General features: G+C 50.0%; 52 protein-coding genes and 2 riboswitches (1 of these 54 running past the window's edge). Of the genes, 34 read left to right on the forward strand and 18 right to left on the reverse strand.

All coding sequences use genetic code 11. The features are described 5' to 3' along the window. Window positions 1-259 precede the first annotated feature (259 nt). Window positions 260-325: riboswitch (Fluoride riboswitch) on the forward strand. 83 nt (window positions 326-408) lie between these two features. The 7 genes from A3K86_RS00460 to thiH all read left to right on the forward strand — a co-directional run bounded on the left by A3K86_RS00460 (window position 409) and on the right by thiH (window position 8,153). Beyond that, complete coding sequence (locus A3K86_RS00460) at window positions 409-1,779, forward strand: voltage-gated chloride channel family protein (protein ID WP_068326021.1); 1,371 nt, start codon at window positions 409-411, stop codon at window positions 1,777-1,779. 115 nt (window positions 1,780-1,894) lie between these two features. Then, window positions 1,895-1,992: riboswitch (TPP riboswitch) on the forward strand. A gap of 130 nt (window positions 1,993-2,122) precedes the next feature. Next, window positions 2,123-4,048 carry a phosphomethylpyrimidine synthase ThiC gene (gene thiC / locus A3K86_RS00465; RefSeq protein WP_068326024.1) on the forward strand — a complete coding sequence of 642 codons (1,926 nt, stop codon included), beginning with the start codon at window positions 2,123-2,125 and terminating at the stop codon, window positions 4,046-4,048. Further along, a complete protein-coding gene (gene thiE / locus A3K86_RS00470) occupies window positions 4,045-5,259 on the forward strand; it encodes a thiamine phosphate synthase (protein WP_068326026.1) in 1,215 nt (404 codons plus the stop codon). Before thiC ends, thiE begins: the two co-directional genes overlap by 4 nt. 2 nt (window positions 5,260-5,261) lie before the next feature. Then, window positions 5,262-6,035 carry a HesA/MoeB/ThiF family protein gene (locus A3K86_RS00475; protein WP_068326027.1) on the forward strand — a complete coding sequence of 258 codons (774 nt, stop codon included), beginning with the start codon at window positions 5,262-5,264 and terminating at the stop codon, window positions 6,033-6,035. Beyond that, window positions 6,028-6,249 carry a sulfur carrier protein ThiS gene (gene thiS / locus A3K86_RS00480; RefSeq protein WP_084406451.1) on the forward strand — a complete coding sequence of 74 codons (222 nt, stop codon included), beginning with the start codon at window positions 6,028-6,030 and terminating at the stop codon, window positions 6,247-6,249. Before A3K86_RS00475 ends, thiS begins: the two co-directional genes overlap by 8 nt. A gap of 2 nt (window positions 6,250-6,251) precedes the next feature. Beyond that, window positions 6,252-7,022, forward strand: coding sequence for a thiazole synthase (locus tag A3K86_RS00485; RefSeq protein WP_068326295.1), 771 nt, complete (start codon window positions 6,252-6,254; stop codon window positions 7,020-7,022). A 9-nt stretch (window positions 7,023-7,031) separates the two neighbouring features. Continuing rightward, entirely contained in the window at window positions 7,032-8,153 is a 1,122-nt protein-coding gene (gene thiH / locus A3K86_RS00490; protein ID WP_068326029.1) for a 2-iminoacetate synthase ThiH, read from the forward strand. 82 nt (window positions 8,154-8,235) lie between these two features. Here thiH and A3K86_RS00495 read toward each other — a convergent pair whose 3' ends face one another. Continuing rightward, window positions 8,236-10,023, reverse strand: coding sequence for an aminopeptidase P family protein (locus tag A3K86_RS00495; protein ID WP_068326033.1), 1,788 nt, complete (start codon window positions 10,021-10,023; stop codon window positions 8,236-8,238). A 110-nt stretch (window positions 10,024-10,133) separates the two neighbouring features. After that, window positions 10,134-11,084, reverse strand: coding sequence for a LysR substrate-binding domain-containing protein (locus A3K86_RS00500; RefSeq protein WP_068326036.1), 951 nt, complete (start codon window positions 11,082-11,084; stop codon window positions 10,134-10,136). Window positions 11,085-11,230: 146 nt separating this feature from the next. Here A3K86_RS00500 and A3K86_RS00505 point away from each other — a divergent pair, with 146 nt between their 5' ends. Beyond that, a complete protein-coding gene (locus A3K86_RS00505) occupies window positions 11,231-12,433 on the forward strand; it encodes a multidrug effflux MFS transporter (protein ID WP_068326041.1) in 1,203 nt (400 codons plus the stop codon). 105 nt (window positions 12,434-12,538) lie between these two features. Here A3K86_RS00505 and A3K86_RS00510 read toward each other — a convergent pair whose 3' ends face one another. Beyond that, window positions 12,539-13,447 (reverse strand): DMT family transporter, encoded by a 909-nt coding sequence (locus tag A3K86_RS00510; protein ID WP_068326044.1) that lies wholly within the window; start codon window positions 13,445-13,447, stop codon window positions 12,539-12,541. A 258-nt stretch (window positions 13,448-13,705) separates the two neighbouring features. On the opposite strand from A3K86_RS00510, the gene rmuC reads away from it, so the two are divergent. The 9 genes from rmuC (at window position 13,706) to hemB (ending at window position 21,736) form a co-directional block, all read left to right on the forward strand. Then, the gene (gene rmuC, locus A3K86_RS00515) at window positions 13,706-15,235 is read left to right on the forward strand and encodes a DNA recombination protein RmuC (protein ID WP_198160391.1); all 1,530 of its coding nucleotides are present in this window, start codon (window positions 13,706-13,708) and stop codon (window positions 15,233-15,235) included. Window positions 15,236-15,326: 91 nt separating this feature from the next. Beyond that, window positions 15,327-16,082, forward strand: a complete 756-nt coding sequence (gene ubiE / locus A3K86_RS00520) for a bifunctional demethylmenaquinone methyltransferase/2-methoxy-6-polyprenyl-1,4-benzoquinol methylase UbiE (RefSeq protein WP_068326052.1) — start codon at window positions 15,327-15,329, stop codon at window positions 16,080-16,082. Window positions 16,083-16,089: 7 nt separating this feature from the next. Further along, entirely contained in the window at window positions 16,090-16,695 is a 606-nt protein-coding gene (locus A3K86_RS00525; RefSeq protein WP_068326055.1) for a ubiquinone biosynthesis accessory factor UbiJ, read from the forward strand. A 4-nt stretch (window positions 16,696-16,699) separates the two neighbouring features. Continuing rightward, complete coding sequence (gene ubiB / locus A3K86_RS00530; protein ID WP_068326301.1) at window positions 16,700-18,334, forward strand: ubiquinone biosynthesis regulatory protein kinase UbiB; 1,635 nt, start codon at window positions 16,700-16,702, stop codon at window positions 18,332-18,334. 64 nt (window positions 18,335-18,398) lie between these two features. Next, window positions 18,399-18,659 carry a Sec-independent protein translocase subunit TatA gene (gene tatA, locus A3K86_RS00535; protein ID WP_068326058.1) on the forward strand — a complete coding sequence of 87 codons (261 nt, stop codon included), beginning with the start codon at window positions 18,399-18,401 and terminating at the stop codon, window positions 18,657-18,659. Window positions 18,660-18,662: 3 nt separating this feature from the next. Beyond that, a complete protein-coding gene (gene tatB / locus A3K86_RS00540; RefSeq protein WP_068326065.1) occupies window positions 18,663-19,004 on the forward strand; it encodes a Sec-independent protein translocase protein TatB in 342 nt (113 codons plus the stop codon). An 11-nt stretch (window positions 19,005-19,015) separates the two neighbouring features. Next, window positions 19,016-19,765, forward strand: coding sequence for a Sec-independent protein translocase subunit TatC (tatC, locus tag A3K86_RS00545; protein ID WP_068326067.1), 750 nt, complete (start codon window positions 19,016-19,018; stop codon window positions 19,763-19,765). Window positions 19,766-19,831: 66 nt separating this feature from the next. Further along, window positions 19,832-20,620, forward strand: coding sequence for a 3'-5' ssDNA/RNA exonuclease TatD (tatD, locus tag A3K86_RS00550; RefSeq protein WP_068326070.1), 789 nt, complete (start codon window positions 19,832-19,834; stop codon window positions 20,618-20,620). A 60-nt stretch (window positions 20,621-20,680) separates the two neighbouring features. Then, entirely contained in the window at window positions 20,681-21,736 is a 1,056-nt protein-coding gene (gene hemB, locus A3K86_RS00555; protein WP_068326073.1) for a porphobilinogen synthase, read from the forward strand. A gap of 84 nt (window positions 21,737-21,820) precedes the next feature. Here the strand turns inward: hemB and asnC are convergent, their stop codons facing one another. Further along, on the reverse strand, window positions 21,821-22,282 hold the full coding sequence (gene asnC, locus A3K86_RS00560; RefSeq protein WP_068326075.1) for a transcriptional regulator AsnC: 462 nt from the start codon (window positions 22,280-22,282) through the stop codon (window positions 21,821-21,823). A 155-nt stretch (window positions 22,283-22,437) separates the two neighbouring features. Here asnC and A3K86_RS00565 point away from each other — a divergent pair, with 155 nt between their 5' ends. From A3K86_RS00565 to A3K86_RS00575, 3 genes are read left to right on the forward strand one after another with little or no spacing between them, the layout of a single operon-like run. Beyond that, window positions 22,438-25,626, forward strand: coding sequence for an ABC transporter substrate binding protein (locus A3K86_RS00565; protein ID WP_068326078.1), 3,189 nt, complete (start codon window positions 22,438-22,440; stop codon window positions 25,624-25,626). Between the two features lie 3 nt (window positions 25,627-25,629). Beyond that, on the forward strand, window positions 25,630-26,400 hold the full coding sequence (locus A3K86_RS00570; protein ID WP_068326081.1) for a class I SAM-dependent methyltransferase: 771 nt from the start codon (window positions 25,630-25,632) through the stop codon (window positions 26,398-26,400). Between the two features lie 34 nt (window positions 26,401-26,434). Then, the gene (locus A3K86_RS00575) at window positions 26,435-26,824 is read left to right on the forward strand and encodes a hypothetical protein (RefSeq protein WP_068326087.1); all 390 of its coding nucleotides are present in this window, start codon (window positions 26,435-26,437) and stop codon (window positions 26,822-26,824) included. 418 nt (window positions 26,825-27,242) lie between these two features. Here A3K86_RS00575 and A3K86_RS00580 read toward each other — a convergent pair whose 3' ends face one another. From A3K86_RS00580 to hemC, 4 genes are read right to left on the reverse strand one after another with little or no spacing between them, the layout of a single operon-like run. Further along, the gene (locus A3K86_RS00580) at window positions 27,243-28,430 is read right to left on the reverse strand and encodes a heme biosynthesis HemY N-terminal domain-containing protein (protein WP_068326098.1); all 1,188 of its coding nucleotides are present in this window, start codon (window positions 28,428-28,430) and stop codon (window positions 27,243-27,245) included. Beyond that, window positions 28,427-29,650, reverse strand: coding sequence for a uroporphyrinogen-III C-methyltransferase (hemX, locus tag A3K86_RS00585; RefSeq protein ID WP_068326101.1), 1,224 nt, complete (start codon window positions 29,648-29,650; stop codon window positions 28,427-28,429). The genes A3K86_RS00580 and hemX overlap by 4 nt, the downstream gene beginning before the upstream one ends. A 4-nt stretch (window positions 29,651-29,654) precedes the next feature. Further along, window positions 29,655-30,410 (reverse strand): uroporphyrinogen-III synthase, encoded by a 756-nt coding sequence (locus tag A3K86_RS00590; protein ID WP_068326104.1) that lies wholly within the window; start codon window positions 30,408-30,410, stop codon window positions 29,655-29,657. Beyond that, window positions 30,411-31,343 (reverse strand): hydroxymethylbilane synthase, encoded by a 933-nt coding sequence (gene hemC, locus A3K86_RS00595; protein WP_068326107.1) that lies wholly within the window; start codon window positions 31,341-31,343, stop codon window positions 30,411-30,413. Window positions 31,344-31,744: 401 nt separating this feature from the next. Between hemC and A3K86_RS00600 the strand changes: the two genes are divergently transcribed. Beyond that, entirely contained in the window at window positions 31,745-34,312 is a 2,568-nt protein-coding gene (locus A3K86_RS00600; RefSeq protein WP_232321884.1) for a class I adenylate cyclase, read from the forward strand. Between the two features lie 126 nt (window positions 34,313-34,438). Here the strand turns inward: A3K86_RS00600 and cyaY are convergent, their stop codons facing one another. Beyond that, entirely contained in the window at window positions 34,439-34,750 is a 312-nt protein-coding gene (cyaY, locus tag A3K86_RS00605) for an iron donor protein CyaY (protein WP_068326112.1), read from the reverse strand. 77 nt (window positions 34,751-34,827) lie between these two features. On the opposite strand from cyaY, the gene lptM reads away from it, so the two are divergent. From lptM to yigB, 6 genes are read left to right on the forward strand one after another with little or no spacing between them, the layout of a single operon-like run. Further along, the gene (lptM, locus tag A3K86_RS22405) at window positions 34,828-34,941 is read left to right on the forward strand and encodes an LPS translocon maturation chaperone LptM (RefSeq protein ID WP_084406452.1); all 114 of its coding nucleotides are present in this window, start codon (window positions 34,828-34,830) and stop codon (window positions 34,939-34,941) included. A 26-nt stretch (window positions 34,942-34,967) separates the two neighbouring features. After that, on the forward strand, window positions 34,968-36,218 hold the full coding sequence (lysA, locus tag A3K86_RS00610) for a diaminopimelate decarboxylase (protein ID WP_068326114.1): 1,251 nt from the start codon (window positions 34,968-34,970) through the stop codon (window positions 36,216-36,218). 54 nt (window positions 36,219-36,272) lie between these two features. Next, window positions 36,273-37,103: a diaminopimelate epimerase gene (gene dapF / locus A3K86_RS00615; RefSeq protein WP_068326116.1), complete on the forward strand. Its 831-nt coding sequence runs from the start codon at window positions 36,273-36,275 to the stop codon at window positions 37,101-37,103. After that, entirely contained in the window at window positions 37,100-37,816 is a 717-nt protein-coding gene (locus A3K86_RS00620; protein ID WP_068326118.1) for a DUF484 family protein, read from the forward strand. Before dapF ends, A3K86_RS00620 begins: the two co-directional genes overlap by 4 nt. Beyond that, entirely contained in the window at window positions 37,813-38,724 is a 912-nt protein-coding gene (gene xerC / locus A3K86_RS00625) for a tyrosine recombinase XerC (protein WP_068326122.1), read from the forward strand. Before A3K86_RS00620 ends, xerC begins: the two co-directional genes overlap by 4 nt. A 40-nt stretch (window positions 38,725-38,764) precedes the next feature. Then, window positions 38,765-39,481, forward strand: a complete 717-nt coding sequence (gene yigB, locus A3K86_RS00630; protein ID WP_068326125.1) for a 5-amino-6-(5-phospho-D-ribitylamino)uracil phosphatase YigB — start codon at window positions 38,765-38,767, stop codon at window positions 39,479-39,481. Between the two features lie 111 nt (window positions 39,482-39,592). On the opposite strand, the gene A3K86_RS00635 is transcribed toward yigB, so the two are convergent. Genes A3K86_RS00635 through A3K86_RS00650 form a run of 4 tightly spaced genes read right to left on the reverse strand, consistent with a single transcriptional unit; the run spans window position 39,593 to window position 41,951 of the window. Further along, a complete protein-coding gene (locus A3K86_RS00635) occupies window positions 39,593-40,051 on the reverse strand; it encodes a DoxX family protein (protein ID WP_068326128.1) in 459 nt (152 codons plus the stop codon). 2 nt (window positions 40,052-40,053) lie between these two features. Continuing rightward, entirely contained in the window at window positions 40,054-40,848 is a 795-nt protein-coding gene (locus A3K86_RS00640; RefSeq protein WP_068326137.1) for an HvfC/BufC N-terminal domain-containing protein, read from the reverse strand. Beyond that, complete coding sequence (bufB, locus tag A3K86_RS00645) at window positions 40,826-41,662, reverse strand: MNIO family bufferin maturase (RefSeq protein WP_068326304.1); 837 nt, start codon at window positions 41,660-41,662, stop codon at window positions 40,826-40,828. Before bufB ends, A3K86_RS00640 begins: the two co-directional genes overlap by 23 nt. 25 nt (window positions 41,663-41,687) lie before the next feature. Further along, window positions 41,688-41,951 carry a BufA1 family periplasmic bufferin-type metallophore gene (locus A3K86_RS00650; protein WP_068326140.1) on the reverse strand — a complete coding sequence of 88 codons (264 nt, stop codon included), beginning with the start codon at window positions 41,949-41,951 and terminating at the stop codon, window positions 41,688-41,690. Window positions 41,952-42,221: 270 nt separating this feature from the next. Between A3K86_RS00650 and uvrD the strand changes: the two genes are divergently transcribed. After that, complete coding sequence (gene uvrD / locus A3K86_RS00655) at window positions 42,222-44,393, forward strand: DNA helicase II (protein WP_068326143.1); 2,172 nt, start codon at window positions 42,222-42,224, stop codon at window positions 44,391-44,393. Between the two features lie 127 nt (window positions 44,394-44,520). Here uvrD and ggt read toward each other — a convergent pair whose 3' ends face one another. The 4 genes from ggt to rarD form a co-directional block, all read right to left on the reverse strand. Then, entirely contained in the window at window positions 44,521-46,290 is a 1,770-nt protein-coding gene (ggt, locus tag A3K86_RS00660; protein WP_068326146.1) for a gamma-glutamyltransferase, read from the reverse strand. A gap of 233 nt (window positions 46,291-46,523) precedes the next feature. After that, entirely contained in the window at window positions 46,524-47,216 is a 693-nt protein-coding gene (locus A3K86_RS00665) for a LysE family translocator (protein ID WP_068326307.1), read from the reverse strand. Window positions 47,217-47,327: 111 nt separating this feature from the next. After that, a complete protein-coding gene (locus A3K86_RS00670) occupies window positions 47,328-48,122 on the reverse strand; it encodes an AraC family transcriptional regulator (protein WP_068326148.1) in 795 nt (264 codons plus the stop codon). A gap of 123 nt (window positions 48,123-48,245) precedes the next feature. Then, window positions 48,246-49,157 (reverse strand): EamA family transporter RarD, encoded by a 912-nt coding sequence (gene rarD, locus A3K86_RS00675; protein WP_068326150.1) that lies wholly within the window; start codon window positions 49,155-49,157, stop codon window positions 48,246-48,248. 171 nt (window positions 49,158-49,328) lie between these two features. On the opposite strand from rarD, the gene recQ reads away from it, so the two are divergent. The 4 genes from recQ (at window position 49,329) to A3K86_RS00695 (ending at window position 53,202) form a co-directional block, all read left to right on the forward strand. Then, window positions 49,329-51,185: an ATP-dependent DNA helicase RecQ gene (gene recQ / locus A3K86_RS00680; RefSeq protein ID WP_068326152.1), complete on the forward strand. Its 1,857-nt coding sequence runs from the start codon at window positions 49,329-49,331 to the stop codon at window positions 51,183-51,185. Window positions 51,186-51,524: 339 nt separating this feature from the next. Next, window positions 51,525-51,851: a DUF3630 family protein gene (locus A3K86_RS00685; protein WP_068326155.1), complete on the forward strand. Its 327-nt coding sequence runs from the start codon at window positions 51,525-51,527 to the stop codon at window positions 51,849-51,851. Between the two features lie 168 nt (window positions 51,852-52,019). Next, window positions 52,020-52,703, forward strand: coding sequence for a 7-cyano-7-deazaguanine/7-aminomethyl-7-deazaguanine transporter (locus A3K86_RS00690; RefSeq protein ID WP_068326158.1), 684 nt, complete (start codon window positions 52,020-52,022; stop codon window positions 52,701-52,703). Window positions 52,704-52,773: 70 nt separating this feature from the next. Next, a complete protein-coding gene (locus A3K86_RS00695) occupies window positions 52,774-53,202 on the forward strand; it encodes a GNAT family N-acetyltransferase (RefSeq protein ID WP_068326161.1) in 429 nt (142 codons plus the stop codon). A gap of 473 nt (window positions 53,203-53,675) precedes the next feature. Here A3K86_RS00695 and elbB read toward each other — a convergent pair whose 3' ends face one another. Beyond that, on the reverse strand, window positions 53,676-54,326 hold the full coding sequence (gene elbB, locus A3K86_RS00700) for an isoprenoid biosynthesis glyoxalase ElbB (RefSeq protein ID WP_068326167.1): 651 nt from the start codon (window positions 54,324-54,326) through the stop codon (window positions 53,676-53,678). Between the two features lie 376 nt (window positions 54,327-54,702). Between elbB and polA the strand changes: the two genes are divergently transcribed. Both polA and spfP read left to right on the forward strand, forming a co-directional pair. Next, the gene (gene polA, locus A3K86_RS00705) at window positions 54,703-57,474 is read left to right on the forward strand and encodes a DNA polymerase I (protein ID WP_068326170.1); all 2,772 of its coding nucleotides are present in this window, start codon (window positions 54,703-54,705) and stop codon (window positions 57,472-57,474) included. 194 nt (window positions 57,475-57,668) lie between these two features. Beyond that, window positions 57,669-57,671, forward strand: the start of a protein-coding gene (gene spfP / locus A3K86_RS23170; RefSeq protein ID WP_438616993.1) for a small protein SpfP. 45 nt of this gene lie beyond the right edge of the window; only the first 3 of its 48 coding nucleotides appear in the window; it begins with the start codon at window positions 57,669-57,671; its stop codon lies beyond the right edge, outside the window.

The raw sequence follows: 57,671 nt of genomic DNA on the forward strand, positions 1-57,671 counted from the left end.
ACGCCGGGGGTCGCGGGTTCGAGTCCCGTCCGCTCCGCCACTTATACTAAGCCCGAGTCGAAAGACTCGGGCTTTTTTACGCCTGTTGAAAACCATCTTTTTAATATCGCCTCTCAAATAGGCTCCTTCAGTTATCTTGACTATATTCTTCTCTTCTTTGATTGATGAAATAACTAGTAGTAGCCGTAGCATCAGTCTTTTATGCTTGTGGTTATTATCTTTTACGAGTAGGATTTGTGGGCTGATTGGTTATCGATAGCCGATCACGGGTGATGGAGTTCCACCTTTAACCGCTCATCATTGAGATAATGACTCCTGCTGTAGTTAGGATAGATCTATCTATGGTGGGGTTTATATCTGTCATATTGTCTATCCTTAGAAATTCATAAAGTGATAAGCAGAGATAATATGGCTCACCCTTTAAGTGCTAACCCTAAGATATTCATCCAGATCATACGCTGGACCCTCCTTATTATTCCTGTGGCCGTACTGGTCGGCTCGTTGAATGCCTTTTTCTTGTGGATCCTGAGCGAAGCCACTGCGACACGGGTGTCTTTTCCGTGGTTGATTTACCTATTGCCCCTAGCAGGGATTGTGATTGTGTACTGTTATCGTAATTTGGGTAAAAACTCAGAAGGCGGTAATAACCTGATCATGGATGAAATTCATGAGCCAGGCGCCGGTATTCCAGCGCGGATGGGACCATTAGTATTAATCACTACAGTGATCACTCACTTGTTTGGTGGCTCAGCAGGTCGTGAAGGGACGGCGGTACAAATCGGCGGTGCAACTACCCATTGGCTGGCGCGTAAAATTAAACTTAACGAAGCTGATACGCGGTTAATTTTGATTGCCGGTGTCGCGGCAGGTTTCGGTGCCGTATTTGGTACACCACTGACAGGCGCTATTTTTGCGCTCGAAGTGCTCGCTATTGGTCGATTACGCTACGACGCTATTATTCCTGCTCTGTTTGCTGCCATCTTGGCTGATGTAGTGTGTAGCGCTTTAGGGGCACACCATACCCATTACCGCATCGACTTCTTAGAAAACATCACCATTTTTGAACACGTGTTGAAAGTCGACTTATGGCTGATGGTGAAAATCCTGATCAGTGCAGTGGCATTTGGTTTAGCTGGTTATTTGTTTGGTGAGTTGACTCATGCCTTTAAAGATATCTTTAAAGCGACATTAAAGAACCCGTACGTGATTGTGGTAACTGGTGGCTTGATTGTTATCGGTATTACCCAGTGGATTGGTAATTATGATTATATCGGCCTTGGTGTGTATAGCACCCGAGAAGGCGGTGTAAGTATCATGAGTGCTTTCACTGAAGGCGGGGCGGAATGGTATAGCTGGGCATTAAAACTGTTGCTGACGGCTATAACCTTAGCCGCTGGGTACAAAGGTGGTGAAGTTACCCCGCTGTTCTTTGTTGGTGCCACCCTGGGTAATACCATGGCGTGGTTACTAGGGGCGCCTGTCGATTTATTTGCTGCGTTAGGTTTCTTGGCAGTGTTTGCGGCGGCGACTAACACGCCATTGGCTTGTACCATCATGGGTATTGAGCTGTTTGGTGCTGATCATATGCTGTATTTTGCGATTGCGTGTTACACCGCATACTACTTCAGTGGTCATACTGGGATTTATTCATCGCAACGCGTGGCGGTACCTAAACTTTTTGACGATCAAGGTGCGCCGAAAATTACGCACAAAATTGGTGAGTTACGCGAAACACATTCGTCGTTGCTTAAAGCTTTGGTGAAGAAGTTTTCCAAATAAGTGCTGATAATTAACCAAAGGCCGCTTTGATAGCGGCCTTTATTGTTTCTAGGTTGTAACAAATTTTCTCTGGTTGTGCCTTGCTGGCTGGAGTGACCTTCCCTATACTCTTGGCTGAAACTTGTCGGAGTGCCAATTGGCTGAGACCGCAATGCGGGATCCGTTGAACCTGATCAGGCTAATACCTGCGAAGGGAACAAGAGAAATCTTCTGCTTAGTGAAATTGTATCTATCGATCTTCGCTAACCTATCAGATATGCGACACACCCTACGTGTACGCCTCTTGTTTAAGCCTCAATCCGTCAAGCAAATATCCCCACCATGGAACCGTAAGGAATTTGCTATGTCGACTCGTAAACAAGCGAGACTGGAAGCTAAACAATTTATTGATTCACTCACTGCTCAACCGTACCCAAACTCCAAGAAAGTGTACGTTGAAGGCAGTCGCTCTGATCTCCAAGTACCGATGCGTGAAATCGCGCTGGCTGACAGTTTAGTTGGTGGTACTAAAGACGAGCCTGTATTTGAGCCCAACGAGCCGATCCGTGTATACGATACTTCGGGCTACTACACCGATCCTGAGCAAGCGATCGATATCTACGCTGGTTTACCGAAAGTACGCGAGGCTTGGATCAGCGAGCGCAGCGATACCGAGTTACTCGATGGCTTGAGCTCTGACTATTCGCAGCAACGCTTAGCGGATGAAACACTTGATGAATTGCGATTTGGTGAGCGTGCGCGTATTCGCCGTGCCAAAACGGGGCAATGTGTGACTCAGTTGCATTATGCCCGCCAAGGCGTGATCACCCCTGAAATGGAATACATCGCGATCCGTGAAAATATGGGGCGTGCCAAGTACCGTGACCAAGTGCTTAACCAGCAACACCCGGGGATGAACTTTGGCGCTAACCTCCCAGATGAAATCACGCCCGAGTTTGTGCGCCAAGAAGTGGCGGAAGGGCGGGCGATTATTCCTGCCAATATTAATCACCCAGAATCAGAGCCAATGATCATTGGCCGTAATTTCCTTGTCAAAGTGAACGCCAACATTGGTAACTCCTCGGTGAGCTCTTCGATTGAAGAAGAAGTTGAAAAGTTGGTGTGGTCAACCCGTTGGGGGGGCGATACCGTGATGGACTTATCGACTGGGCGCAATATCCACGAAACCCGTGAATGGATCATCCGTAACAGCCCGGTGCCGATTGGTACCGTGCCTATGTATCAAGCACTTGAAAAAGTGAACGGCATTGCGGAAAACCTCAATTGGGAAGTGTTCCGCGATACCTTGCTTGAGCAAGCCGAGCAAGGGGTTGATTACTTCACTATTCACGCTGGAGTCTTGTTGCGTTATGTGCCAATGACCGCGAAGCGAGTAACAGGTATTGTCTCGCGTGGTGGTTCTATCATGGCGAAATGGTGTTTGGCGCACCACCAAGAAAGTTTCTTGTACCAGCATTTTCGCGAGATCTGTGAAATCTGTGCCCAGTACGATATTGCGTTATCGCTTGGCGATGGTTTGCGTCCGGGCTCGGTCGCCGATGCTAACGATGAAGCGCAATTTAGCGAGTTACGCACCCTTGGTGAGCTGACTAAGGTTGCATGGGAATACGATGTGCAGGTGATGATTGAAGGGCCTGGACACGTGCCGATGCACATGATCAAAGAGAACATGGACGAGCAACTCAAGCACTGTCATGAAGCGCCGTTTTATACCTTGGGTCCACTGACAACCGATATTGCACCGGGCTACGACCACATTACGTCAGGCATTGGTGCGGCCATGATTGGCTGGTACGGCTGTGCCATGCTGTGCTACGTCACGCCAAAAGAGCACCTTGGACTACCCAACAAAGAAGATGTAAAGGTTGGCCTGATCACCTACAAGCTGTGTGCACATGCTGCCGATTTAGCTAAAGGCCATCCGGGAGCACAGGTACGCGATAATGCCTTATCAAAAGCCCGTTTTGAATTCCGTTGGGAAGACCAATTTAATCTCAGCCTCGACCCTGTGACAGCCCGTGCTTACCACGATGAAACCCTGCCACAAGAATCAGGCAAAGTTGCCCACTTCTGTTCGATGTGCGGCCCTAAATTCTGTTCGATGAAAATCTCGCAAGAAGTTCGTGATTACGCCAGTGATCTCGAGCAAAGCGGCGATTTTGCTATCAAAATGCTCGACGATCCGCTCGAAGGCATGCGCCAGAAGGCGGATGAGTTCCGTGCTACGGGCAGCGAGTTATATCACCCTGTAAAAGAGGATAACCAATGAGTGTGATCCGTTTGCCAGCCGACATGGCGGTATTAAGCACACATTTCGATCGTATTTTGGCTGATGCCCACCATCACCAATTGGGTGAAACGGTGACGCTCGCTATTGCCGATGATGAAGTGGTGGCGATTGATTTTGCTACCCATACCATCAGTTTGAACTTTGTTCAGGCTGTGCCTGATATTCCGGTTTTCGAGGCGAATACCTATAGGGTTTGTGATCAATGGGGAGTGCCACTCTCCGTGGCCGCGGCTCAACAGCTTGTGATCAACAATCCTCAACTAGTGCTTTGTGGTTTACCAACCGAATACGGCTTGCTGGATATTTGGCACCATAACGGGGAAGCACGAGCGTTGCATTGTGAGCGTGGCGGCGATGATACTGCTTTTCGTGCCATGCTGATGGCGTCGCTGGCGGTGGATTATCCACTGGAAGATGCGGTCACCCTTGCGCGTGGTTATGCTCGCCAGTATGAGATCAACAGTACGCTTGGCTGGCCATTAAAGCGTGACGTTTTTCCTCGTCCGTTAACGGCCAATCATCCGCAGGTTAGTGCATTAGGTTGGCATAGCAAAGAGGTCGCGGTAGCGCCTTTTGCTAAAACCGATGCTGCGAAGTTGGCGCTGTATCCTGTGGTTGATACCGCAGAGTGGGTGACACGCTTACTGGCGCTGGGGGTGACAACCACTCAGCTAAGGATCAAAGACCCGCACGCTCCTGATCTTGAGCAACAGATACAGGCCATTATTGCTGCCGGTGAAGACCATCAAGCACAAGTGTTTGTGAACGATTACTGGCAGCTGGCCATTGCCCATCAAGCTTATGGGGTGCACTTAGGGCAAGAAGATTTAGAAACCGCAGATTTAGCTCAGATCCAACAAGCCGGATTGCGTTTGGGGTTATCGACCCACGGTTATTATGAAATTTTGCGGGCTGCTGAGTTTTCACCGAGTTATATCGCCCTTGGTCATATCTATCCAACCACCACCAAAGCGATGCCATCGAAACCACAAGGGTTAAGCCGTTTGGCGCTGTATCAGCAGTTGATTGGCAAGGATTTCCCAACGGTAGCGATTGGTGGCATTGATTTGTCACGTGCGCAAGCGGTCTGGCAAACCGGGGTCAGTAGTGTGGCTGTGGTACGGGCGGTGACACAAGCGCCAGATACTCAAGCCGCGCTGACAGCATTCAATCAGATATTGGTGCGATAACCATGTTAAGTGATCAAGAGTTTCTGCGTTATAACCGCCAAGTCATGCTGCCTGAGATCGGTGAGCAAGGTCAGTTGAAATTGAACCAAGCACAGGTGCTACTGGTGGGCGCGGGAGGGTTAGGCTCTGCTGCTGCCTTGTATTTAGCGGGTGCAGGCGTCGGTAACATTGTGATTGCGGATGACGATCAGGTCGATAGTTCTAACTTACAGCGCCAGATCATCTATCGCGATGAACATCAAGGGATCAGTAAGGCACAAGCGGCGGCAGCACAGCTGCGGGCGCTCAATCCACATATTCGGGTGCGCGCGGTTGAAGCTCGATTGGCTGAACAACGTTTGGCGATGGAAGTGGCTTTGGCGGATGTAGTACTCGATTGCAGTGATAATTTGGCGACCCGCCATGCGATCAACCAAGCCTGTTTTCAGGCTAAGAAACCCTTGATTGCAGGTGCGGCGATTCGCTGGCAAGGGCAGTTGATGCCGTTTGATTTTCGCCATGGTCATGGGCCGTGTTACCACTGCCTATTTCCGTATCAACCCGATGGGCCAGCCCCTACGATGAACTGCAGCAATTCAGGTATTGCTGGGCCAGTGGTGGGTATGGTGGGCACCCTACAAGCGCTTGAAACCATCAAATGTCTAACCGATGCCGGCCAAGTAAGCTTTGCCCATTTACAGCAATTCGATGGTCTGACGATGACATGGCAACGTTTTGCTATTGCTAAAGATAAGCACTGCCCGGTGTGCGGCGCAGGAGAGAATAACAATGACTAACGCTAATGAGATGATCGAAATTTCGGTCAACGATAAACCGGTATCTTGCCCAGCAACGCAAAGCTTGGCAGCGCTGCTTATTCAGCTTGAGATGCCGCTTCAAGCTACCGCGGTTGCCATGAATGACGACATAATTGCGCGCCGTGAGTGGGAATCAACCATGTTGAGCGCCGGTGATCGTATCGCGCTATTTCAAGCTATCGCTGGGGGTTAATGATGTTAACGATTGCAGATAAAACGTTTTCTTCTCGCCTGTTCACTGGAACGGGCAAATACGCCAACAGCACCACCATGGCGCAATCGATTATTGCGTCAGAGTCTGAGTTGGTGACCATGGCGCTCAAACGCGTCGATATTGAGAACCGTGACGACGATATTTTAGCGCCGCTGATCAGCGCTGGGGTGAATTTGCTACCCAATACTTCTGGGGCGAAAAACGCCAAAGAAGCGATCTTTGCTGCCAAGCTGGCACGTGAAGCGCTTGGCACCAACTGGCTGAAATTGGAAATTCACCCTGACCCTAAGTACTTAATGCCCGACCCGATTGAAACCTTGGCAGCGGCTGAAGCCTTGGTACGCGAAGGCTTTATTGTGTTGCCTTATTGCCACGCTGACCCTGTGTTGTGTAAACGTCTGGAAGAAGTGGGTTGTGCTGCGGTGATGCCGTTGGGGGCACCCATTGGTTCGAATAAAGGTCTAGCCTCGCGTGATTTTCTTGAAATCATCATCGATCAGGCGCGTGTCCCTGTGATTGTTGATGCTGGTATCGGAGCACCATCGCATGCGGCGGAAGCGATGGAAATGGGCGCAGATGCGGTGCTGGTGAATACTGCCATTGCCGCAGCGACTGATCCTATTGCCATGGGACGGGCGTTTAAGCTGGCGGTTGAAAGCGGTCGTATGGCGTATAAAGCGGGCCTGGCAGGCACGGTAAACCATGCCATCGCCTCGAGCCCGTTGACGGCGTTTCTTGATCACAGCGCGTAAGGTGTGGCTATGAGCAATGCAAGCTATGTGGATGTTTGGAAGCAGCTCGAATGGGATGATATTCGGTTATCGATTTACAGCAAAACCGCGGCGGATGTTGAGCGGGCGTTGCGTAAACCCAAACGTGATCTCGAAGATTTCAAAGCCTTGATTTCGCCTGCAGCTGAGCCATATTTGGAGCACATGGCGCAGCAATCGGCAGCACTCACGCGCAAGCGATTTGGTCATACGATGGCGTTTTACGTGCCCTTGTATTTATCCAATCTGTGCGCCAATGCGTGTACCTATTGTGGTTTCTCGATGGAAAACCGGATCAAGCGTCGGACATTGAATACGGCAGAGATTGAACAAGAGTGCCAAGCTATCAAAGCGATGCAGTTTGATAGCGTGTTGTTGGTGACCGGTGAGCACGAACGTAAGGTGGGGATGGAATATTTCCGCCAAGCGCTGCCGCCGATCAAACAGCAATTTAGTTATTTGGCGATGGAAGTGCAGCCGTTGGATCAGCACGAATATGCCGAACTCAAGACCCTCGGGTTAGATGCGGTGATGGTGTATCAAGAGACATACAATGCGCCAACCTATGCTCAGCACCATTTGCGCGGCAATAAGATGGACTTTGAATACCGTCTCGCGACCCCAGATCGCCTTGCGAAAGCGGGGATCGATAAAATTGGGATCGGCGCTTTGATTGGGTTGGAAGAGTGGCGCACCGATTGTTTCTTTGTCGCGAGCCATTTGGATTACCTTGAGCGTACCTATTGGCAAACCCGCTATTCGATTTCTTTCCCGCGTTTGCGTCCGTGTGAAGGGGGCTTACAGCCAAAATCAGTGATGAACGATCGCCAGTTAGTGCAATTGATTTGTGCGTATCGGTTATTTAATCCAGAGGTCGAATTGTCGTTATCGACTCGCGAGTCGCCGAGCTTTCGCGATAACGTGTTGTCATTGGGGATCACCAGTATGTCTGCGGGGTCGAAAACCCAACCGGGTGGTTATGCCGATGATGAGCCTGAGCTGGAGCAATTTGCGATCAGCGATGAGCGTTCTGTGGCTGAGGTGGCTCAAGCGGTTAAACGTCACGGCTTTGAGGTGGTGTGGAAAGATTGGCATCACGCCTATTCGGGCTAATGATGCTTATTTGTTCTTGAGTGCAGTAAAGAATAACGCCCGCGATCATGCGGGCGTTATGGTTTTTATTGCAGGGTGATGATTAACGGCTAAGCGGCGCTGTTGCCTGTTGTAGCCATGTCAAATCGTCACCTTCTAGCGATGGGCTGATCACTTTGAATACTGTTTGGTGGTAGTCGTTTAGCCACGCCAGCTCCACATCTGTCATCAAGTCAACGTCGATCAGACGTTGGTCGATTGGAGCGCGAGTCAGTGATTCAAAACCAAGCATGGTCATGTCGCCTTGAGTTGGTACTTCAACCACGAGCTCTAGGTTTTCGATACGGATACCAAATGCATCAGCGCGGTAGTAACCTGGCTCGTTTGATAGCACCATACCTGGTAGTAGCGCGGTAGGGTTGTATACCTTAGCAATACGCTGTGGTCCTTCGTGTACGCTTAGGAAGTGACCAACACCGTGACCCGTACCGTGGTCGAAATCAAAGCCGTGTGCCCATAGGTGTTGACGTGCAAGCGCATCGAGCTGTGAACCCGTTGTGCCTTTCGGGAAGCGAGCGGCATTAAGCGCGATATGACCTTTCAGCACGAGAGTGAAGGCTTGTTTAACTTCGGCGTTAGGTTGACCAATCGCGATAGTACGAGTGATGTCCGTGGTGCCATCAGGGTATTGACCGCCTGAATCGACGAGGTAGACATTGTCCATTTCCAGCACGCTTGGTTGCGGTTGGTTTTGGTGGTTGTAATGACACATTGCCGCATTACCACCGGCCGCTGAAATGGTGTCGAAGCTCACGTCGCTGCAACTGCTGTCTTGGCTTCGGAATTGCCACAATTGATCAGCAAGTACACCTTCATCAAGCAGTTTGCCTGCTGCTACTTGGCGATCAACCCAAGCTAAGAATTTCGATACCGCCACGCCATCACGGATATGACACGCTTTCATACCAGCCACTTCGGTCGCGTTTTTCGCTGCTTTTGGTAGCAGACATGGATCGGCTGCCGTAATCAGGGTGGCACCTGCTTCAGCGAGAACTTGGCTTGCCCAAGCATTGCTGGTCGCTGGGTCGACTAATACATTGTGCTGTGCTAGCGCTTCTAAGCCAGCTTGTAGGGCGTCAGGCGTTTGTACGCGAACACCTTCACCTACATGACCCGCAAATTCTTGCGGTAGGCGGGCTGGATCGATAAAGAAGTCCAAGCTGCCGTCGGCATGAATGATGGCTGTTGAAAGTAAAATTGGCAGGCTAGGTACGTCGTTGCCGCGAATATTCAGGAGCCAAGCGATGCTATCAAGTTGAGTCAGTAACGCGGCTTGGGCGCCTTGTTTTTTCAGCTCAGCAGCAATTTGCTCGCGTTTATCGGCACTGCTTTGACCAACGAAATCCAAGCCCATTAACTTCGCGTTAGAAAGAGTCGGCGCTGGACGGTCGTGCCATAGCTGATCGATAGGGTTTGCTTCGATGCTTACAAGCTCGAGTTGATCAGCAACTTTGTCGGCAGTGGCTTGAAGCCAAGCTGCGCTGTGAAGGCGGGCATCAACGGCGACTTTGCTACCTGCAGCCAGTTGCTCTTGTGTCCATGACATTGGTGGCTCGTCGATCAGGTGGCGGTATTCAAATACTTCACCTGGTACTTGCTTGCGCACTTGTACTACGTAACGACCATCAACGAAAACCGCGGCATTGTCACGGGTGATCACTGCCATACCCGCCGAGCCGGTAAAGCCCGTTGCCCAGTGAAGGCGTTCGTTGTGAGCGGGAATGTATTCACCAAGGTATTCGTCTTCATGAGGAATAAGCAGTGCGTCGTACTGGTTTTCGACCAGCCACAAACGGATCTGCTCAACACGTTGAGAGATAACTGATTGCATGGTTAATGTTCCTTTATGATTGTCACCGTCCTTGCTGACGGAAGATGAACCTAGCCATATACTGCTTTCACATTGCTTTGTATGGCATAAGTTTAGCTACGGTAGCGCTTTTAACTGTTGGCTGCAATTCCACGGCAGCGGCGGATAATCAAATCTTTTAGCCAAGTGTGCCCAGGATCGCTTTCTTGGTGTTGATGCCAGAACAAGGTGTAAGCCATGGCAGGCAACTTGCACGGCAGCGGTAGCACCACCAAATCCAGTTGGGCGGCAATGTGCGCTGCGAAGTGGCTTGGAGCGGTAAAGACCAAATCGGTGTGGGTACATAAGCTGGCAGCACTGTTGAAATCGGGCACGTACATCGCGATATCACGACTTAACCCTTGCTCGGCGAGCTTGTAGTCGAGTAACCAGCGGTCGTCGCGGCCACAACGGACTTGAATGTGTCGCTGGCGTAAGTAATTGTCTTGATCCCACTGTTGTTCAAGGACTGGGTGACCTTGGCGGACGATACAACGTTGGGTATCGCGGCATAGCTCTTGAAAGACGATCCCTTTCGGTGGCATCAAGGTCAGCATCGCATCTTTAGGGTTGAGATCTTTGCCGGTAATACCGAAGTCGATCTCGCCGCTGTGGAGCTTATCAAAGGTGTCGGGTTCCCACGCTTGGGTATCTAAAATGATATTGGGCCCTTTGGCAAAGATGTCGCCAAGAAACTGCGGCAAAAAAAGCGGGTAAGCACTTTCGACTAGCGCCATCCGAAAGTGACGGTCGCTGGTGGCAGGGTTGAAATCTGTCGGTGCCGTCAGGTGCTCAATGTCGCGTAGCAACTGCTCAAGAAACGGTTGTAGCGAACGAGCTCGTGGCGTTGGGTTCAAACCGTGCGCACTGCGTGTAAAAAGCGGATCGTGAAATTGCTCACGCAAACGGTTTAAGCTTTTACTGACCGCTGATTGGCTGAGATGAAGGCGCTTGGCGGCATGAGTGACGCTGCATTCTTCCAATAATACGTGGAGACAGACCAGCAAATTCAAATCGAGACGTGCTAATTTTTCGAATGACACCTTAGGCTTCCTTCATCGTACAGATTAATTTCAACAGTTGTCCCCAAAGAGATATTCCCAAATGGAAAAACTCACTTGAATATAAACCATTTCAATTCATATCACTAACGCCTTACACTGCGCGCATCATCTCTTAGGAAATCAAAATGAAAGCAGATCAAACGGCAGCTGGCACTAAGCTGGTTGCACTGATGGTGGTTCTGGTGCTGTTTAGCCCAATCGCTATCGACTTATATTTACCGGCACTCCCTGCAATGGCAGATACCTTCTCGGTGGATACCACCCGAGTGCAGGATACGGTAACTCTCTTTATGTTTAGCCTTGGCTTGGGGCAACTGCTTGCTGGACCATTGGCTGATCGCTATGGTCGTCGCCCGATCGCCTTAGGTGGTATTACTCTGTATGCCGTAAGCTCGGCGTTGGCGTACATGGCGCAAACGCTGGATCTGCTGTTGTTTGCCCGTTTAGCGCAAGGTTTTGGTGCATGTGCGACGTCGGTTGCGGCGTTTGCAGCAGTGCGTGATAGCTTCGGTCCTGAGCGCAGTGGTCGCATGATCAGTTACTTAAATGGCGCGATCTGTTTTATCCCTGCTTTGGCACCACTGCTAGGTGCATGGCTAACTCACCAGTTTGGCTGGCGTTCTAACTTTAGTTTCATGGTGGGTTTTGCGCTGGTGGCTGGTAGTTTGATTGCGGTTGGCTTTAAAGAAACCCGTCCTGCCGATACCAATACCCAAGGTTCGCTGATCAGCCTAGAGCGTTACTTTTCGGTACTGCGTGAGCCTGTCTTTTTGTTCCACGCTGTATTGTGCATGTTAGCGATGGCGGTGATCTTGGCTTATGTGACTTCAGCACCTGTGTGGCTGATGATGCACATGGGGCTGGATATGGGGCAATTTACTTACTGGTTCGGTATGAACGCCGTGCTAAATATTGCAGCTTGTATGATTGCGCCAAAATACATGGATCGCTTTGGTTCGCGTAAGACACTGAATACTGGTTTATTGATGTTGGTGATCTCGGGTGCCGCGATGCTGGCAATGAGCGACATCTTTGCGCCATGGGCGTTTATGGTGCCGATCTTTATGTCATCAATTGGCTTTGCCTTTGTATTGGGCTCTGCGGCGGGTAAAGCGTTAGCTCCGTTTGGTGACCGTGCAGGCACCGCAGCAGCACTATTAGGTTTGTTCCAAATGAGTGGTGCGGGCTTGATGGTGAGCTTGATGCAACGCCTTGATTTAACACCACCGGTACTGATGACGCTGCAAATGTGGCTGGTGGTACCAGGTTTGGTCATCTTATGGTCTAAGATAGGCCGCAAATGGCACGCACCGTGTGCGGCTAGTTAAAAATAGCTTTTATAATTAGACGCTTGGCTCCTTAAAGGCGCAGGGTCTCGACAACCCTATCATCTCTTGGCCTGTCACTTTGGTGACAGGCTTTTTTTTGCTTGCTTATCGTGATGCCGAGTCAGCAGTGGTAGCTTTGGATTTGAATTTCAGCTGCTGGATCACCAAACCACATACAATCAACACCAAACCAACCAAAGTGGATGGATGAATCTCTTCACCGATAATGGTGGCAAGCAACATCAGAGAGATAAACGGTGAGATGAAAATCAGGTTGCTGATCCGCGCGGTATTCTGGGTCAATTTTAATGCCGTGATCCATAAAACAAACGTCACCCCCATTTCAAATAAGCCGACATAACTCACCGCCAGCCATCCTTGCCACGGCAACGCTTGCCAAGTACTGGTATAAAGGCTCAACCCGATGGAAAACGGCAATGACAGCAAAAAGCCGAGCAATACCCCTAGCACGGGATCGGCTTGGTTCTTGGCATTGAGGATCCAATACAGCGCCCATAATAAGGTGGTCAGTAGCGCTAACGCCACGCCAAGTGGACTATCAAATTGCAGGGCCAGTACATCGCCTTTGGTGGCAATCACAATCACCCCAACATAACCGAGCACACAGGCGAACCAGTCTTGTTTGCGAATTTTCTGACCGAGAAATACCGCTGCCATCAAGGTGAGCGTGATCGCCCAGCTGTAGTTGAGGGGTTGGGCTTGCGAGGCGGGCAGTAGCTCGTAGGCTTTGAACAGCACCACGTAATAGATGAAAGGGTTGATTAATCCGAGGCACAGATAATAGAAAGGGCGAGCGACAAAGGTGCGCCCAAGCAAATGGAGTTTACCTTGCCACAGGGCGATTGCCGTGAGGGCTATCGCGGATACCACGCTGGCTGCCGCCACCATTTGGATCGGCGTGAAATACTCTAATGTGATTTTGAAGGCGGTCGCGACTGTCGACCACAACAGCACAGCAGCCATGCCGTAACCGAGCGCATAACGTTCGTTCATTATCGTCCTTGCAATACTGGAAATTCATACCTGCGGTTGAGTTGATACCTCAACGGGATAATTGCGCAGTCTATGCGATCTACTTCACAACGACCAGAGGTGAAACGCTTAGGATGTGATTGTGTCCGCACTCTATTTGCGACCACCGGATAGGGCGACTTTGGCGCTGGTGGTTTGCAGGATAAATGCTGGACATTTATCCAGTGTCCGCTTAGCCTTTATTGCAGAAAATAGAGGTTTATTTCAGGGCTTAACATGATGACAGAGTGGCTAAGTAGCGAATTAGGCTTGGCGATTGCAGCAGCTACCGGGGCGATAGTGGCAACCGGTGTCACGAGCTTATGGCTAAGCGGTAAACATAAACAGCAGAGCCAACTTTGGCAGCAACAGCGTGAGGCGGATCTTCAGCTGGCCCAAACGCGGGAAGCGCAATTGCAACAACAGCTCGATGAGCGTAACCAAGAGCTTGATGAAACCGATGTTGATCGTGACCGATTGAGTCATGAACTGCGCCAGATGCACGCCCGTTTAGCGGCTGCATTGGAGAAAATGCGTCACTTTGAAGCGTTGAAAAATGAAAAGCAGTACCTGACCGAACAGCTCGAAAATGCCCGTGCGGCGAACTCGGGGTTGGAAGGGGATTTACGCGAACAAGAAGCGCGCCATTTTGAAGAGCAAAAAGCGGCAGAAGAGAAAATCGCGTTACTTGAAAATGCCGAAGAGCGCTTGCGCGTCCAGTTTGAAAGCTTAGCGAATCGCTTGTTTGAGCAGAAGACCCGCACCGTGGATGAGCAAAACAAGCAAAGCTTAGAAAGTATTTTGTATCCTCTGCGTGCTCAGCTCGAAGGGTTTAAGAAACAAGTGAACGACAGCTTCAGTGCTGAAGCGCGTGAGCGTCATACCTTAGTGCACGAAATCAATAACCTGAAACAGCTTAACGAGCAAATGGCGCAAGAGGCCGTTAATCTGACCCAAGCGTTGAAAGGTGATAACAAAGCCCAAGGTAACTGGGGCGAAGTGGTATTAGCCCGAGTATTGAGTGAGTCGGGTTTGCGTGAAGGGCACGAATACCATACTCAAATGAGCCTTGAAAACGAAGACGGTAAGCGTTACCAGCCCGATGTAGTGGTGCACCTGCCGCAAAATAAAGACGTGGTGATCGATGCCAAAATGTCATTGATTGCTTACGAGCGCTGCTTCAATGCTGAGACGGTCGCCGAGCGTGAATTGGCATTGAGTGAGCACTTGGCCTCGATTCGTGGTCATATCCGTGGCTTGAGCCGTAAAGATTACCATCAGCTGCATGGCGTCCATAGTTTGGATTACGTCTTGATGTTCATTCCGGTAGAGCCAGCATTCCAAGCGGCGATTGAAGCCGATCCCGCGCTGATTCGCGATGCGATGGATCACAATATCATGTTGGTCAGTCCTACCACCTTGCTGGTGGCACTGCGCACCATCAATAACTTGTGGCGTAACGAGCGTCAAAACCAAAATGCCAAAGACATTGCCGAGCGCGCCAGCAAGTTGTACGACAAGCTGCGATTGTTTGTTACCGATATGGAAGCGGTGGGTGCATCACTCGATAAAGCGAATCAAAGTTATATGGGAGCGATGAACAAACTCAGTACCGGACGGGGCAATGTGATCCGCCAAGCAGAGAGTTTTAAGCAGCTCGGAGTTGAAGTGAAACGTGATATTAATCCAGTGCTGGCGGAAAAATCGCAGCTTTTAGCGGGAAATAGCATGTCACAAACGCAAGTGGTTGCAGGTGTTGACGGAGAGTAAGCGAACAATTGCGACATAATTTTGAGCAAACCGCAGCCATCAAGTAAACTAGGTCAGTTGTTTACACCACTTTCAGCATGACGGAAAAAGCATGACGGACACCACGCAAGATACAACCCACTTTGGCTTCCGCACTGTTGCCAAGGAAGATAAAGCAAATATGGTCGCCGAGGTATTCCACTCGGTAGCGGCAAAGTACGACATCATGAACGATCTGATGTCGATGGGTATTCACCGCGTTTGGAAGCGCTTTACCATTGATTGTAGCGGCGTACGTCGCGGTCAACGCGTGTTGGATCTCGGTGGTGGTACTGGCGATTTGACCGCCAAATTCTCACGCATTGTCGGTGAAGATGGTCAAGTGATTTTGGCTGACATCAACAACTCAATGCTAAAAGTGGGCCGCAGCAAACTTCGCGATAACGGCATTGTGGGTAACGTGGGTTACGTACAAGCTAACGCTGAAGAACTGCCGTTCCCTGATGATTACTTCGATTGCATTACGATCAGCTTTTGTCTGCGTAATGTGACCGATAAAGATAAAGCCCTACGCTCGATGTTCCGTGTGCTAAAACCAGGCGGTCGTCTGCTGGTGCTTGAATTCTCAAAACCTGTGCTAGAGCCATTGTCGAAAGTGTACGATGCCTACTCTTTCCACCTATTGCCAAAAATGGGTGAAGTGATTGCGAATGACTCGGAAAGTTACCGTTATTTGGCGGAATCGATTCGCATGCACCCAGACCAAGACACCTTGGAAGGCATGATGAAAGAAGCCGGTTTTGAGCAAACCAAATACTACAACTTAACCGGTGGTATTGTTGCGCTTCACCGTGGCTACAAATTCTGAGGCCCCTATGCCAATTGATGTGTTTGTAACGGGCGTGGTTGAAACCTCGCTGAACACCCTAGTCAATGACGACGAACAATCGCAGCGTCGTCTGGCGCGTTTGCGCGGTAAAGTGATCAGCGTGACGCTGAACGAGTTGGGTAAAACCTTGTACTTTGTGTTCAGCCAACAACTCGATGTGTTGGGCGCTTACGAAGGCGAGGTGGATTGCCAACTGGCGTTGAATTTGAGTGTATTGCCAGAGCTTCGTCAGCAAGCCAACCTGACGCAATTGATCAAAGCCGACAAGCTTTCGCTGGACGGTGATATTCAACTAGCGCAGCAATTTTCTTCCTTACTAAGCGGCCTAAAGCCGGATGTAGAAGAGAAATTGTCGCAATACACAGGTGATGTGGTAGCGCATACCTTGGTAACAGGCGCGAAAACCGGTCTGGGCTTGGTAAAGCGCAGTATCGAACGTCGCCAGCGCGATTTAGCGGAAGTGATCACCGAAGAGTGGAAACTGGCTCCGCAAGCGCTAGAGATTGCCTTCTTTGCCGATCAAGTTGATGACTTGAAAACCGATGCCGCTCGCTTTGAAGCCCGTTTAAACCAGCTGTTAGAGCGCTGCTAACATGATGAGCTATTCTGAATTTAAGCGCTTATACCGCATCATTGAAGTCCAGCTACGTTACGGGTTGGACGATTTCCTGCCTGATGACCCACGCGTAAAGCTGCCAAAAATGGCGCGCCGTTCGCTGTTTTGGGTCAAAAACCAATACCCAGACAAACCACTGGGTGAACGTCTGCGTCTAGCACTGCAAGAGCTAGGTCCGGTGTGGATCAAACTGGGTCAGATGATGTCGACCCGCCGTGATTTGTTCCCACCGCACATCGCTGACCAACTCGCGCTGTTGCAAGATCAGGTCGAACCGTTTGATGGTCGTCTCGCCAAGCAGCAGATGGAAGCCGAGCTCGGTGGTCCGCTAGAACAATGGTTTGATGATTTTGATGAAGTCCCACTGGCCTCGGCATCGATTGCTCAGGTACACACGGCCAAGCTAAAAGAAAATGGTCGCGAAGTGGTGCTCAAGGTGATCCGCCCTGACATTCTGCCGGTGATCCAAGCCGACATTCGACTGATGTACCGCATGGCGCATTTATTGTCGCGATTGGCGCCCGAAGCACGTCGTCTGCGTCCGGTCGAAGTGGTACGTGAGTACGAGAAAACCCTGCTCGATGAACTGAACCTGATGCGCGAAGCGGCGAACAGCATTCAACTGCGTCGCAACTTTGAAGATAGTGATCTGCTGTACGTGCCAGAAATGTTCACCGATTACAGCACCGAACGATTACTTGTCATGGAACGCATCTATGGTATCCAAGTTTCGGATATCGAGGCGCTCAAAGCCAACGGCACCGACATGAAGTTGTTGTCGGAAAATGCGGTGACTGTCTTCTTTACACAGGTATTTCGTGATAGCTTCTTCCATGCCGACATGCACCCAGGGAATATTTTTGTGTCGTACGAACGACCAGAACGCCCGCAGTGGATTGCCCTTGATTGTGGCATTGTCGGTACGTTAAACCGCGAAGATAAGCGTTATTTAGCGGAAAACTTGCTGGCCTTTTTCCACCGTGATTACCGTAAGGTAGCAGAGTTACACGTTGACTCCGGATGGGTGCCAGCGGATACCAATGTTGATGAATTTGAAGTGGCGATCCGCACCGTGTGCGAGCCGATTTTCGAGAAACCGATCTGCGAGATCTCGTTCGGTCACGTACTGCTGAATTTATTCAACACTGCGCGTCGATTCAATATGGAAGTCCAGCCACAGCTGGTGTTGCTGCAAAAAACACTGCTGTATGTGGAAGGATTAGGGCGTCAGCTGTACCCACAACTTGACCTGTGGGATACCGCGAAACCTTTCCTTGAAGATTGGATGTCGCGTCAGGTGGGGCCGCAAGCCATTGTTGAAGCCGTGAAGAGCAAGGCACCATTTTGGGCAGAGAAATTGCCGGAATTGCCAGAATTACTTTACGACAGTTTGCGCCAAGGCAAAGCGATGAACCAGCGAATGGATAAACTCTATGAAAATTTCATGGAGAGCCGTCGCAATCAAGGTCAGGCAAGATTCCATTTTGGCATTGGTGCAACTTTGGTTGTATGTTCTGCCATACTTTTTAGTAATCAGATTGAAACCTATCCCGCGGTCTCCGCAGCAATGGGGATCACGTTTTGGTTACTTGGGTGGCGTGCTTGCCGCAAATAGCGGGTCCAAGCCGTTACAATATTAACGTTAGGTTTTAACCACAAAGAGCTGAGGTATAACAAGCATGGGTGGTATCAGTATTTGGCAATTACTTATCATTGCACTGATCATTGTTCTTCTATTCGGAACCAAGAAACTTCGTACGTTGGGTGGCGATCTAGGCTCAGCGGTTAAAGGTTTCAAGAAAGCGATCAGCGATGATGAGCAAGCGCAAGCGGCTAAGAAAGACAACGATGCTGATTTCGATCAGAAGCAACTGTCTGAAAAGCAAGGCGAGCAAGTGCAATCTGGTCAGAAAGACCAAAAAGACAAAGAGCAGGCTTAATACGTGTTTGATATCGGGTTCTGGGAATTAATACTGATCTCTGTAGTGGGATTGGTGGTACTGGGGCCGGAACGCCTGCCAGTCGCGATCCGTTCGGTTTCGCGTTGGGTAGGCGCTGCTCGTAATATGGCGAGCTCGGTAAAAGATGAATTGTCGCAAGAGCTTAAACTGCAAGAGCTACAAGAAAATCTGAAAAAGGCCGAGCAAATGGGGATGCAGGACTTGTCGCCTGATCTGCGTAATTCTGTCGACGAGTTAAAGAAAGCGGCGTCAGAAGTGCAGCGTCCTTATGCTGATAAAAATAACGAGCAATCCTCAGCCACGACTTCTCAAAAGCAGGAATAGATTAGATCACTATGTCGACAGTCGAAGAGACGCAACCACTTTTTAGTCACTTGCTAGAGTTGCGAAACAGGCTTTTGCGTTCGCTGCTGAGTGTGCTGGTGGTATTTCTGGGTTTGGTCTGGTTTGCCAACGACATCTATGCGTTCTTGTCTGCGCCTTTGGTAGAAAAACTACCAGAAGGGGCCAGCATGATCGCCACTGATGTGGCATCGCCATTCTTTACTCCGATAAAACTAACCTTAGTCGCCTCGGTATTTGTCGCTGTGCCTATGATTTTGTACCAAGTGTGGGCCTTTGTGGCACCGGGCTTGTACAAGCATGAGCGTAAGTTGATCATGCCATTGTTGTTCTCAAGCTCACTGCTGTTTTACGCAGGGGTGGCGTTTGCGTACTTCGTGGTATTTCCTTTGGTGTTCGGCTTCTTTACCAGCATAGCCCCTGAAGGGGTGCAGGTTGCTACTGATATTGCGAGTTACCTCGACTTTATCTTGGCGCTATTTATGGCGTTCGGGATTGCGTTTGAGGTGCCGGTAGCCATCATCTTGCTATGTTGGACGGGAGCAACCGATCCAGAGAGCTTACGTGAAAAACGTCCGTACATTATTGTGGCGGCGTTTGTGGTTGGTATGATGCTAACGCCTCCAGACATTATTTCACAAACACTGCTCGCAGTGCCGATGTGTTTATTGTTTGAAGTGGGCTTGTTCTTCGCTCGTTTTTACGTCCGTAAAGACGATGAAGAGGAAGAGGTCGAACAGTAATACCGACCGATGTGAAAGAACCGGCTTATTCTCAGCCGGTTTTTGTTTTTAGGGAGTAGGAATTGGATGATTGATATTGGCGTTAACCTGACCAATAGCCGCTTTGATAAAGATCGTGACCAAGTGATCGCCCGCGCCCAAGACGCAGGGGTAACAGGGCTTATCCTAACGGGCACCAGCATCGAAGAGAGCGAACAAGCGTGGCAGATGGCAACCCAATGGCCAAACTATTGCTTTAGCACTGCAGGGGTGCACCCGCACGATGCGAAAACCGTTACCGATTTGAGCTTGCCGGCGATCCGCGCATTAGCCAGTAAACCCGAAGTGGTGGCGATTGGTGAGTGTGGCTTGGACTTCAATCGTGACTTTTCACCTCGCCCGCAGCAAGAGGCGGTGTTTGAAGCGCAATTGGCGCTCGCGGCTGAGTTGAACCTGCCTGTTTTTATGCACTGTCGCGATGCCCACGAACGCTTTATCGAGATTTTACGCCCGTGGCGTGACAAGTTACCTGCTGCGGTGTTGCACTGTTTTACGGGCAGCGAGCAGGATCTACGCGAGTGTTTGGCGTTGGATCTGCACATTGGTATTACGGGTTGGGTGTGCGATGAACGTCGTGGCACTGAGCTACGCGAGATTGTTCGCCATATCCCTGACGATCGTTTGATGATTGAAACCGATTGTCCTTATCTGTTGCCGCGTGATTATCGCCCTAAGCCGAAATCGAGCCGCAATGAACCTCATTTTCTTCCTCACATCGCGACGGTGATCGCCCATTGCCGCGATCAGCAAGCCGCTGATGTGATGAAAAATTCTCGTGCTACAACTGAAGCATTTTTTGCGATCGACCCATGCTAATTTTGCCGAGAGTGGTATTATCGAGTAAGACCGCGAATTAACCCATACAAGGAGTAAGCAGTGTCTGTATCTATTCAGGGCGCGTTTCCCGCTCGCCGTATGCGCCGTATGCGCAAACATGACTTTAGCCGCCGCCTAATGGCAGAACATCAGATTTCAGTGAACGATTTGATCTACCCGATGTTCATTCTGATGGGCAAGAACCGTCGTGAAACGGTGGATTCGATGCCGGGCATTGAGCGACTGTCGATTGATCTGATGCTTCAAGAAGCAGAGTACTTAGCCAAGCTGGGTGTGCCTGCAATTGCTCTGTTCCCTGTGGTTTCGCAAGACTTTAAAACCGTGTGCGCTGGTGAGGCTTTCAACCCTGAAGGTCTAGTGCAACGCGCGGTACGCTTGCTAAAAGAGCATGTGCCTGAAATGGGCGTGATCACTGACGTGGCGCTTGACCCATTCACTATCCACGGCCAAGACGGCATCATCGATGAAGACGGTTACGTGATCAACGATGTGACCACCGAAGTGCTGATCAAACAAGCCTTGTCACACGCTGAAGCGGGTGCCGATGTGGTAGCACCATCAGATATGATGGATGGTCGTATCGGTGAAATCCGTAAAGCGCTAGAAGAAGCGGGTTACATCCATACCCAAATCATGGCGTACTCGGCAAAATACGCATCGAACTACTACGGCCCGTTCCGTGATGCTGTCGGTTCTTCGGGTAACCTGAAAGGTGGCGATAAGAAAACCTACCAAATGGACCCTGCGAACACCGACGAAGCGCTACATGAAGTGGCGATGGACGTGAACGAAGGTGCGGACATGGTGATGGTGAAGCCAGGTATGCCTTACCTTGACGTGGTACGTCGCGTGAAGACCGAGCTAAAAGTACCGACCTTTGCTTACCAAGTGTCGGGCGAGTACGCGATGCACATGGCGGCAATTCAAAACGGGTGGCTGAAAGAGCGTGAAACCGTGATGGAATCGCTAGTGTGCTTCAAGCGTGCGGGGGCTGATGGCATCCTGACGTACTTCGCGAAAAACGTGGCGGAGTGGCTTGCAGAAGATGCTGCGGCTCGTCAGGAAGAAGCGAGCAAGTTGCAAAGCGAAGACTAAGTCTATGATGTGGTGTGCGTAATGCACTGACTAAATAGCAAAACGGCAAGCCTTGGGCTTGCCGTTTTTGTATTCGGCAAGGTGCTAGGGTTTAACGTTGCGATTGATCGGATTTTGCAACGAGATCAGGGTCTCGGTCGATTGCACTTCGTCGATGGCTTGGAGCTTATCTATTAGCACATATTGGAGTTCTTCAATCGACTTACACATCAGTTTGACGAAAATGTTGTATGCCCCTGTGGTGTAGTAAGCTTCGACCACTTCATCGAGCTCGTTGAGCTTGGCGAGCGCTGAATGATAGTCACGCGCCGCATTGAGGTTGATACCGATAAAGCAGCACACGTCATAGCCCAATAATTTAGGGTTCACCACCACTTCGGTGCCAGTGATGATTTCCGCAGCTCGCATTTTTTCCACTCGCACGTGCACAGTTGCCGGGCTAACGTTGAAACGTTTAGCCATTTCAGCGTATGGTGTACGGGCATCGTTCATTAAGGCGTCGAGGATATCGCGGTCAAGGTCGTCAATCCGAGGGAGTGGGGTCATGGTTAATTACCATCCTTGGTTTATACCAAGCGGCGCATCTTTTATACTGCGTCGACAAGGTGGGTGATACTGTTAAGCCCATTCTGCGGCAACCTGCGCGCAAAGGCTATACCTCAATTTTTAGCAATCGAATATCAAGGATTACTGGCAACACTATGCGCATACTCTTTCTTCTGCTTTCTGTGCTGACCTTTTCTGCCGTTGCCAGTCCTTCAAAAATTCTAATCATCCACTCTTACCATCAAGGGCTAAGGTGGACTGACTCGATCCAAGCGGGATTGGAAGTCGCGACCAACAATCGTGAGCTGACTTTCAGTATTAGCTACATGGACAGCAAACGCTACCAATCACCGGGTTATTTAAATGAGCTGCTTGATGTTTATCGCACCAAGCTAAAAAAAGAAAACTACGATGCGATTGTGGTCAGCGATGATCATGCGTTGTGGTTGGTTAACCAACTTGGCGAGTTCGTGGGTGATACCCCCGTGGTGTTTGGTGGGATCAATAATTACAGCGCCGAGAAGCACAACCAGCTAACGCAAGTTGCTGGGGTGGTCGAAATGTCGCGAGCGGTGGAAAACATCAAGCTGGCGAAAACCTTACAACCAGGGCTGACCAAACTGTATCTGTTGGCGGATCGCTCCTACACAGGGCAAGAGCTATGGCGGACAGTTGAAACCTACCGGCGTAATACCCCCGATCTTGGGGTAGAGCTTATCCAACCGCCTAATTATAAATTCGATGACATGCTGGCGTTTACGCGCGACTTGCCGTCGGACTCTGCCATTATCTTATTGCTGTATTTTAAAGATGGGGATGGCCAATTTCGCTCCAGCAGCACCTTTGTGAAGCAGCTAACCGAACAAGCTTCAGTGCCAGTGTATGTGATGTATAACTTCATGCTGCAATACGGAGCCACGGGTGGGGTGGTCACCAGTGGTTACGATCAGGGCACCATGATGGGTAAATTGCTTGGTAATGTGCTCGATGATGATATTGCTAGCTATCCGGTGTTGATGACCAGCCCTAGCCAGCTGATGCTGAACTCCCCAATGCTGGAGAAGTGGGGCATCGAAGCGCAAGACGATCAAGCCTTGCTCATGAACCAGCCGCAGAACTGGTTTGAACGCTACAAGAAAGAACTGCGCACCATGGCAATCACTGTGTTGTTGATGGGGCCGGTGATTATTTTGTTGTCGCTGATGATCCGTCGCCAGCGCAAGAGCGAGCAACAGTTACAGCAAAGTCAGGCGCTGTTTGAAGGGGTGTTTGACCAAAGTTTTCAATACATCGCCATTTTAGAAGCGCACGGTACTTTAGTCTCAGCGAATCTTGCGCTGCAAAACCTGCTGGGGCGCGGGATCATGAAATATGACCGTCCGGTGTGGCGCTGGCATTGTTGGGACCAAGACGGCTCATTGCAACTTAGCCAAGCGTTCCTGTTGGCGCAAAGCGATCAGATGTCGCGCTTTACCGCTGAAGCGCAATCGAGTGAGGGTCATCGCCTGATGCTCGATATCACCATCAAGCGGATGCCACAGGGTGATAGCGAATCGGGGCAGATGCTACTGGAAGCGCGCGATATTACTGCGCGAAGTCAGATGGAAGAAAAACTGCGTGACCGTGAAGTGAGCTATAGCTTGCTGTACGAGCAACAGCCAGTGATTTTGCTGACCATCGACAGCCAAGCGCGGATCCAGTCGGTGAACCAGTTTGCTGCCGATCTGTTGGGGTACAACAAGCGTGAAATGCTCGGCCATAAAGTCACGGATTTCTATTTCCAAAGCGATGCGATGTTACCGCACTTGTTTGTCTCATCGGTCAAGCAAGGTAACGAGCAGCAAGTGTGGCGTCGTCAGCTCCAATACCGTTGTGCCAATGGCAATACGGTGTGGATCCGCGAGACCATTCGTCCTGCCCAATCGAAAAAACAGCTGTTGCTGGTGGGGGAAGACATCACTTCCACCCATGAACTGGAAGCTAAACTTGAATATCAAGCCTGTCATGATTATCTGACCGATCTCTTTAACCGCTCCTACTTCGAGCAACAGCTAGAGCAAGTGCTAATCCAAGCGCGCGATAAAGGCGCCCGTCATGCGATGTTCTATATCGACTTAGATCAGTTCAAAGTGATTAACGATACGGCGGGTCACGAAGCGGGGGATGAAGCGCTTAAGCAGGTCGCGTTGCTGCTGCAAAGTATTACCCCGAGCAAAGCAACCCTAGCGCGCTTAGGCGGTGATGAGTTTGCGGTCATTTTGCGGCACTGCAATGTTGCTGATGCGGTGGCGTTTGGTAAAGAAATTCTGATGGTGCTCGAAGAGGCGGAGTTTTATTGGCAGAACACTCGCTTTAACTTTAGCTGTTCGCTTGGGATCCGCTTGATTGATGAAACCGCTGGCTCACCTCAGCAAGTGCATGCTCAGGCGGATACCGCTTGTTATGCCGCCAAAGACGAAGGGCGAAATCGTCTCCACTTGTATCACCCTGACGATGAAGAGCTTAAACGCCGTGAGCTGGAAATGGCTTACGTGAACCATATCCACGAGGCGTTGGCTGAGAAACGGTTGGAACTGCATGCCCAGCAGATTGCGCCGTTAACTGACACGACAAACGGCAAACACCATTATGAAATCTTGGTAAGAATGCGCAATCAAGATGGCTCTATGGTGTCTCCGGGGCTCTTTATTCCTGCTGCCGAGCGTTATAACTTGGCGCACTTGATTGACCGCTACGTGGTACAAGAGGTGCTAGAGTGGCTCCAAGCCAACCCCGCAGCGATAGCACAGTTGGAGATGTGCTCGATTAACCTCTCTGGTCAATCGATGGGTAATCGTGATTTTGTTGAGTTCTTGGTCGAGCAGATCCGCAGCTCTGGGCTACCGACCGAGAAGCTGTGTTTGGAGATCACCGAAACTGCCGCCATTGGTAACATGAGCGAGGCAATCCAGCTCTTTACCCAGCTTAAATCTTTGGGCTGCATGATTTCGCTGGATGACTTTGGTTCGGGTTTGTCTTCGTTTGGTTATCTCAAGCGCTTGCCGGTCGATATCATCAAGATCGACGGTATGTTCGTGCGTGATATCGACGAAGACGATATGGACTTGGCGATGGTAAAAGCCATCAACGAGTTGGCAAAAAAGATGGGGAAACAAACGGTGGCGGAATTTGTCGAGAACCAAGCGATCCTCGATAAGCTGCGTGACCTTGGGGTCGACTATGCGCAAGGTTACCTGTTCGGTAAGCCGCAGCCGCTGGCTGACTTGGTTGCCCAATTGAGCCAAGATCATAATGCAGGCTATAATCTCGCCCCTTATTCAAATGAGCAGCATTTACCGGAGTAACCTGTGCAATTAGCTTTAATTTGTGAAGCCTCACACCGTCAGGACGAGCTAGACCAGTTAGCGCAACGCTGGGGGCTTAGCCATACTGATAGCAGCGACTTTGCGCTGGTACTCACCGAGCAGCGTCTGGAGTTGCGTAAACTGGATGAACCAAAGCTAGGTGCGGTGTACGTTGATTTAGCGGGTGGCGCTGCTTCGCACCGTCGTAAGTTCGGCGGTGGTCGTGGTCAGGCGATTGCTAAAGCGGTGGGGCTGAAAGGTGGTGTGACGCCGCGTGTGTTGGATGGTACCGCAGGTTTAGGTCGTGATGCGTTTGTGTTGGCAAGCTTGGGTTGTTATGTGCAGATGGTCGAGCGTCACCCTGTGGTGGCAGCACTATTGGATGACGGTTTAGCCCGTGCCAAGCAAGATCCTGATATTGGTGGTTGGGTGAGCGAGCGCATGAGCTTACTGCATGCTTCAAGCCAGCAAGCGCTAGTCGATCTTGCGCAGCAGGACGGCTTTGTGGCCCCGGATGTGGTCTACTTAGACCCAATGTACCCACACAAGAAAAAATCAGCGCTGGTGAAGAAAGAGATGCGCGTATTCCAGTCTTTGGTTGGTGCTGATCTCGATGCCGATGGTTTGCTGGCACCCGCGATGGCATTGGCGACTAAGCGCGTGGTGGTCAAGCGCCCAGATTACGCTGAGTTTTTAGATTTGGTGAAGCCATCAACCGCGATTGAAACCAAAAAGAACCGTTTTGACGTGTATGTCAAAGCAGCCATGAAATAAGGTGGCGTCGTCGCTTTTGCTGGGAGAGTTGTCAATGGCAAAGTCATTATGTAAATACCGCCGGGTCGAAATCGCGGATAAGTTCGATTTCATCACTCAGATCGTCAGCGTGCCTAACTTTATTTGTAGTAGCTGTGCGCGCGTGGCGAGTGACAAAGGGTATTTGTGTAAACCGAGTGCTTTGGTCTCTACGCGTGCTGCAGTGCCTCATGAAATGCCTTCGAAAATAGCAAAATCGTCCGCGGATACCGCAAGGCAAGATAGGCAATCTTTAACATTTACCACGGAAAGTGTTACAAAACTGACGGATAAGCAAAGTAAGAAACTTGCGAAGCTCGCTAAGAAGAAAGAGAAGCGTTTGAAGCAAGCCGAGAAAGCGGCAAAGCGTTACGATAAGGCGATTGTCAAAGCGCAAGCGAAATAAGCTAACTATATAATTATCAATAAAAAAGCCTCCGCGTGGAGGCTTTTTTATATCTGGATCATGATTCTTTAACTAGAACCGCTGTCATCAGACATGTGATCACTGCCACGATGATGCCTGAGACTAGTAGCCACGCAAACATATCCATTTTCGGTTATCCATTTGTTAGCGAGAATAGAAGCTGTATTGAATAACGTTTACAAAGTGCCATCAATGGCACAGATACAAGAGGAAATGACTATTAACAATTGGAAACAATTATGTGAAATTGTACACATATATTATTCGCGTTGCGTATAAGTAGGTGGTTGTTATAGAAGCATTATTAGGTGGTGTTTTAAACAGGAGTGACCGTTTTGAGCGAAAAAAGCACAAAAAAAGCACTCCGAAGAGTGCTTTATAATGTGAGGGTTATTGATTAAATTTTAGCAGGAAGTGCTAGTGTTAGTGCTTGGCGCGAAACATTGGCTGCACCTTGCTCATCGTTCAATTTCTCAAGCACGCTCACAAGGTGGGCGTAGTCGGTTACATCCGGGCGGATAGCAACAGCTTGTTCAAAGTGGCTCTTCGCTTCTTCCCACTTTTGCTCGCGCATAAACAGCTGACCTAGGGTGCTGTGGGTCACTGCATTGTTGCTGTCGTAGCGCAGTAGGTCTTGAAGGCGAACAATCGCAGGGTGACGGTCAGGTAAATCCAGCTCCGCCACTAAACCAATTAAGGTGTCGTTGCTTTGTTTCTTCAGCGAGTCACGCAGGACGGTGTAGGCTTCGCTATCGGCTTTTTTAGCAATCATCTGACGGACAAAACAAGCCACTAACTCAGGGCGTTGTTTGTCTTTGCGGCTCAGGCTATTCCAATGACCCATCAGGCCATCGCTGCCACCGTGCTGGGCAATGTGTGCCATCAGACCACATTCGGCTTTATTGGCAAGCACAACCGCTTCATCGCTATTGATCACGTGTTGCTTTTCAAGTTGCGGCAGTAAAGCTAGCAGTGGTTTCCAATCTTCGAGCTGAACGTAACACTCTTTCAGAAGACCTAGCATGATTGGGTTACGGCTGTGGCTTTGTTGGATTTCGCGTAACGTTGCTTGGGCTTGCTCGTACTCTTTTTGGCGCATTTGCAGTTTAGCGCGAGTCAGGGCCACGGCTAAGTTTTGCTGATCGATATCAGATGCTTGACGTAGGTAATCGTCACGCTGCGCGGTATCGCCTTGACCTTGCGCAGCTTCTGCCGCGGCAAGGAAGTTAAGCAAAGGTGTATCGCTGTGCTTGGCGGCTTTCACGACTAGCTTCTCAGCTTGTTTCCAGTCACCTTCGATCACTTTCATCAAACCGTTCGAGGTTAGGGCGCGTGCTTTACGCACTTTACGACCCATGAACCAACCGCGGGTTGAGCTACTCAGTGAAAAGACGCGTTTTAGAATGTTTTCGATCAGGAAAAACGCACCCAGAAGTACTACCACCAATAAAATTAAGGTGGTGAGACTCATTTCAATGGTTTGGTTGGCTGCAGAGATCAGCACATAGCCTTGGTTGCCCGCAAGCATCGGGCCAACCACGATACCGGCAATCAGAGCTGCAACAAGGAGTAACAGTTTGATCATGCTGGATTCTCCTCAGTACTGATTGGTTTCACCTGATTGCGCAGACGCTCGCTGATCAAGTCGGTGATCATAGGTTGCGATTGTAGGTGCGTTGGGTAGCTGGCTTCAATACGCTCACCAGCCAGTTGGTCGAGAGTTTTGATGAAGCTTTGGGTTGCTGGCGCGTCTTGGTTGTAGAACTGCTCAGCCCACTCTTTCGCCATTGTCAGTGATTTGCCGTACAGCTCACCTTCTTCGCGGTACACCGCTTTGATGGCGGTTTCTAGCTTAGACTTGATGTTTTCTTGTAGGTAGAAATCTTGTTTTGGTGATAGCAGTGGGATCACGTTGCCATCGCGCTTGCGGTAAGTGATGAAGTGATCGCTGAAGTTTTTCAGTGAGGTCATCAGGTTGGTTTTCCAATCATTAACCGAAGTGCTCACTGCCGCTTCTTCTACTTTTTCAGCTTCTGGCATGATGGCATTCGCCAGAGGTAGGTTCGCGACTTCTTCTTGCAAGCTAGTAAGGCGCAGTACCAGACCATCGCGGTCGATACGAGCAACTGATTTCAGCGCAGTAATGTCGCTGTTCATCGCTTTGCGTACTGGCGTTAGGCTTGGATCGTTTAGTTCTGCAATGCGGTTATCCGCAGATTCTAGTAATACGGTGGCGCTCACGACATCGTGCTCTAGCCACAGTTTACGGCCGGCCATTTTCACTAAGTAGTCCGCTTCAGCCAGTAGCCAGTCGTTCGGACGACGGCCTTTCATCTCAGCCAGTGCCATTTGTAGGCTGCTGATCGATTTTTCTTGCTGCTCGACAGTGACGTCGGTGCGTTGCATCGCCTGACTGACTTTACCTAGCGTGTCTTGCTGGCTGGCGGCTAATTGCTGCTTCATGGCTGCAATTTGATCATTCAGCTGAGCCATTTGCGCATTTTGGGCTTGGGTTTGCTGATGCCCGTGGTAGTAAAGGCCAGCACCAAGGGCAATGACAAGGGCAATGGCGATAGCGCCCGTTTTGCTGCCGCTTTTCTTCTCGGCTGGGGCTGTAGGTTGGGTTGCGGCTGGTTTTTCCGGCGCGGCTTTTTCAGGAGTAGGTTTCTTCGCGGCCTCTTTGGCGGCTGAAGTTTGTGGTTTAGTAGCTTTCGCGCTCGCTTGCCCTGGCTTGTTGTTGGCTGGCTTTGCTGCCGCCGATCCATTTTCTGCAGGGGTGTCGTTATTAGTTTTTTTATCAGTCATCCGATTATCCCATCGTGCCTATCTTGCTTAGGAACGTGAATAGCGCTTGATTAGCCGCGCTGCCCACGGTGGAAAAATGTATAAAACCAAGCTGCTGTGCTTGGTCTGCAATCCTTTGGCTTGGTACATAAAGCTGGCATTGATAAAACCAAGCCTGTGCATGCGGTGGGATCGCGGCACACAAATGTGCCAACTGTTCACCGCTGGTTACTACAAGTGCTGAAACACCTTGTGCTTGCCACTGCTGACACAGTTGCTCCCCATCTAAAGGTAGCAAGCTGCGCCGGTAGCATTCACAGTATTCGACTTCGGCACCGCGCTCGGTCAGCGTTTGATGGATCAGTTCACGGCCGCCGTTGCCGCGTAGGATCACGACTCGACGTTGGTTTACCGCTGCCAATTCAGGCAGGGCCAAAAGGCCTTCACTATCGCTGCGTTGGATCGGTTGGCTAACAGCTTGCCCGGTAGCATGCTGCAGCGCTGCCGCTGTTTTTTGCCCAACGGCTATATAATGCACGTTTTTTGGCCAGCTAGCACAGTGCGAAAGTATGTAATTGTGAGCTAAATTTACTGCATGAACACTGACGGCAATCAGAAAATCACCTGGTTGCAGTAAATTGAGTTGAGAAATTAAAGCAGGTAAGCCGTTACCTGCTTCAATGGTGAGAAGGGGATGCGCAATGGCTTTGATCCCCGCCGCATTGAGCTGTTGGGTCAACTGTTCGCCGTCTGGCGTAGGGCGGGTGATCAAGACGGTCATTTATGCGTTGCCGTACAATTCATCAAGAATTTCTTTGGCACCGTCCGCCAATAGCTGATCAGCTAGGGTGATACCCAATTGCTCTGCATCTGCTGCTGGGCCTTTGATTTCGCCACGCACGATTTGGCTACCATCTGGCTCACCCACAAGAGCGCGAAGCCAGATTTGATCACCATCAAGTAGTGAGTAGCTGCCGATCGGCACCTGACAGCCACCTTGTAGGCGGTTGTTCATCGCACGCTCACACAGTACGCGTGTCGCGGTTTCTTGGTGGTTCAGAGCCGCGAGTAGGCCACGTACGCGTTCATCATCCAAGCGGCACTCGATACCAACAGCACCTTGACCTACGGCTGGTAGGCTGGTTTCTGGCTCAATCGCGCAACGAATGCGATCTTCCATTTTCAGACGGATAAGCCCCGCACAGGCGAGAATGATGGCATCGTATTCGCCTTCATCAAGTTTGCGTAGGCGAGTGTTCACGTTGCCGCGTAGGTCTTTAACGATAAGATCTGGGCGGTTAGCGCGTAGCTGACACTGACGACGTAGACTCGAGGTGCCCACGATAGCGCCTTGTGGAAGCTCATCGATGTTGTTGTATGTGTTAGAAACAAATGCGTCGCGTGGGTCTTCACGCTCACAGATGGTCACAAGACCTAATCCTTCAGGGAATTCGACCGGTACATCTTTCATTGAGTGCACCGCGATGTCAGCGCGATCTTCCAGCATCGCGACTTCCAGCTCTTTCACGAACAGGCCTTTACCACCTACTTTCGCAAGTGGGGTATCAAGAATGACGTCGCCTTTCGTAACCATAGGTACTAATTCTACCGTCAAGCCTGGGTGTGCTTGTTCCAGTTCGGCTTTAACAAATTCGGCTTGCCACATGGCAAGTGGGCTCTTGCGCGTGGCAATGCGGATTGGTTTATCGGTCATAGAATCGAATCCATAAATAAAGGCGTTAGATACCCTAATCGTACCATTCCTGTCGCCTGATGGTAATGAACAAGCTATCAAGAAGGAGGAGAAGCTGTATTGTCTTGATATGTGAATGGATTAATGTGATATTTCTCACAGAACCCTCAAGATAGACCGCAAACCCAGCCGAGAAACTGGCGGAATGAGCGGAATGTACTAGCTTGATGGGATGAGGCAAAAGGAAAACGCCTGTCAATGCCACATCCTCTATTCATAAGTTGTCATAAATCGTCACTAACTTTACGGGTAATGCAAAAAGTGTTAGATTGATCACGTTTTTGCTCGTATGTAGAACATTCTCTACACTATTAATGACAAGATTTGGGCCGCTTAATGCTGGCAGCTCTTGGAAGAGTAATTTGCACAATTATATTCAGACGCTAAAAAGTAGACTGGATGCACTTCATCAGCTTCGCAATGAACGTGCGCATGCCGCTATGGTGGCTTCATCTCAACAGGTTTATCACCTGTTACCGGTCTTACTGCACTACAATCATCCAGCCATTCCGGGGTACCTCGATCAAGAAGTCGAGCACGGTATTGTTGGTTTTTCGCTATCTGAGCAACAACAGCAGTTTGTGGATGATTGCGGTTTAGCGGCTGGAACGACGTTGGCGTTTCCGGCCAATGACCTGTCTTCGCCTATTCTTGGCTTGTACGCCATGGGCAGTACTTCCTCTCTCGGTCAGAGCCTGACCAGTGATCTTGATATTTGGGTGTGTATTCGCACCGACATGCCAAGCGATGCGCGTGAAGCGCTCGATAGCAAGTGTTCGTTGATCTCTGACTGGGCGATGGCGCAAGGGGTTGAAGCCAACTTCTTCCTGATTGACGAAAATCGCTTCCGCGATAACTTTTCCGAAGCCATGACCGGTGAGAACTGTGGTTCAAGCCAGCACTTGCTGCTACTTGATGAGTTCTACCGTTCGGCAGTCCTGCTGGCGGGTCAGCACCTGTTGTGGTTTATGGTGCCGCCAGAAATGGAAGAGTGCTACGACGACTATGTCGATTACCTTGTTTCTGCAGGGCATATTCGTCGTGAAGAGTGGATCGATTTTGGTGGATTGAACCGCATTCCAGCTGAAGAGTATTTTGGCTCGAGTTTGTGGCAGCTTTACAAGAGTATCGACTCGCCTTACAAGTCGGTGTTGAAAGCGATTTTGCTCGAAGCCTATTCGTGGGAATACCCGCACACCCAGTTATTGAGTATCGATGCCAAGCGCCGTTTCTTCTCAGAAGAGCGTTTTGAGTGCTGCATGGATGCTTATTATCTGATGCTCGATAAAGTGACGCGCTACCTTGAGCGTATCGATGACCATCGTCGTCTTGATTTGGTGCGCCGTTGCTTCTATCTCAAAACCCACGAAAAATTGACCCGTGAACCTTCATCGGGCTCGGTGCCGTGGCGTCGTCGCGTATTGCAAGAGTTGACCGCAGAGTGGCAATGGTCGTACGAAGTGGTCAGTGAGCTTGATAACCGTCGTGACTGGAAAGTCGGACAGGTGAAGCGCGCCCACAACGAATTGCTTGATGCCTTGATGCTCAGCTACCGTAATTTGATCCGTTTTGCTCGTCGTAATGACATTACCTCGGCGATCAGCCCTGAAGATATCAGTATTCTAGCGCGTAAACTGTACGCGGCGTTTGAGGTGCTGCCGGGCAAGGTAACTTTGCTTAACCCACAAATTTCACCGGATCTTCACGAAGCCGACCTGACTTTCATTCAGGTCCCTGCTGGGCGCACCAATGCGGCGGGTTGGTACTTGTATAAGCAACCGCTCGATCCATTTGCCATTTTGGGGCAGCCGTCGCTTGAGCATAACCGCTACCTAAGCAAGCTGGTGGCGTGGGCGTATTTCAATGGTTTGTTGACCGAATCGACCTGTCTGCACAATGTGGTGCGCGACACCGATTTAGATATCGACAAGCTGTACCAGTTGGTGAGTGATATTCGTAACACCTTCCCGATCCGTCGTCCGCAACCGAGTTTGCAGGCGCTGTCGAGTCCGTGTGAAATTCGCCAGCTAGGGTTGTTTATCAATTTAGAAAATGACCCGACGACTGAACTGAAAAACCGCTCGATCCGGTTTGACTTTAAGAACACCGATATCTTCAGCTACGGCCCTGAGCAGCAATGTTTGGTGGGCAGCGTCGACTTGGTGTACCGCAACTCGTGGAACGAAGTGCGAACCCTTAATTTCAGCGGTGAAAATGCGATGCTCGATGCGCTGAAAACCGTGCTGGGCAAAATGCACCAAGATGCGATCCCACCTGAGTCGGTGGACGTGTTCTGTTACAGCAAGCACATGCGTGGCTTGATCCGTAACTTGGTGTACCAATTGGTGGCGGAATGTATCGAGATGCGCTTGAAGCCGGTTGAGCAAGAAAAACGCCGCCGTTTCAAAGCGATCCGCATTGGCGATCAAACTCACGGGCTGTTCTTTGAACGCCGTGGGGTTTCAGTACAGAAACTGGAAAATTCGGTTGATTTCTATAGCTGTATTTCGAGTAACAAGCTGATTGGTTCGCCACAATTGGTGATGGGTAAAACCGATGAGCCGCACCCACCTGAAATCGTGGATGCGTACGCCAGTGAAGGTTTGATCCAGTTCTTCTTCGAAGACTGCGAGCAGGGCTTTAATATCTACATTCTTGATGAAGCCAACCGGATCGAAGTTTATCGCCAATGCAACGGTGATAAAGACGAAATGGTGCACGGGGTGAACCGTTTCTACACTTCGGCTCAAGACCGATTCAGCTATAGCGCCAATTTTATCAACTTCAACTTGCCGCAGTTCTACGACATCATTCATACCGAGTCGGGCGATTGCCAAGTGATCCCGTTTAAGAGTGGTCAGCAAGTTCAGCGCCGTGCCAGCAATGACAGCGGTATCGATACCAGCGCCATGAGTTTCTCGCCCCGCTGAACGTGAGCGATGAACCTAACCACTGATGCCAGATAATAAAAAGCCTTCCACGATCAAATCGGGAAGGCTTTTTTGATAATGAAACGCGGTGAGATTAATTTTTGTTGATCAAACGGGGACCTGCGATCACCACTCGACCGTTTCACCAGCATGTAATGAACATTCACGTTTCACTAGCGCGAAGAACTCTTCGCCACTACGGGTACAACGCCACTCGTCGCCGTTGAACTTGAAGTGGTAGCCACCTGACTTCGATGCCAACCATAGCTCGTGCAGCGGCTCTTGGCGGTTGATCACGATTTGGCTACGGTTTTCAAACTCTAGCGTCAGGACATTGCCCGTGGTTTCGTACTCAATATCTGCGCCTGATTCATCGATGCCTTCTTCAAGGGCTATCAGGGCTTGATCAGCGAGTGCGTGAAATTCAGTATCATTCATCCCATTACGTCCTATTGCTTTTCCTATTCTTGGTGCGATTATAGAGGGCATTGAAACGATAATCACTGGCTTTAAAAATGCGTAAAGGTTTATTAGCAATTTTAGTACTGGGTGTGCTGGCAATTTCAGGCTGTGGTCAAAGTGGCCCACTGTACATGCCGCAAGAGCCTGATCAACAGCAACAACAGTAAGTTAGGCATAACAGGGAAGAGAAACATTGGATTACTTTAATTACCAGCAAGATGGCCAACTGTGGGCCGAAGAAGTGGCGTTGACCGAATTGGCAGAGCAATACGGTACGCCGCTGTACGTTTATTCGCGTGCGACCTTAGAGCGCCATTGGCATGCTTTTGACCATGCGGTTGCCGATCAGCCACACCTGATCTGTTATGCGGTGAAAGCTAACTCGAACCTTGGGGTGCTGAATGTGTTGGCGCGTTTGGGCTCGGGCTTCGATATCGTATCGCAAGGTGAGCTTGAACGCGTGATTGCCGCCGGTGGCGATCCAGCCAAGGTGGTGTTCTCCGGCGTGGGAAAAACCAGTGCTGAGATGAAACGTGCACTAGAATTAGGTATAAAGTGTTTCAATGTTGAATCAGAGTCAGAGTTAGCGCGTTTGAATCGCGTGGCTGGGGAACTTGGTGTGGTTGCGCCAATTTCACTGCGGATTAACCCTGATGTTGATGCCAAAACTCACCCGTATATCTCAACGGGGCTGCGTGAAAACAAGTTTGGTATCGCCTTTGATCGCGCGCCAGTGGTGTACCGCTTAGCGCACAGTCTGCCAAACCTGAAAGTGACAGGCATGGACTGTCATATTGGTTCGCAGCTGACCGATATTGATCCGTTTATCGATGCGACCGACCGTTTGTTGGCCTTAATTGATGAGCTGCACAGCGAAGGGATCATCATTGAACACCTTGATGTCGGTGGTGGTTTAGGGGTGACGTATAACGAAGAGCAGCCACCGCTGCCGTCGGAATATGCCCGTGCGTTGTTGGATCGTTTGAAAAACCATCAGCAACTGGAACTTATTTTTGAACCAGGTCGGGCGATTGCCGCTAATGCTGGGGTTTTGCTGACGCGCGTGGAATACTTAAAGCACACCGAACACAAAAATTTCGCCATTATCGATGCGGCGATGAATGATCTGATCCGGCCAACCCTGTACCAAGCGTGGCAGGATATTGTGCCAGTGATCCCGCGTGAAGGTGAGCCAAGCGAATACGATTTTGTCGGCCCAATTTGCGAAACTGGCGATTATTTAGGTAAAGAACGCCTACTTTGTTTAGCAGAAGGTGATCTACTCGCGGTTCGTTCGGCAGGTGCCTATGGTTTTGTGATGTCATCGAACTACAATACTCGGGCACGGGCGGCAGAAATTATGGTTGATGGTGATACTGCTCATGTAGTGCGTGAGCGCGAGCCGCTAGCGCAACTGTGGCAGTCAGAATCACTACTGCCTTAATTGGATACGGAACACAGCGAACCCCTGTGGGGATAATGATTAAAAAGGAACAACATGCAGATTAACTTTTCCAAGATGCATGGCTTGGGCAACGACTTCATGGTGGTCGACTGTGTCACCCAAAATGTGTTCTTCTCGCCGGATGCGATCCGCCGCTTAGCGGATCGTCACCGTGGGGTTGGCTTTGACCAGTTATTGGTGGTGGAGCCGCCTTACGATCCGGAAACCGATTTCCACTATCGTATTTTTAATGCCGATGGCAGTGAAGTGGAGCAGTGCGGCAATGGCGCGCGCTGCTTTGCGCGTTTTGTGTGGATGAAAGGACTCACCAATAAATACCTGATCTCGGTGAGTACTAAAGCGGGAAAAATGTTGCTGAAACTGGAAAACGACAACCAAGTTACTGTTAACATGGGCGTGCCAACGTTTGAGCCAAGCAAAATTCCTTTTCGTGCCAATCAGGCAGAAAAAACCTACTTGTTGCGTGTTGAAGAGAGCACCCTCTTTTGTGGTGCGGTCAGCATGGGGAACCCACACTGTGTCACCGTGGTGGACGATGTGGATACCGCTGAGGTTGAAACCCTTGGCCCACAAGTGGAATCGCACGAACGTTTTCCTGAGCGCGTAAACGCCGGTTTTATGCAAGTGCTCAATCGCAATGCGATCAAGCTTCGCGTCTACGAACGTGGGGCGGGGGAAACGCAAGCCTGTGGCAGTGGTGCATGTGCCGCTGTGGCCATTGGCCAACGTCAAGGCTTGCTTGATGACAAAGTAAAAGTGACCTTGCCGGGCGGTGATCTTCATATCAGCTGGGCAGGTGAAGGAAAGCCACTCTATATGACCGGGCCTGTGGCTCATGTCTATGATGGACAAATTGTATTATGACCGATGTATCGCAACTGGATGAGCTGGATATTGAAACCCCAGCCACGCCGTTGAGTGACGAATTGAATGACGACACGGTGGCTGAGTATTTACTAAGTCACCCTGATTTCTTCTTACGCCAGCCTGATTTGCTGGCGTATTTGCAAGTGCCACAAAGCGAACGCGGTGTCGTGTCGCTGGTGGAAATTCAACTTGAACGCCTTCGCCATCGCGTGGGTGAGCTAGAAGGCAATATCACTCGCTTAGTGGATATTGCAGCTAAAAACAGTGATTTACACGCACTGTTCTCGCAAGCACAGGTAAAACTATTTCAAACCCACAATATTTACCAAGCGCTGTTGGTGCTCGATGAGTTAACCGAAGCCTTGAACCTCGATTACAGCTTACGTTTGTTTGATAGTCTTGATGAGCAGCTGTTTTTAGAGCGTCGCGAGTTCGACAGCTTCCGTGCGTCACACCTTGTGCGTCGTAACGTGTATTTAGGCCGTCTGCGCAAAAAAGAAAGCGAAATGCTGTTTGATGCGCCGCCTCACCTTGGCTCATTTTTAGTGATGCCACTGGGTTTTGAGCGTCCGATTGGGGTGCTGAGTTTTGTCAGCGCTGATGGTGGTCACTTCCAGCCAAACATGGATACCCTGTTTGTTGAGCAACTGGCGTTGATCATCGCCCGTTTGATTTCTCACTGGGAATACACCCGTGAGGTGATTGATTGAGCGCGTTACCGTCAGGGCTAGAAAAATCCCTTCATCGTTTTTACGAACACTTGCGCAGCGAGCGTGAGTTAAGCCTGCATACCCAGCATAACTACAAACGTCAGCTAACGACGATGGCCGAGCAATTGGTTGATTTGGGAGTGACGGATTGGCAGCAAGTCGATGCGGGCTGGGTGCGCCAGTTGGCCAGTAAAGCGATGCGTGACGGGTTAAAAGCGAGCAGTGTCTCCATGCGTTTGTCGGCGCTGCGCAGCTTCTTTGATTACCTCGTACAAATAAAAGTGTTACCGGCCAATCCGGCGAAAGGGGTATCAGCCCCGCGCAAAGCTCGCCCGCTACCGAAAAACCTTGATGTTGATGAAATGGATCAACTGCTCAACGTGAACGAAGACGATCCGTTGGCTATTCGTGACCGTGCTTTGATGGAATTGATGTACGGGGCGGGATTGCGTTTGGCGGAAATCGTCAGTCTTGATGTACGTGATATCAGCTTGAGTAAAGGTGATATTCGGGTGATCGGTAAAGGTGATAAAGAGCGGGTCGTGCCGTTTGCGGGCTTAGCACGTGAATGGGTTGCGAAATGGTTGAAAGTCCGTGGTCAATTGGCGGATGGCGGTGAACCCGCATTGTTTGTGTCCAAGTTAGGTTGTCGTATTTCAGCGCGTAATGTGCAAAAGCGGATGGCGGAATGGGGCCAAAAACAAGCGGTGACCAGCCATATTAGCCCTCACAAATTGCGCCACAGTTTTGCGACTCACATGTTGGAGTCGAGCGGCGATTTGCGGGCGGTGCAAGAGTTGTTGGGCCACGCCAACCTTTCGACCACCCAAATTTATACCCACTTGGATTTCCAACACCTTGCTAAGGTGTATGATGAAGCCCACCCGCGTGCCAAGCGTGGTAAATAATCTCTTCTTTTTCTGATCTGTTACCCATGGGAAGTCGGTCATGCAGTTTTACCGTCAGCTAAAACCGATCAAAGCAATGAGCTTTGATTTGGATGATACCCTTTATGACAACCGGCCGGTGATCCGCCGTGCAGAGCAAGCGATGCACGGTTGGTTGTATCAGGCGCATCCGGTTTCCCACATGCTAACGGTTGATGATTGGGCGCAGCTCAAACAGCAATTGGCAGAGGTTGACCCTTGGCTACGTCATGACGTGACTTTGTGGCGATTTGAAATGATCAAAATTGGTTTGATGCAACTGGGTTACTCGTTGCGCCAAGCTAGCCAAGCGGCGCATGAAGGTGTCGCGACCGTGCTGGCGGTGCGTAATCAAGTGGATGTGCCAGCGCAAACCCATACGGTTTTGAGTGCCTTAGCACAGCGAGTGCCGTTGATTGCGATCACCAATGGCAATGTCGATGTTGAGCAGATCGGTTTACGTCCGTACTTTGCGCATGTATTACAAGCAGGGCGTGATGGTGCCGCTAAGCCAGCCCCTGATATGTTTGTAAAAGCCGCCCAGTTGGTTGCTTTGCCTGCTGAGAACATTTTGCATGTCGGCGATCACCTTAATACCGATGTGAACGGTGCGGTGCGTAATGGTTTCCAAGCGTGCTGGTTTAACGATCAAGCGCGTTCGGTGCAGGAGGCTAAACACAGTCGCCAGTTACCTGAAGTGGAAATTACCAACCTGACAGCTTTGCTTGAGTTAGTGTAAGGCGAAACGATCGATAATTAGCGATACAGACCCCGTATTGAATAGACCACGGCCCAAGGCGAAAACCTTGGGCCGTGGTGTTTTTAAGCTACATGATCAGTGGGGTTGGTATTATTGCAGTGCGCGGTGTTTATCGGGCTCGGCGCTGATCAGTTTATCGAGTGAGATAAGCCCTGCTCCCCAGAAGACATTGACCAGCATCATCATCCCCCACAGCTGGTGGTCGAAGAAGCCTTTTTCCCACAGCAATGGGTAGGACATTACCGCAATAATATTGAACACGAATAGGATCAATGCCATCGGACGGGTGAAAAGCCCGAGCGCCAAGAAAGCGGGAATGATCAGCTCGGTGGCGGTGCCCAAGTAAGCGGCTAATTGCCAAGGCAAGAGAGGCACTTGGTATTCGTATTCGAAGAGGTACAAGGTGCTGTCCCAGCTGGAATATTTCACCATTCCGGATTTAAAGAACACCCAAGCGACCCATAATCGGGTGAATAGCAGTAACAAAGGAATGAGTGGGTCGGTGATCTTCTGGGCGACACCGTCGATGTTTTTTAAAAAGTTCAGCATGCTCAGTCTCCCTCTGTCAGGCCGTGAATATCGGAAAAGACGTGTTGTTGTAGCAACTCGCCGAGGATCGCCATCATGGCATCGTCTGCTTCGCTCAGCGTGTGGTGTTGCTGGCTGAGGCGCACCAAGCTTGTGGCTGCTGGTGTGGTGGTCAGGACTTGTAACTGATCGTGGTGGTGTTGGACGATGACAGATTCCGCTTGGTGTAAATCGATGTGCTCTACCCGATCTTCGCGCACCATATGCCAGATGCTACTCACCGGATAGTGACTATCGAGTAAATACGTGTGCTCGGGAACCTCAAGCCGGGCGTTGCCAATATTGGCTTCGGTCAGGTGCTGGAGTTTCTCGAACGGAAAATGAATATGGTGCGCTTGGTGTTGGCTGGCCATGTCGATCAGCCACTCGAGTTGAATGAGCTCAAAAATATAAGGCACGGCTTCGATCAAGCTGGGATGGGTGCACGCGGTTTTGCCAAAGCAGGCACCGTAAGGCGTGACATCCCCTTGCTTCAATGGATAGTTGAGGACGTGCTGACGAGCAAGTTGGGTAAAACACTCTTCGCCCAATACCGCTTGGGTGCAAGGATAGGTGGCTTCGAGAACCTCGCATAGGCTGATAACAAAGTTGTTGCGATAGACCTGCAATAACTGCTCGGCAGGAAAGCGTCCGGCTTGGATCTGCTCAGCGATAGGGCTAGGTTGATAATGCAGCGCGGTGGCGAAGTCTTGTTGGAGCTGGTGGAGTGTTGACTGTTCATCATGAGCGCCATCATTACGAGGTGGTGATTTGTCCATGTTGTGCCTCCTGCGTGATGATGGTGGTGGCTTTATCGGCTTCGGCCAATAGCACCGCTAAATCGGGAATATCGAGATCCCATTCAATCAGAGTCGGGACCGCGCCATGCTGGCGAACCCAGAGTTGATACAGTAGCCACACATGATCGCTTACCGGGCGGCTGTGGGTATCAATCCAGATTTCCCCTTGTTCAAACTCTTTGACCGTAAAACCCGCGAGGTGAATTTCTTTCACCGCCTTTGGGTCGAGCGCCGCGATGTATTGCTGGCAGTCAAAATTGTGATTAAAGCTGCTGACATAGATATTGTTGAAATCGAGCAATAAACCACATCCGGTACGCTGCTGCACTTCGTGCAGAAATTCCCACTCAGGTATTTGTGACTGCGAGAAACTTAAGTAACTCGATGGGTTTTCGACTAAAAACTCACGACCAAGGAAGTCTTGTACTTGGTCGACCTTGCGGCAGAAATTGGTTAGCGCTTGCTCGGTATAAGGTAATGGCAGCAAGTCGTTAAAAAACTGTCCATCCACCGAACTCCAACTCAAATGATCCGACACCGCGATGGGGTTGATTTCATCCACCAACTGCTTGAGCTGTTTCAAGTGGTGGTTATCAATCGGATCGGCAGAGCCGAGTGACAAACCAATGCCATGACAACTGACAGGGTAGTGGTTGGCTATTTCCCTTAGTTGTTGTCGTGCAATGGAGTGGGGGTTGAAGTAGTTTTCGCTGTGAATTTCAAGCCAGCCGATATTGGGCTTTTGGTCGATGATTTGTGAGATGTGGGGGGAGCGTAAGCCCACCCCAACCATCTGTTGCTGAGTCAGTGTGCTCAAATTATTTCGCCTCTGACGAGCTACCAGCTAGACGGTCACACAAGCCCTTAGGAACCATAATGAACGCATCTTTTTGTCCGTCGACTTTCGATGTACCAGCACACGAACTGGTTTTGGTTGCACAATCATTTTTGCCTGCTTTGGCTACGCCATAACATTTTTCTTTGGCACCATCAGCAGCAACCGCAGATGTTGACGCCATAGTACCAGCAAGTGCAATTAGACCAGAAACAGCAGTGGCTACGGCAATGTTAGTCTTCTTCATAATAATTCCTCTTTATACGCTGACTGTTGCTTGGTGTAGCAACGTTTCCTTTCGGTTTTATTTGGCGCTTAATTGGCGCTCTCGGAACATAAGAAAGGGCTAGCAAGAAATTAATTTCACCTTTTTTTAACTTTTTTCACCGAGGTGCAACTTCTTGCTATTTCCAAGCATAGAACAAAAAATAGTCAGCAAGAGATTGAAACTCAGATAAGTATTCTCAAGCTGAGCTGTTATAATCGACAGCATTGTATAAATAACCAGTAGATAGCGATGGACGTATCACTCCTGTTAGATGGTCTTAATGACAAACAACGCGAAGCGGTGGCGGCACCGTTAGGAAATCATTTGGTACTGGCGGGGGCTGGCAGTGGTAAAACACGGGTACTGGTTCATCGCATCGCGTGGTTAATGTCGATTGAGCAAGCGTCGCCTTACTCAATCATGTCGGTGACCTTCACCAACAAAGCGGCAGCGGAGATGCGTGGTCGTATTAACGAGCTGATGCAGGGCTCGTCTGCGGGGATGTGGAACGGTACTTTCCACGGCTTGTGTCACCGTATTTTGCGCGCCCATTACCTTGAAGCTCGTCTACCGGAAGATTTTAATATCCTCGATTCTGACGATCAGATGCGTTTGATGCGTCGTTTGATCAAGTCCCACAACTTGGACGAGAAGCAATGGCCGGCTCGCCAAGGGGTGTGGTACATCAATGGTAAAAAAGACGAAGGCTTGCGTCCGCAGCACATCGATACTTTCAACGATCCGGTTGAGCAAACTTGGCTGCGCTTGTACACCGCTTACCAAGAAGCGTGTGACCGCGCGGGCTTGGTCGATTTTGCTGAGCTATTGTTGCGTGCGTTTGAGCTGATCCGCGATAACAAACACATTCGTGAGCACTATCAAGCGCGCTTTAAGCATATCTTGGTGGATGAATTCCAAGATACCAACAGCATTCAGTTTGCTTGGCTGCGCTTGATGGCAGGGCCTGACTGTCACGTGATGATCGTGGGTGATGATGACCAGTCAATTTACGGTTGGCGTGGCGCTAAAGTCGAAAACATCCAGCGTTTCCTGCGTGACTTCGCTGGTGCGTCGTCAATTTTCTTGGAGCAGAATTACCGCTCGACCGGCAACATTCTAAAAGCTGCGAACGAACTGATCGCCAACAATAATGAACGCATGGGTAAGAACCTGTGGACCGACGGCGCCGAAGGCGAGCCGATCTCTGTCTACTCGGCGTTTAACGAGTTGGATGAAGCGCGTTTTGCAGTAGGTAAAATTAAAGAGTGGCGTGATAAGGGCGGAATGTTGAATGAAACAGCATTCCTGTACCGTAGCAACGCCCAATCGCGGGTATTGGAAGAAGCGTTGATCCAAGCGGGGATGCCTTATCGCATCTACGGTGGGATGCGTTTCTTCGAGCGCCAAGAAATCAAAGATGCGCTTTCTTACCTGCGTTTGATGGCTAACCGTAACGATGATGCTTCGTTTGAGCGCGTCGTGAATACCCCAACGCGTGGTATTGGTGATCGTACGCTTGAAACCATTCGTCTGGCGGCGCGCGACCGCGGCATGACGATGTGGCAAGCCAGTGTTGCTTTGCTTGAAGAGCAAGTATTAGCAGGACGCGCTGCTAATGCGCTACGCCGTTTTATCGAATTAGTGAACGCGCTGGAAGACGACACCGCAGAGCTGCCAATGTACCAGCAGACCGATGAGGTGATCCGTAACTCGGGTTTGCGTGCCATGTACGAGCAAGAAAAAGGCGAGAAGGCCCAAGCGCGAATTGAGAACTTGGAAGAGCTGGTGACAGCGACTCGTCAGTTTGAAGTGCCGGAAGAAGCCGAGGATATGAGTCCGCTGTCGGCGTTCTTGTCGCATGCGGCATTGGAAGCAGGTGAAGGTCAGGCCGATGAGTTTACTGATGCAGTTCAGCTAATGACGATGCACAGTGCTAAAGGTTTGGAATTCCCAGTGGTATTTATGGTGGGTGTTGAGGAAGGTATGTTCCCAAGCTCGCGTACGACCGAAGAAGTGGGACGTTTAGAAGAAGAGCGTCGTCTGTGTTACGTGGGGATGACCCGTGCAATGCAGAAGCTGTATATCACGTATGCTGAAATGCGTCGTTTGTATGGTAAAGATAACTACCACAAACCTTCACGCTTTATCCGCGAGATCCCAGAGCAATACATCGAAGAAGTGCGAATGAAAGCACAGGTGTCGCGCCCAGCATCGAGTGGTCGCTTTAGCCAAACGGTCGTGAACGATAACTTTAACCAGACCGGCTTTAGCTTGGGGCAGCGTGTTCAACACCCGAAATTTGGTGAAGGCACCATCATCAACTTTGAAGGTAGCGGTGCCCAGAGCCGTGTGCAGGTTGCCTTCAATGGTGAAGGGATCAAGTGGTTGGTAACGCAGTACGCGAAACTGGAAGCCATGTAATTCTAAGTTATGGCTGGGTAACAGTGCTGCGACTATCGCACTCATCTCCCCCATACAGCCATGCTGAATGAAACAAGCCCGCAGTGTCACGCTGCGGGCTTGTTGTTTTTTGGGAGGGTGATAGGGGCTATTCGGCAATTACCTTGCCTTCACGGCGAGGGTCGGCAGCACCGATAAGCGTCTTGCCATCAAGGCGAATGGCTTGCACCCCAGAATTCAGCGGTTTGATTTTGGTGTCAAAGCCCAGTTGTTCGAGTTTCGGCGCCCATTGCTCTGCTGCGGTGCCTTGCTCTAACTCGAACGGACCGAAACGGTTGTTCATGTTGGGCAAGTCGATCGCCTGCTGCAGATCCAATCCCCAATCGAGGTGACCGACCAAGGTTTTAGCTACATAACCGATGATTTGGCTACCGCCCGGAGAGCCGATAGCGAGCAGCGGTTTGTCATCTTGCATCACTATGGTGGGGGCCATTGACGAGCGAGGACGCTTGCCCGGTTCTACACGGTTGGCGATGGGGCGCCCGTCCACATGGCTCCGGAACGAAAAGTCGGTTAATTCGTTGTTGAGTAAGAAGCCGCGCACCATCAAGCGCGAGCCAAAACCATTTTCAATGGTGGTGGTCATCGAGACGACGTTGCGGTCGCGATCGACAATCGAAAAGTGGCTGGTGGAAGGCAGCTCAAGCGACTCATCTTGAGCTAGGGGCATGGCATAGTGCCAGCGAGGTTCTCCTGCTTTGGCTTCTTTGAGTGCTTGTTTGTCTTTCAGTAGTGCTGCCCGTTGGCTGAGGTAGTCTTCTGCCAATAATCCTCGGGTTGGCATCGGCACGTAATCGCTGTCAGCCATGTATAACCCACGATCGGCAAAAGCCAAGCGCGATGCATCCCCCAATAAACGCCAACTGTGAACGTCATCGGCCCCCATTTTATCGAGCGGGTAATGGCTTAGCATGCCCATGATTTGCCCCAACGTCAGCGCACCTGAGCTAGGCGGTCCCATGCCGCAAATTTGGTATTGGCGATACGGAGCGCAAATGGCGGGGCGTTGTTTGACTTGGTAGGTCGCCAAGTCCATCACGCTCAGTACCCCAGGGTTATCTTCCACTTCACGAACGGCTTTGACGATGTCTTTGGCAATCGCGCCATGGTAAAACGCACTGGCACCGTGTTCGGCGATTTGACGCAAAGTCGCGGCATATTGCGGGTTTTTTAAGGTTTGCCCAGCTTGGATCGGTTGCCCTTGGTCATCAAAGAAATACGCTCGGGTGGTAGGGTAACGCTGAAGATACTCTTGATCTTTCGCGACCAGTGCTGCCAAGCGAGGGCTGACGGTAAAGCCGTCTTGGGCCAGTTTGATCGCCGGAGCGAACAGTTTCTTCCACCCTAATTTGCCGCGTCTTTGGTGGGTATGCCAGAGTAGCTTGACCGTACCTGGAGTGCCGACCGAGCGACCGCCAATTACAGCATCGAAGAACTTGAGCGGGTTACCTTGTTGGTCTTGAAACAAAATCGGGGTGACAGCATAAGGGGCGGTTTCACGTCCATCGTAGGTGGTTAAAGTGTTGCTGTGGTTGTCCCAATAAACCAAAAACGCGCCGCCGCCGATCCCGGAAGATTGTGGCTCGACTAAACCGAGTACTAATTGGGTGGCAATCATCGCATCAATGGCATTCCCGCCTTGGCGTAAGATGTCAGCGCCTGCTTCACTGGCGAGCGGGTTCGCTGAGGCGACCATCCATTCTTCGCCTTTGACCATGCTTTGTTGTTGGCGGTCAGTCGCGGCTTCGGGGGCGACACTGTCTGCGGTTTGTTGGCTGGCGAATAACGGCGCACAGTTCAACGATAAAGCCACGCTCATGGCGAGCGTGGCGAATGGAGTAATACGATCGCGCGACATCTTGATTCCTTCTTGGCTGATGGGAGACCCCAAAGAACAGCATTCCTTTTGCGTATCTCTTTTGGCATAAGACTTTTGGTCATCGTCTTTTTGCATCAGTGCCAAGAGTGGCAGCGTTCAGTGATGGCGTCTAATTTATCACCAGTTTTTGTGCTCCGACTCAAACTCCCTTTGGAGTGGGTCTGCTGCCGTGCGTCGCGATGTTGTTTCGAACCGTATTACCAATGGCGCAGTTAGTTGATTAGGTTGAGCAAAATCATCGAGCCAATCGAGATAAACAATACCCCACACACACCGTCGATATAAGGCGCGGCGCGGTGCAATTTCTGCTGCAAGCGCTTACCCGTCAGTAGCCATGCCAGCATCGCAAACCACATAAAAGCGGTCAGCCACAGGATGAAAATCGCCCCGACTTTGCCTGTCAGTGACATATCCGCAGGTACTAAAGTGGACAGCAGACTTAAGAAAAACACCAACGCCTTAGGGTTTAAGATATTGGTGGTAAAGCCTTTGAGCAGTGCCCGTTTGCGACTGCTGAGATCTACTTTCGCAGGCTTGGTTGGTTGTGGCTGTGAGGATGGCTCGCTAGGTGCGAGTGCCCCTGCAGATTGGGAGCGACGTTGTTGCCATAGCGGTGTCAGAATCGCTTTGACAGCGCCAATACCTAGATACAGTAAGTAACAGCCACCGGCAGCTTGCAGCAAGGCAAAGAGGGTCGGGTGTTGTTTGATCAGCAAGCTGGCGCCTGTGAGGCTCAAAATAGAATGCATCAAGATGCCAAGGGATAGTCCTAACGCAATGCTGATCCCTGTTTGGCGACCATAGCGACCTGCATTTTGGACCACTAAGGCAAAGTCAGGGCCTGGGCTCATTAAGGCAATCACGTGAACAGTCACAAGTGTTAATAGGGTGGTGGCTTCGTTGATCATTGTGGTGCGATATCCTTCAAATAACTGGGCGGCATGCCCAATGGTGAATAGCATGCCGCAGTATTCAAATGGACGCTTGTAAAAAAATGACAGTGAGGGCGATTGGGGTTATTTAATGTGTGAAGGGGCAATACCGTAGGTGTTTTTAAAGGCATTGGTAAAATGCGCTTGGTCGTAAAAGCCGACGTGATAAGCCACTTCGGTACTGCTAAATCCTGCTTTTAATAGTGCCATCGCATGCTCGAGTCGTAATCTGGCTAGCCAAGCGTATGGGGTCATCCCCGTTGCTTTTTTAAATTGGCGTAGCATTTGCGATGGGCTGAGTTGACATAAGGTTGCCAAATCGTCTAAGCCGATTTTTTGATCTAAATGAGCCATCACATAGTCACGCAACTGAGACAAGTCTTTACTGCCTAAGGCGGTGATTCCTATTTCTCGGACTTGACCATAATGGGTTAACAAATAGGAAAATGATTCGATCGGTAAGCTGTCTTTTGCTAGCTGAGAGATGAATGGGCTCTCTAGTTGTTGATGTAGTTGAGTGAGTTGGTGGAATAACGGCCGATCAGCAATGTTGTTTTGCGGAAAGCTATAGTGGGTTTTGCCTGATACCTCTTCTGCCTGCTGGCTTAACCAATCCGGCGTAATGCTAAACACTTTGACGTGATAGCCTGATTGTTCTTTGGGTTGGCCATCGTGGATTTCATCAGGTGGCATGATCACTAATTGTCCCGCGCCAGCCGTGTGTTTGGTACCTTGGTAGAAGTATTGTTGCTGGCCTTGAGTGATCAAGCCTAAATGGTAATCCAAGTGATAGTGGCGCTTGAATGCAAAGCTTTGATAGTGAGCATCAATCAGGTTGATGTCATCAATGGGGCTTTTGCGATGGTTGATTCTATTCATAGCAATGCTCCCCGTTGATTCTGCATGTTTTGCTTGGCTCCCCTTAAGTAGACCATAGCCATGACGGTGCGGCTTGTAAAAAAGTCACAGTACCGTATGGCCATGGATTAAACCGCGAGTCTCTTAACCTGTGGGGATCTGTTTTTTATTGTGGCGATGGGTGCGTAAGCCGTCAGCACTGAATATCATCAAACCAGCCCAAATAAAACCGAAGGTGATGCCTTTGTCGAGAGTGAATGCTTCACCGTAAACGGTGACCGCCAAAATGAACATCAAGCTCGGCCCTATGTATTGGAAAAAGCCAAGGGTCGAGAAGCGCAACTTGGTGGCTGCGCCTGTAAAGCACAGCAGCGGTACCGTTGTGACTATCCCCGCCGCCATCAGCAATAAGTTGGTGCTAGTAGGGTTAAGCGCCCAGTTTGAGGTTGGAGTATCGGCAATCAAGAGTACATAACTGGCGGCTACAGGCAGTAAGAGACAGGTTTCGATGAACAAGCCTGTTTGTGCATCAAGGTTGACCTTTTTGCGCAGTAAGCCGTAGCAGGCAAAGGTGGCGGCTAATGCCAGTGCAATCCAAGGGAGCGAGCCGAATTTGATCAGCTGTACCAATACGCCACATGCGGCCAAGCTAACAGCTACCCATTGTAAGGGGCGTAGACGCTCGCCAAGGAACACCATAGCCAAAACCACATTAAATAAAGGGTTAATGTAATAACCAAGACTAGCATCGAGCATGTAGTTGTTATTGATCGCCCAAATAAAAATCAGCCAGTTGCTCCCGACTAATACCGAGGTCAGGGCGAGTAAGCCAAGCATCTTGGGTTGGCGCATAACGGTGCTGACTTTGCTCCAATGACGGCGCAAGCCAATCAAGCCCGCTAAAAAGAAGAATGACCAAATCACACGATGGCTGAGGATCTCCAGCGCACTCACATGCTGGAGAGATTTGAAGTAAACCGGGGCGATACCCCACATGGTATAGGCCGCAAGGGCCAAGATGATCCCGCGACGGGTTTGTTGCGCTTGTTCGTCCATTGATAATGCGATCTTGTTGTATAGAAGTGGAAAAATGTTGTGTTTTTTTGCGGAAAAACGTGCCAGCAGTATAAAACGAGAGTTGTTCATAAACCAATCAGATTCAACAGGGAATGCCCAGCGCGGTCGTTTGGTATAGAATACTCGCCCCAAAGTTAAAAGAGCCGTGTTATGTCATCCAGCTGCGCCGAGTCCATACCTCAGGTTACTGCATCATCCAGCGAACAGATTTTGCAGGAGGTGTTTGGTTACCAAGCATTTCGTGACGGTCAGCAGCAAGTGATCGACAGCGTGGCACAAGGCCGTGATGGTTTGGTGATCATGCCAACCGGTGGCGGTAAATCTCTGTGTTACCAAATTCCGGCTTTGATGCTCGATGGTTTGACCTTGGTGATTTCACCGCTGATTTCGTTGATGAAAGATCAGGTTGACCAACTGAAAGCTAACGGGGTCGCTGCCGCCTATCTAAATTCCACCATGAGCCGTGAAGCTGTGATGGAAACGTTTGAAGCGATGCAAGCCGGACAACTTAAGCTGGTGTATGTCTCGCCGGAGCGGGCGTTGATGTTCGATTTTATCGAGCGCTTAAAAACCTGCCCGCTGCAAATGGTGGCTGTTGATGAAGCACACTGTATCTCGCAGTGGGGACACGATTTTCGTCGTGAGTATGCTGAGCTGGGAATGCTCAAGCAGCATTTTCCTGATATCGCCATTTTGGCGCTTACCGCCACAGCCGATGACACCACCCGTAATGACATCATTAGTCGCTTACAGCTCAGCGACCCTCATATTTATTTGGGCAGCTTTGACCGCCCTAATATTCGCTATACCTTGCAGGAAAAATACAAGCCGATGGCGCAGTTACTCCGTTATTTGGCGGGTGTGCGCGGTCAGTGCGGGATCATCTATTGCAATAGCCGTAAGCGCGTCGAGCAGATTTGCGAAAAGTTGTGCGGTGAAGGGATCCGCGCGGCAGCCTACCATGCTGGGCTAGAGTTTGATGAGCGCGCCTATGTCCAAGAGGGCTTCCAACGCGATGACATTCAAATTGTGGTCGCCACGGTGGCGTTCGGTATGGGGATCAACAAACCCAATGTACGGTTCGTGGTTCACTATGATGTGCCGCGCAATATCGAATCTTACTACCAAGAAACGGGCCGAGCTGGGCGTGATGGCTTGCCTGCTGAAGCGGTAACTTTCTATGATCCGGCTGATTTGGCGTGGCTACGCCGCTGCTTGGATGAGAAAGAAGAAGGCGAGCAAAAACGGGTAGAGAGCCATAAGCTCAATGCGATGGGGGCATTTGCCGAAGCGCAAACCTGTCGTCGCCAAGTGTTACTCCACTATTTTGGCGAACACCGTGCCGAGCCGTGTGGTAACTGCGATATCTGTCTCGACCCGCCTAAGCGGTTTGATGGCTTGGAAGTGGCGCAAAAAGCCTTGTCGTGCGTGTATCGCGTGAAGCAAAACTTCGGTATGACTTACGTAGTCGAAGTGTTGCGTGGGATGCAAAATCAGCGCATTCGCGAACACGGCCACGATAAGCTCACCACCTACGGCATTGGTCGTGAGCAAAGCCACGAGTTTTGGGTTAGCATCTTTCGTCAGCTGATCCACTTAGGGCTGTTGAATCAAAATATCATGCGCAGCTCAACCTTGCAGCTAACCGAAAAAGCGCGCGCGGTGTTGCGCGGAGAAGTGGCGTTAGAGCTAGCAGTGCCACGGTTAGACAGTGTGGTGCGGAATGCCAAAAGCGATAAGCTTGCCAGTCGCCATTACGATAAGAAGCTGTTTGCCAAACTCCGTAAGCTGCGCAAAGCCATTGCCGATGAAGATGACATCCCGCCTTATGTGGTGTTTAACGATGCCAGCTTAATGGAAATGGCGGAAAAGCTGCCGACGTCAGACAGTGCATTGCTGGCTGTGAATGGCGTTGGGCAACGCAAGTTGGAAAAATATGGTCAGGCGTTTTTGACCATGATTGAAGAGCACTTGGTCGCAACCGTGGAATACCCAGCAGGGGTGTAGCCCGCTGTCCATAAAATGCAGACAAAAAAATACCGGACTTATCCGGGTCCGGTACAAAATGCGTGTCTAACATAATCTAGGCATAATCTGGATTAGGTTATCGTCGCTACAAAACAGCTTGCGTATTTGGTGAGAATGTTAATTTCACCGAGTTGCCTGTAGACCTCACGGATGATGAGCCTCGTGATGCCTAACGTTGACAACGCGAGTATAAGACCATGAACCTATAGCCGTTGGCTATAGCCCCCTTATGGTTTGATACCCATAGCAACAATTGGTTACAGGAATCCGACTAATTAGCAAAACCTTGCTTCTAACTCCTTCAATTAAGGACAATTTATGGCTATTTCTTCCTCTCCTTTTTTCGCCGTTCGCCGCCTCGATCTTGCCAGTGGCCACCTGATGTTAATCGGACCTGACTTTGACTTTGATTCGTTTGCTGCCATGGCTGAAGCCTTATTGCTCCAAATTGATGCCACTGTGGTGGAAAAGGAGTTAAATGCCGATCTGCATGTGTGGCTGATCGACTTTGAAGGTTGCCAATTGCTCCTTAAAGGCGAGCATTACAGTGGTGCGGTCTGGATTGAAGCGATGTCGACGCGCGATAATGAAACCTTGGCGTTTATCGCATCCTTGCTGCCACAAGACGATAGCCAAGTGTGTTAACCGTGGATTGACGGTCGAGAACGATTACATTGCTGGAATGTGCGTTTCAGGGCTAGGCAGTCAAAGTGGTTACTGTATAATCGCCCGCTTGGTCACGCTAGGGATGAGAATCTAGCGCGGTATGTATATTTGGGTTCCCTCTCCCCCAATGACAAAAAGGTCTCTTCAATGACGACTTCGCAATTTACGCCTGCTCAGCAGCGCCAAGCTTTATCTTTGTTAGTGGTATTCCATTTGGTGATCATTGCCTCCAGTAACTATCTGGTGCAATTGCCATTTACTGTGTTTGGTTTTCACACCACATGGGGCGCCTTTACCTTCCCGTTTATCTTTTTAGCGACAGACTTAACGGTACGTATTTTCGGTGCCAGCATGGCGCGTAAGATTATTTTACGAGTGATGATGCCTGCGCTGTTGATTTCGTATGTGCTCTCGGTGCTCTTTTTCCAAGGGGAATACCAAGGGATCGGACACTTGACCGAGTTTAACTTGTTTGTGGCACGGATCGCGGTTGCTAGCTTTATGGCTTACTTGCTGGGGCAGATCTTGGATGTATCGGTCTTTAACCGCTTACGCCAAGTGAAAAGCTGGTGGGTCGCGCCGACTTGTTCGACTATCTTTGGTAACGCGCTTGATACCTTGGCGTTCTTCTCGATCGCTTTCTACAACAGTCCGGATGCCTTTATGGCGGAAAACTGGGTAGAGATTGCGACGGTAGACTATACCTTCAAGCTCTTGATTAGCTTAGGTCTGTTTGTGCCTATGTATGGAGTGCTGTTGAATTATCTGGTCAACAAGCTCACGACCTTAAAGACCCAAGATAGCGACGGGAATAACATCGTCGTAAACTAAATCATTGATTGTTTAAGCCAGCGTTTACGCTGGCTTTTTTATCTGATGCAGATAGAAAAAGGGAGAAGATATGCAGATCCGTGAAGCCAGTTTGGCGGAAGCTGTCACCGTATTGGCGGCGATTAGTGAGTTTGCGCATAGCGAGAGTGTGGCGAGCTTGGAAGCCCGTTTAGGTGATAAACCCCGCTCGGTACTGGTGGCTGAAGTGGCTGGTGAACTGGTTGGGGTTAAGATTGGATACGCAAAATCGGATACCGAATTTTATAGCTGGCTCGGTGGGGTCGCTCCGCAAGGGCGTGGTCAAGGAGTCGCACAAGCCTTGCTAGAAGCGCAAGAGGCTTGGGTTAAAGCGCAGGGATACCAAACTTTAAGCGTCAAATCGCGGAATCGCTTCGCCGCGATGTTGCGTTTGTTATTGCGTAATCAGTATCAGATCGTGGATCTGGAGAAAAAAGATGGCGTAGAGGATTACCGTTTATACTTCACTAAACGTTTGTAATAGCAGCAAAAAGAAGTGGTAATGATAAAGCAATAAACAACTAAATGAAAATAATTCTCAATAAGTGCTTGCAATCAAGATGAGAATGGTTATTATTAACGGGCACTCAGGCGATGGCAGTACACATCAGCCAGCGCTCTGAAGGCACGACATTGCTCACATTGCTTCCAGTGTACTTCAGCTATGGATGAGTTTCCCGGTGTAGGGCTAGGAAAATCAAACCAATTCTGCTGAGCGGCGCTTTCCAAAGTAGCGCCGCTTTTTCTTTATCTGTCTTCCGTAAATTTCTTTTCTATCAGTAAACGCGTCAATTATCGCTTCGCTTTCTCGTCTGTGTTGTTTGGGAGCTGCCTAGAGCACTTAATTTGCCAAAGGCACTAAATAATAAAGATGTTAGCGAGTGAGTTAATCAAGCGCTTCACTGATAACGCTTGGCGCCACGTTAGCCAACATCTCGTCTTATTTTGTTCTCGTTAGGCCAGTTTGATCAGGCTGTGGACGAGCTTATTGATCCCGCTAGCGGCTTCCGACAGGTTACCCGCCAGCATGTAGGCTGGGGTGGTAAGCAAACGACGCTTCTGATCGAGTACAAAATCGTGCACAGGGCACTCGATGTGTTCGCCTCCCATAGTGTTGAACGCATGGGCGGTATCAGGATCCGAGCCGATCGTACCTTTAGCACCCGAGCCGTAGATTTGTGGGATCAAGGTTGGGGCAATGCACAGATAGCCTGCGGGCTTCTCGGCATTGGCAAAAGCTTGGCAAGCCGTCAGTACATCAGGGTGGATGGTGCACGCGGTGCCTTTGAGCGCAAAGTCAGACAGGTTCTTGGCTGCGCCAAAGCCACCTGGTACTAATAGGGCATCGTATTGGTGGACATTCAGCTCAGCAACATCTTGGATCTGACCTCGGGCGATCCGTGCCGCTTCGATCAACACATTGCGGGTTTCTGGGCTTTCTTCGCCAGTAAGGTGGTTGATCACATGGTGTTGATCCACGTTAGGGGCAAAACAGTGCCAACTGGCGCCTTCTTGCTCGATAGCATGGAGCGAGAGTACAGCTTCATGGATTTCGCTGCCGTCAAACACGCCACAGCCGCTTAAAATTACCGCGATTCGTTTCATTCTGGCTTCCTTTCTAGTCAAAATTGTCTATTTTTAGACTCTAAGCGTTAATTTTGAGAATGTCTTGCTAACGTTTTCCACAGTGGACGATCATCACACGATCGTCGATCTTTTTGCCTCTTTTTGCATAAGTTGTTGATTTTAATTTGTTTTGCTTTTCGGTCAAAACCGTCTAAAAATTTTGATCCCAGCTTTAAAATTAAATACTAACAAAGTTATCCACAGATTAAGGCTAAGATGGGGAAAACATAGGTTAACACTGGCGGGTTGACGTGGCATTCTAGTAGCCCGCCATACAGATTCCCTTTCTCAGCATATATTATGCGCAATCTGTGTGCCGAATCATGATGACTTTTCCGGATATAAGAATATCTCTATGGCTACTATTCCAGATAACCCGCTTATTTTGATCGATGGATCATCTTATCTTTACCGCGCGTATCATGCTGCGCCGAACTTCACTAATTCTGATGGTGAACCAACAGGTGCGGTTTACGGTGTGGTGAACATGCTACGTAGTATGCTGCGTCAGTTCTCGACTGAGCACGTGGCGGTTATTTTTGATGCGAAAGGCAAAACGTTCCGTGATGATATGTATCCGGAATATAAGGCGAATCGACCGCCGATGCCGGATGATCTGCGCAGTCAGATCGAACCGCTGCACGCGGTGATCAAGGCAATGGGATTACCGTTGATCTCGATCTCTGGAGTAGAAGCCGATGACGTGATCGGTACCTTGGCAAGCCAAGCCTCAAAAGCTGGCATGCCAGTACTGATCAGCACCGGCGATAAAGATATGGCGCAGCTGGTGGATGAAAACATCACCCTGATCAACACCATGACAGATGTGGTGATGGATCCTGCTGGCGTTGTGGATAAATTCGGGATTGGTCCTGAGTTGATCATCGACTACCTTGCATTGATGGGAGACAAGGTCGACAACATTCCGGGCGTACCGGGTGTCGGTGAGAAAACGGCTAAAGCACTATTAACCGGTATCGGGGGCTTAGATGCGCTATACGCTAATCTTGATGATATTCCTGCATTGGGTTTCCGTGGCTCGAAAACCATGCCGAAGAAGCTGACGGATAACAAAGACGCTGCGTATCTATCGTACGAGTTAGCCACCATTAAGCTTGATGTTGAGCTTGATGTGAAACCGCACGAGCTCACCAAAGCTGATCCTGATACCGATGAGTTGACCAAGCTGTTTGGTAAGCTGCAATTCCGTCGTTGGTTGAGCGAAATGCTTGATGGCAGCGATGGCAAAATTGTTGCTGATGAAAAAGCGGCACCTGCGGCGGCTGAGCCAAAAGTGGTTGCGCCAGTGATCGATCGCAGTGGTTACGAAACGGTACTCGACGAAGCGAGCTTTACTGCGTGGCTTGACACCCTCAACAATGCTGAAGTGGTCGCGTTTGATACCGAAACCGACGGTTTAGACTACATGACTGCAAATTTGGTTGGGGTGTCGTTTGCGGTGGAAGAAGGTAAAGCGGCGTACGTGCCTGTGGCGCACGATTACCTTGATGCACCAGCGCAACTGGATCGTGATTGGGTCTTGGCACAATTGAAACCACTGCTTGAAGACAGCACGCGTGCCAAAGTGGGTCAGAATCTGAAATTTGATGCCAGCATTCTTGCTCGTTATGACATTGAAATGCAGGGGATCAAATTCGACACCATGCTGGAGTCGTACGTGTTTAACAGTGTGGTCGGCCGTCATGATATGGACAGCTTGTCGCTACGTTACTTGGAACATAAGACGATCAGCTTTGAAGAAATTGCGGGTAAAGGTAAGAAGCAACTGACCTTTAACCAAATCGATCTTGAGCAAGCCGGTCCTTACGCTGCGGAAGATGCTGATATCACGCTGCGTTTGCACAATGTATTGATGGCGAAAGTGAATGCAGACGACAAACTGAAGTCTGTGTTTGAAGATATTGAAATGCCGTTAGTACCGGTATTGTCACGCATCGAGCGTACCGGGGTGCTGATCGATAGCATGTTGATGGGCGCACAATCGAACGAATTAGGTGCGCGCTTGGAAGAGCTTCAAGCGCAAGCGTATGAGATTGCAGGCGAAGAGTTTAACTTGAGCTCGCCAAAACAGCTGCAAGCGATCCTGTTTGAGAAAATGGGTCTGCCGATTTTGAAAAAGACCCCATCGGGCGCGGCGTCAACTAACGAAGAAGTGTTGCAAGAGCTTGCATTGGATTACCCACTGCCGAAACTAATTCTAGAGTACCGTAGTCTGTCGAAACTCAAATCGACCTACACGGATAAACTGCCGAAGATGGTGAACCCAACGACTGGGCGTGTACATACCTCGTATCACCAAGCGGTGACAGCGACGGGGCGTTTGTCTTCAAGCGATCCAAACCTTCAAAATATCCCAGTACGTAACGAAGAAGGGCGTCGTATTCGTCAGGCGTTTGTTGCCCCTACTGGTTACAAAGTCTTGGCGGTCGACTACTCGCAAATCGAACTGCGTATCATGGCGCACTTATCGGGCGATGAAGCGTTATTGGACGCGTTCCGTCATGGTAAAGATATTCACGCGGCTACCGCAGCCGAGATTTTGGGCTTACCGCTTGAGTCTGTAACCAGCGAACAACGTCGCCGTGCGAAAGCGATCAACTTCGGTTTGATCTACGGTATGAGTGCCTTTGGTCTCGCGAAACAGCTGGATATGGGACGTAACGAAGCACAGGAATACATGGATCTGTACTTTGAGCGTTACCCAGGGGTATTGGAATACATGGAAAGTACCCGTAATACGGCAAGCGAGCAGGGCTATGTAGAAACCTTGTTTGGTCGCCGTTTGCACCTTCCTGATATCAAGTCGCGTAACGGTATGCGTCGTAAAGCCGCGGAGCGTGCTGCGATCAATGCGCCAATGCAAGGTACAGCGGCTGACATTATCAAACGTGCGATGGTACTGGTCGATGAGTGGGTTCAACAACAACCTGAAGGTCAAGTTCGACTACTAATGCAAGTACACGATGAACTTGTATTTGAAGTACAGGAAGAACATTTAGCAACAGTCACTCAACAAGTGCAGGAACTGATGGAAGCGGCGGCGAAATTGGACGTGCCTTTGGTGGCTGACGCAGGCTTTGGTGATAACTGGGACCAAGCCCACTAAGGGTTTCCAGCTAAAAAAGCGTTAACTCAGTGATTAATAGCCAGCCATTGCTGGCTATTTTTTTTGTTGAAAAAAGGATGTTTTCACAACGGTTTGTAAAACCTAATTACAGTATTGTGAAAAAAAATAACGAAATCCTCTTTCATTATCTGAACGTTTGTTGTACAGTTAACGGCGTAGGGTACAGAGGTAAGATG

It is taken from the genome of Photobacterium jeanii (assembly GCF_001650345.1).
Classification (GTDB): domain Bacteria; phylum Pseudomonadota; class Gammaproteobacteria; order Enterobacterales; family Vibrionaceae; genus Photobacterium; species Photobacterium jeanii.

What these genes read in the sequence shown, in the direction of transcription:
- A3K86_RS00565 (WP_068326078.1), top strand. Translation starts at nt 22,438, where the DNA reads ATGCGCATACTCTTTCTTCTGCTTTCTGTGCTGACCTTTTCTGCCGTT.
- ubiE (WP_068326052.1), top strand. Translation starts at nt 15,327, where the DNA reads ATGACGGACACCACGCAAGATACAACCCACTTTGGCTTCCGCACTGTT.
- A3K86_RS00495 (WP_068326033.1), bottom strand. Translation starts at nt 10,023, where the DNA reads ATGCAATCAGTTATCTCTCAACGTGTTGAGCAGATCCGTTTGTGGCTG.
- ubiB (WP_068326301.1), top strand. Translation starts at nt 16,700, where the DNA reads ATGAGCTATTCTGAATTTAAGCGCTTATACCGCATCATTGAAGTCCAG.
- A3K86_RS00695 (WP_068326161.1), top strand. Translation starts at nt 52,774, where the DNA reads ATGCAGATCCGTGAAGCCAGTTTGGCGGAAGCTGTCACCGTATTGGCG.
- A3K86_RS00575 (WP_068326087.1), top strand. Translation starts at nt 26,435, where the DNA reads ATGGCAAAGTCATTATGTAAATACCGCCGGGTCGAAATCGCGGATAAG.
- ggt (WP_068326146.1), bottom strand. Translation starts at nt 46,290, where the DNA reads ATGTCGCGCGATCGTATTACTCCATTCGCCACGCTCGCCATGAGCGTG.
- A3K86_RS00640 (WP_068326137.1), bottom strand. Translation starts at nt 40,848, where the DNA reads ATGGACAAATCACCACCTCGTAATGATGGCGCTCATGATGAACAGTCA.
- thiE (WP_068326026.1), top strand. Translation starts at nt 4,045, where the DNA reads ATGAGTGTGATCCGTTTGCCAGCCGACATGGCGGTATTAAGCACACAT.
- rmuC (WP_198160391.1), top strand. Translation starts at nt 13,706, where the DNA reads ATGACAGAGTGGCTAAGTAGCGAATTAGGCTTGGCGATTGCAGCAGCT.
- thiH (WP_068326029.1), top strand. Translation starts at nt 7,032, where the DNA reads ATGAGCAATGCAAGCTATGTGGATGTTTGGAAGCAGCTCGAATGGGAT.
- tatC (WP_068326067.1), top strand. Translation starts at nt 19,016, where the DNA reads ATGTCGACAGTCGAAGAGACGCAACCACTTTTTAGTCACTTGCTAGAG.
- yigB (WP_068326125.1), top strand. Translation starts at nt 38,765, where the DNA reads ATGCAGTTTTACCGTCAGCTAAAACCGATCAAAGCAATGAGCTTTGAT.
- A3K86_RS00485 (WP_068326295.1), top strand. Translation starts at nt 6,252, where the DNA reads ATGTTAACGATTGCAGATAAAACGTTTTCTTCTCGCCTGTTCACTGGA.
- tatD (WP_068326070.1), top strand. Translation starts at nt 19,832, where the DNA reads ATGATTGATATTGGCGTTAACCTGACCAATAGCCGCTTTGATAAAGAT.
- A3K86_RS00505 (WP_068326041.1), top strand. Translation starts at nt 11,231, where the DNA reads ATGAAAGCAGATCAAACGGCAGCTGGCACTAAGCTGGTTGCACTGATG.
- A3K86_RS00475 (WP_068326027.1), top strand. Translation starts at nt 5,262, where the DNA reads ATGTTAAGTGATCAAGAGTTTCTGCGTTATAACCGCCAAGTCATGCTG.
- A3K86_RS00580 (WP_068326098.1), bottom strand. Translation starts at nt 28,430, where the DNA reads ATGATCAAACTGTTACTCCTTGTTGCAGCTCTGATTGCCGGTATCGTG.
- uvrD (WP_068326143.1), top strand. Translation starts at nt 42,222, where the DNA reads ATGGACGTATCACTCCTGTTAGATGGTCTTAATGACAAACAACGCGAA.
- thiS (WP_084406451.1), top strand. Translation starts at nt 6,028, where the DNA reads ATGACTAACGCTAATGAGATGATCGAAATTTCGGTCAACGATAAACCG.
- bufB (WP_068326304.1), bottom strand. Translation starts at nt 41,662, where the DNA reads ATGGTTGGGGTGGGCTTACGCTCCCCCCACATCTCACAAATCATCGAC.
- A3K86_RS00460 (WP_068326021.1), top strand. Translation starts at nt 409, where the DNA reads ATGGCTCACCCTTTAAGTGCTAACCCTAAGATATTCATCCAGATCATA.
- A3K86_RS00650 (WP_068326140.1), bottom strand. Translation starts at nt 41,951, where the DNA reads ATGAAGAAGACTAACATTGCCGTAGCCACTGCTGTTTCTGGTCTAATT.
- recQ (WP_068326152.1), top strand. Translation starts at nt 49,329, where the DNA reads ATGTCATCCAGCTGCGCCGAGTCCATACCTCAGGTTACTGCATCATCC.
- A3K86_RS00620 (WP_068326118.1), top strand. Translation starts at nt 37,100, where the DNA reads ATGACCGATGTATCGCAACTGGATGAGCTGGATATTGAAACCCCAGCC.
- A3K86_RS00685 (WP_068326155.1), top strand. Translation starts at nt 51,525, where the DNA reads ATGGCTATTTCTTCCTCTCCTTTTTTCGCCGTTCGCCGCCTCGATCTT.
- A3K86_RS00525 (WP_068326055.1), top strand. Translation starts at nt 16,090, where the DNA reads ATGCCAATTGATGTGTTTGTAACGGGCGTGGTTGAAACCTCGCTGAAC.
- hemX (WP_068326101.1), bottom strand. Translation starts at nt 29,650, where the DNA reads ATGACTGATAAAAAAACTAATAACGACACCCCTGCAGAAAATGGATCG.
- A3K86_RS00590 (WP_068326104.1), bottom strand. Translation starts at nt 30,410, where the DNA reads ATGACCGTCTTGATCACCCGCCCTACGCCAGACGGCGAACAGTTGACC.
- A3K86_RS00635 (WP_068326128.1), bottom strand. Translation starts at nt 40,051, where the DNA reads ATGCTGAACTTTTTAAAAAACATCGACGGTGTCGCCCAGAAGATCACC.
- elbB (WP_068326167.1), bottom strand. Translation starts at nt 54,326, where the DNA reads ATGAAACGAATCGCGGTAATTTTAAGCGGCTGTGGCGTGTTTGACGGC.
- A3K86_RS00670 (WP_068326148.1), bottom strand. Translation starts at nt 48,122, where the DNA reads ATGAATAGAATCAACCATCGCAAAAGCCCCATTGATGACATCAACCTG.
- hemC (WP_068326107.1), bottom strand. Translation starts at nt 31,343, where the DNA reads ATGACCGATAAACCAATCCGCATTGCCACGCGCAAGAGCCCACTTGCC.
- asnC (WP_068326075.1), bottom strand. Translation starts at nt 22,282, where the DNA reads ATGACCCCACTCCCTCGGATTGACGACCTTGACCGCGATATCCTCGAC.
- cyaY (WP_068326112.1), bottom strand. Translation starts at nt 34,750, where the DNA reads ATGAATGATACTGAATTTCACGCACTCGCTGATCAAGCCCTGATAGCC.
- thiC (WP_068326024.1), top strand. Translation starts at nt 2,123, where the DNA reads ATGTCGACTCGTAAACAAGCGAGACTGGAAGCTAAACAATTTATTGAT.
- polA (WP_068326170.1), top strand. Translation starts at nt 54,703, where the DNA reads ATGGCTACTATTCCAGATAACCCGCTTATTTTGATCGATGGATCATCT.
- lptM (WP_084406452.1), top strand. Translation starts at nt 34,828, where the DNA reads ATGCGTAAAGGTTTATTAGCAATTTTAGTACTGGGTGTGCTGGCAATT.
- dapF (WP_068326116.1), top strand. Translation starts at nt 36,273, where the DNA reads ATGCAGATTAACTTTTCCAAGATGCATGGCTTGGGCAACGACTTCATG.
- A3K86_RS00510 (WP_068326044.1), bottom strand. Translation starts at nt 13,447, where the DNA reads ATGAACGAACGTTATGCGCTCGGTTACGGCATGGCTGCTGTGCTGTTG.
- tatA (WP_068326058.1), top strand. Translation starts at nt 18,399, where the DNA reads ATGGGTGGTATCAGTATTTGGCAATTACTTATCATTGCACTGATCATT.
- A3K86_RS00690 (WP_068326158.1), top strand. Translation starts at nt 52,020, where the DNA reads ATGACGACTTCGCAATTTACGCCTGCTCAGCAGCGCCAAGCTTTATCT.
- rarD (WP_068326150.1), bottom strand. Translation starts at nt 49,157, where the DNA reads ATGGACGAACAAGCGCAACAAACCCGTCGCGGGATCATCTTGGCCCTT.